Origin of the sequence: Paenibacillus solani, assembly GCF_001277345.1 — a bacterium.
Lineage (GTDB): Bacteria > Bacillota > Bacilli > Paenibacillales > Paenibacillaceae > Paenibacillus_AQ > Paenibacillus_AQ solani.
Genome location: NZ_LIUT01000003.1, coordinates 331,283 through 388,953 on the forward strand (window position 1 = coordinate 331,283; position 57,671 = coordinate 388,953).

The 57,671-nt window shown below is 49.4% G+C and carries 55 protein-coding genes (2 of these 55 running past the window's edge); 11 read left to right on the top strand and 44 right to left on the bottom strand.

Annotation, left to right across the window (positions count from 1 at the left end):
• A protein-coding gene (locus AM231_RS18830) for a serpin family protein (RefSeq protein WP_242615237.1) crosses the window boundary here: on the bottom strand, positions 1-602 show its 5' portion. It extends 682 nt beyond the left edge of the window; only the first 602 of its 1,284 coding nucleotides appear in the window; the start codon lies at positions 600-602; its stop codon lies beyond the left edge, outside the window.
• A gap of 184 nt (positions 603-786) precedes the next feature.
• Between AM231_RS18830 and AM231_RS18835 the strand changes: the two genes are divergently transcribed.
• Entirely contained in the window at positions 787-1,359 is a 573-nt protein-coding gene (locus AM231_RS18835; protein WP_054404003.1) for a GNAT family N-acetyltransferase, read from the top strand.
• A gap of 154 nt (positions 1,360-1,513) precedes the next feature.
• On the opposite strand, the gene AM231_RS18840 is transcribed toward AM231_RS18835, so the two are convergent.
• From AM231_RS18840 to cysT, 4 genes are read right to left on the bottom strand one after another with little or no spacing between them, the layout of a single operon-like run.
• Positions 1,514-2,569, bottom strand: coding sequence for a sulfate ABC transporter substrate-binding protein (locus AM231_RS18840; RefSeq protein ID WP_054404004.1), 1,056 nt, complete (start codon positions 2,567-2,569; stop codon positions 1,514-1,516).
• Positions 2,570-2,602: 33 nt separating this feature from the next.
• Complete coding sequence (locus AM231_RS18845; protein WP_054404005.1) at positions 2,603-3,667, bottom strand: sulfate/molybdate ABC transporter ATP-binding protein; 1,065 nt, start codon at positions 3,665-3,667, stop codon at positions 2,603-2,605.
• Position 3,668: 1 nt separating this feature from the next.
• Entirely contained in the window at positions 3,669-4,466 is a 798-nt protein-coding gene (locus AM231_RS18850; protein WP_053491787.1) for a sulfate ABC transporter permease subunit, read from the bottom strand.
• Positions 4,463-5,278 (bottom strand): sulfate ABC transporter permease subunit CysT, encoded by an 816-nt coding sequence (cysT, locus tag AM231_RS18855; RefSeq protein WP_054404006.1) that lies wholly within the window; start codon positions 5,276-5,278, stop codon positions 4,463-4,465. The genes AM231_RS18850 and cysT overlap by 4 nt, the downstream gene beginning before the upstream one ends.
• Before the next feature lie 186 nt (positions 5,279-5,464).
• Here cysT and AM231_RS18860 point away from each other — a divergent pair, with 186 nt between their 5' ends.
• Positions 5,465-5,866 (top strand): secondary thiamine-phosphate synthase enzyme YjbQ, encoded by a 402-nt coding sequence (locus AM231_RS18860; RefSeq protein WP_054404007.1) that lies wholly within the window; start codon positions 5,465-5,467, stop codon positions 5,864-5,866.
• A gap of 185 nt (positions 5,867-6,051) precedes the next feature.
• Here AM231_RS18860 and AM231_RS18865 read toward each other — a convergent pair whose 3' ends face one another.
• The 3 genes from AM231_RS18865 to AM231_RS18875 all read right to left on the bottom strand — a co-directional run bounded on the left by AM231_RS18865 (position 6,052) and on the right by AM231_RS18875 (position 8,746).
• Positions 6,052-6,645: a TetR/AcrR family transcriptional regulator gene (locus AM231_RS18865; protein WP_053491784.1), complete on the bottom strand. Its 594-nt coding sequence runs from the start codon at positions 6,643-6,645 to the stop codon at positions 6,052-6,054.
• Between the two features lie 6 nt (positions 6,646-6,651).
• Positions 6,652-7,284, bottom strand: a complete 633-nt coding sequence (locus AM231_RS18870) for a YigZ family protein (RefSeq protein WP_053491783.1) — start codon at positions 7,282-7,284, stop codon at positions 6,652-6,654.
• Between the two features lie 106 nt (positions 7,285-7,390).
• Complete coding sequence (locus tag AM231_RS18875; RefSeq protein WP_054404008.1) at positions 7,391-8,746, bottom strand: glucose-6-phosphate isomerase; 1,356 nt, start codon at positions 8,744-8,746, stop codon at positions 7,391-7,393.
• A 62-nt stretch (positions 8,747-8,808) separates the two neighbouring features.
• On the opposite strand from AM231_RS18875, the gene AM231_RS18880 reads away from it, so the two are divergent.
• Positions 8,809-9,831 carry an NAD(P)-dependent oxidoreductase gene (locus tag AM231_RS18880; protein WP_278044642.1) on the top strand — a complete coding sequence of 341 codons (1,023 nt, stop codon included), beginning with the start codon at positions 8,809-8,811 and terminating at the stop codon, positions 9,829-9,831.
• 165 nt (positions 9,832-9,996) lie between these two features.
• Positions 9,997-10,923, top strand: a complete 927-nt coding sequence (locus AM231_RS18885) for a copper amine oxidase N-terminal domain-containing protein (protein WP_054404009.1) — start codon at positions 9,997-9,999, stop codon at positions 10,921-10,923.
• A gap of 186 nt (positions 10,924-11,109) precedes the next feature.
• Here the strand turns inward: AM231_RS18885 and ppnP are convergent, their stop codons facing one another.
• The 13 genes from ppnP to AM231_RS18945 all read right to left on the bottom strand — a co-directional run bounded on the left by ppnP (position 11,110) and on the right by AM231_RS18945 (position 29,647).
• Positions 11,110-11,427, bottom strand: a complete 318-nt coding sequence (ppnP, locus tag AM231_RS18890) for a pyrimidine/purine nucleoside phosphorylase (protein WP_054404010.1) — start codon at positions 11,425-11,427, stop codon at positions 11,110-11,112.
• 100 nt (positions 11,428-11,527) lie between these two features.
• Complete coding sequence (tkt, locus tag AM231_RS18895; RefSeq protein ID WP_054404011.1) at positions 11,528-13,549, bottom strand: transketolase; 2,022 nt, start codon at positions 13,547-13,549, stop codon at positions 11,528-11,530.
• Positions 13,550-13,908: 359 nt separating this feature from the next.
• Positions 13,909-16,932: a VWA domain-containing protein gene (locus AM231_RS18900; protein WP_054404012.1), complete on the bottom strand. Its 3,024-nt coding sequence runs from the start codon at positions 16,930-16,932 to the stop codon at positions 13,909-13,911.
• Positions 16,916-18,919, bottom strand: coding sequence for a vWA domain-containing protein (locus AM231_RS18905; RefSeq protein WP_054404013.1), 2,004 nt, complete (start codon positions 18,917-18,919; stop codon positions 16,916-16,918). Before AM231_RS18905 ends, AM231_RS18900 begins: the two co-directional genes overlap by 17 nt.
• Positions 18,920-19,042: 123 nt before the next feature.
• Positions 19,043-19,990, bottom strand: a complete 948-nt coding sequence (locus AM231_RS18910) for a DUF58 domain-containing protein (protein WP_054404014.1) — start codon at positions 19,988-19,990, stop codon at positions 19,043-19,045.
• Positions 19,987-20,976, bottom strand: a complete 990-nt coding sequence (locus AM231_RS18915; RefSeq protein WP_054404015.1) for an AAA family ATPase — start codon at positions 20,974-20,976, stop codon at positions 19,987-19,989. Before AM231_RS18915 ends, AM231_RS18910 begins: the two co-directional genes overlap by 4 nt.
• A gap of 77 nt (positions 20,977-21,053) precedes the next feature.
• Positions 21,054-22,730, bottom strand: coding sequence for a phage tail tape measure protein (locus AM231_RS18920; protein WP_054404016.1), 1,677 nt, complete (start codon positions 22,728-22,730; stop codon positions 21,054-21,056).
• 32 nt (positions 22,731-22,762) lie between these two features.
• On the bottom strand, positions 22,763-23,710 hold the full coding sequence (locus AM231_RS18925) for an ABC transporter permease (protein WP_054404017.1): 948 nt from the start codon (positions 23,708-23,710) through the stop codon (positions 22,763-22,765).
• Entirely contained in the window at positions 23,707-24,636 is a 930-nt protein-coding gene (locus AM231_RS18930) for an ABC transporter ATP-binding protein (protein ID WP_054404018.1), read from the bottom strand. Before AM231_RS18930 ends, AM231_RS18925 begins: the two co-directional genes overlap by 4 nt.
• Complete coding sequence (locus tag AM231_RS18935; RefSeq protein WP_054404019.1) at positions 24,633-26,993, bottom strand: hypothetical protein; 2,361 nt, start codon at positions 26,991-26,993, stop codon at positions 24,633-24,635. Before AM231_RS18935 ends, AM231_RS18930 begins: the two co-directional genes overlap by 4 nt.
• 90 nt (positions 26,994-27,083) lie before the next feature.
• Positions 27,084-27,236 carry a hypothetical protein gene (locus tag AM231_RS29680; protein WP_207383640.1) on the bottom strand — a complete coding sequence of 51 codons (153 nt, stop codon included), beginning with the start codon at positions 27,234-27,236 and terminating at the stop codon, positions 27,084-27,086.
• Between the two features lie 110 nt (positions 27,237-27,346).
• Positions 27,347-28,246, bottom strand: a complete 900-nt coding sequence (gene purU, locus AM231_RS18940; protein WP_054404020.1) for a formyltetrahydrofolate deformylase — start codon at positions 28,244-28,246, stop codon at positions 27,347-27,349.
• 279 nt (positions 28,247-28,525) lie between these two features.
• On the bottom strand, positions 28,526-29,647 hold the full coding sequence (locus tag AM231_RS18945) for a deoxyribonuclease IV (RefSeq protein ID WP_054404021.1): 1,122 nt from the start codon (positions 29,645-29,647) through the stop codon (positions 28,526-28,528).
• A 124-nt stretch (positions 29,648-29,771) separates the two neighbouring features.
• Here AM231_RS18945 and AM231_RS18950 point away from each other — a divergent pair, with 124 nt between their 5' ends.
• On the top strand, positions 29,772-30,245 hold the full coding sequence (locus tag AM231_RS18950) for a DUF2621 domain-containing protein (protein ID WP_054404022.1): 474 nt from the start codon (positions 29,772-29,774) through the stop codon (positions 30,243-30,245).
• A 230-nt stretch (positions 30,246-30,475) separates the two neighbouring features.
• Complete coding sequence (locus AM231_RS18955; RefSeq protein ID WP_054404023.1) at positions 30,476-31,396, top strand: copper amine oxidase N-terminal domain-containing protein; 921 nt, start codon at positions 30,476-30,478, stop codon at positions 31,394-31,396.
• Between the two features lie 351 nt (positions 31,397-31,747).
• Here the strand turns inward: AM231_RS18955 and AM231_RS29180 are convergent, their stop codons facing one another.
• Entirely contained in the window at positions 31,748-31,924 is a 177-nt protein-coding gene (locus tag AM231_RS29180; RefSeq protein ID WP_165593439.1) for a hypothetical protein, read from the bottom strand.
• A gap of 228 nt (positions 31,925-32,152) precedes the next feature.
• Between AM231_RS29180 and AM231_RS29685 the strand changes: the two genes are divergently transcribed.
• The gene (locus AM231_RS29685) at positions 32,153-32,377 is read left to right on the top strand and encodes a hypothetical protein (protein WP_131724780.1); all 225 of its coding nucleotides are present in this window, start codon (positions 32,153-32,155) and stop codon (positions 32,375-32,377) included.
• A 193-nt stretch (positions 32,378-32,570) separates the two neighbouring features.
• Here AM231_RS29685 and AM231_RS28875 read toward each other — a convergent pair whose 3' ends face one another.
• From AM231_RS28875 to AM231_RS19010, 11 genes are all read right to left on the bottom strand, one after another.
• Positions 32,571-32,900: a hypothetical protein gene (locus AM231_RS28875; protein ID WP_131724781.1), complete on the bottom strand. Its 330-nt coding sequence runs from the start codon at positions 32,898-32,900 to the stop codon at positions 32,571-32,573.
• A 250-nt stretch (positions 32,901-33,150) separates the two neighbouring features.
• Positions 33,151-34,998 carry a DUF6382 domain-containing protein gene (locus AM231_RS18965; protein ID WP_054404024.1) on the bottom strand — a complete coding sequence of 616 codons (1,848 nt, stop codon included), beginning with the start codon at positions 34,996-34,998 and terminating at the stop codon, positions 33,151-33,153.
• Positions 34,999-35,010: 12 nt separating this feature from the next.
• Positions 35,011-35,523, bottom strand: coding sequence for an A24 family peptidase (locus AM231_RS18970; RefSeq protein ID WP_054404025.1), 513 nt, complete (start codon positions 35,521-35,523; stop codon positions 35,011-35,013).
• 190 nt (positions 35,524-35,713) lie between these two features.
• Positions 35,714-36,694: a TadE/TadG family type IV pilus assembly protein gene (locus AM231_RS18975; protein WP_054404026.1), complete on the bottom strand. Its 981-nt coding sequence runs from the start codon at positions 36,692-36,694 to the stop codon at positions 35,714-35,716.
• Positions 36,695-36,711: 17 nt separating this feature from the next.
• Positions 36,712-38,943, bottom strand: a complete 2,232-nt coding sequence (locus tag AM231_RS18980) for a hypothetical protein (RefSeq protein WP_054404027.1) — start codon at positions 38,941-38,943, stop codon at positions 36,712-36,714.
• Between the two features lie 2 nt (positions 38,944-38,945).
• The gene (locus AM231_RS18985; RefSeq protein ID WP_054404028.1) at positions 38,946-39,620 is read right to left on the bottom strand and encodes a TadE family protein; all 675 of its coding nucleotides are present in this window, start codon (positions 39,618-39,620) and stop codon (positions 38,946-38,948) included.
• The gene (locus AM231_RS18990) at positions 39,613-39,810 is read right to left on the bottom strand and encodes a Flp1 family type IVb pilin (protein WP_423212927.1); all 198 of its coding nucleotides are present in this window, start codon (positions 39,808-39,810) and stop codon (positions 39,613-39,615) included. The genes AM231_RS18985 and AM231_RS18990 overlap by 8 nt, the downstream gene beginning before the upstream one ends.
• 13 nt (positions 39,811-39,823) lie before the next feature.
• Positions 39,824-40,696, bottom strand: coding sequence for a type II secretion system F family protein (locus AM231_RS18995; RefSeq protein WP_054404029.1), 873 nt, complete (start codon positions 40,694-40,696; stop codon positions 39,824-39,826).
• Between the two features lie 14 nt (positions 40,697-40,710).
• Complete coding sequence (locus AM231_RS19000) at positions 40,711-41,568, bottom strand: type II secretion system F family protein (RefSeq protein ID WP_054404030.1); 858 nt, start codon at positions 41,566-41,568, stop codon at positions 40,711-40,713.
• Positions 41,565-42,815 carry a TadA family conjugal transfer-associated ATPase gene (locus tag AM231_RS19005; protein WP_054404274.1) on the bottom strand — a complete coding sequence of 417 codons (1,251 nt, stop codon included), beginning with the start codon at positions 42,813-42,815 and terminating at the stop codon, positions 41,565-41,567. Before AM231_RS19005 ends, AM231_RS19000 begins: the two co-directional genes overlap by 4 nt.
• On the bottom strand, positions 42,815-43,969 hold the full coding sequence (locus AM231_RS19010) for a P-loop NTPase family protein (protein WP_054404031.1): 1,155 nt from the start codon (positions 43,967-43,969) through the stop codon (positions 42,815-42,817). Before AM231_RS19010 ends, AM231_RS19005 begins: the two co-directional genes overlap by 1 nt.
• 311 nt (positions 43,970-44,280) lie before the next feature.
• Between AM231_RS19010 and AM231_RS19015 the strand changes: the two genes are divergently transcribed.
• The 3 genes from AM231_RS19015 to AM231_RS19025 all read left to right on the top strand — a co-directional run bounded on the left by AM231_RS19015 (position 44,281) and on the right by AM231_RS19025 (position 47,133).
• A complete protein-coding gene (locus tag AM231_RS19015) occupies positions 44,281-45,126 on the top strand; it encodes a thermonuclease family protein (RefSeq protein WP_054404032.1) in 846 nt (281 codons plus the stop codon).
• A gap of 72 nt (positions 45,127-45,198) precedes the next feature.
• Positions 45,199-46,617 carry a PepSY-associated TM helix domain-containing protein gene (locus AM231_RS19020; RefSeq protein ID WP_054404033.1) on the top strand — a complete coding sequence of 473 codons (1,419 nt, stop codon included), beginning with the start codon at positions 45,199-45,201 and terminating at the stop codon, positions 46,615-46,617.
• 39 nt (positions 46,618-46,656) lie between these two features.
• Positions 46,657-47,133 carry a FixH family protein gene (locus AM231_RS19025; RefSeq protein WP_054404034.1) on the top strand — a complete coding sequence of 159 codons (477 nt, stop codon included), beginning with the start codon at positions 46,657-46,659 and terminating at the stop codon, positions 47,131-47,133.
• A 10-nt stretch (positions 47,134-47,143) separates the two neighbouring features.
• Here AM231_RS19025 and AM231_RS19030 read toward each other — a convergent pair whose 3' ends face one another.
• The 5 genes from AM231_RS19030 to AM231_RS19050 form a co-directional block, all read right to left on the bottom strand.
• Positions 47,144-47,566 (bottom strand): thiol-disulfide oxidoreductase DCC family protein, encoded by a 423-nt coding sequence (locus tag AM231_RS19030; RefSeq protein WP_054404035.1) that lies wholly within the window; start codon positions 47,564-47,566, stop codon positions 47,144-47,146.
• 89 nt (positions 47,567-47,655) lie between these two features.
• Complete coding sequence (locus AM231_RS19035) at positions 47,656-47,934, bottom strand: hypothetical protein (RefSeq protein ID WP_054404036.1); 279 nt, start codon at positions 47,932-47,934, stop codon at positions 47,656-47,658.
• Positions 47,935-48,022: 88 nt separating this feature from the next.
• Positions 48,023-48,265 (bottom strand): zinc ribbon domain-containing protein, encoded by a 243-nt coding sequence (locus AM231_RS19040; RefSeq protein ID WP_053491747.1) that lies wholly within the window; start codon positions 48,263-48,265, stop codon positions 48,023-48,025.
• A 130-nt stretch (positions 48,266-48,395) separates the two neighbouring features.
• The gene (locus AM231_RS19045) at positions 48,396-48,815 is read right to left on the bottom strand and encodes an organic hydroperoxide resistance protein (RefSeq protein ID WP_054404037.1); all 420 of its coding nucleotides are present in this window, start codon (positions 48,813-48,815) and stop codon (positions 48,396-48,398) included.
• A 380-nt stretch (positions 48,816-49,195) separates the two neighbouring features.
• Positions 49,196-49,561, bottom strand: a complete 366-nt coding sequence (locus tag AM231_RS19050; protein ID WP_054404038.1) for a helix-turn-helix domain-containing protein — start codon at positions 49,559-49,561, stop codon at positions 49,196-49,198.
• 238 nt (positions 49,562-49,799) lie between these two features.
• On the opposite strand from AM231_RS19050, the gene AM231_RS19055 reads away from it, so the two are divergent.
• Positions 49,800-50,381, top strand: coding sequence for a hypothetical protein (locus AM231_RS19055; RefSeq protein ID WP_242615238.1), 582 nt, complete (start codon positions 49,800-49,802; stop codon positions 50,379-50,381).
• 100 nt (positions 50,382-50,481) lie between these two features.
• Here AM231_RS19055 and AM231_RS19060 read toward each other — a convergent pair whose 3' ends face one another.
• The 6 genes from AM231_RS19060 to AM231_RS19085 form a co-directional block, all read right to left on the bottom strand.
• On the bottom strand, positions 50,482-52,176 hold the full coding sequence (locus AM231_RS19060; protein WP_054404040.1) for an alpha/beta hydrolase: 1,695 nt from the start codon (positions 52,174-52,176) through the stop codon (positions 50,482-50,484).
• 25 nt (positions 52,177-52,201) lie between these two features.
• A complete protein-coding gene (locus tag AM231_RS19065) occupies positions 52,202-53,221 on the bottom strand; it encodes a FecCD family ABC transporter permease (protein WP_054404041.1) in 1,020 nt (339 codons plus the stop codon).
• Positions 53,214-54,221 carry a FecCD family ABC transporter permease gene (locus AM231_RS19070; RefSeq protein WP_054404042.1) on the bottom strand — a complete coding sequence of 336 codons (1,008 nt, stop codon included), beginning with the start codon at positions 54,219-54,221 and terminating at the stop codon, positions 53,214-53,216. The genes AM231_RS19065 and AM231_RS19070 overlap by 8 nt, the downstream gene beginning before the upstream one ends.
• Positions 54,222-54,261: 40 nt before the next feature.
• Positions 54,262-55,278: an ABC transporter substrate-binding protein gene (locus AM231_RS19075; RefSeq protein ID WP_054404043.1), complete on the bottom strand. Its 1,017-nt coding sequence runs from the start codon at positions 55,276-55,278 to the stop codon at positions 54,262-54,264.
• A gap of 109 nt (positions 55,279-55,387) precedes the next feature.
• Complete coding sequence (locus AM231_RS19080; RefSeq protein WP_242615239.1) at positions 55,388-56,989, bottom strand: helix-turn-helix domain-containing protein; 1,602 nt, start codon at positions 56,987-56,989, stop codon at positions 55,388-55,390.
• 309 nt (positions 56,990-57,298) lie between these two features.
• A protein-coding gene (locus AM231_RS19085; protein WP_053491738.1) for a KGG domain-containing protein crosses the window boundary here: on the bottom strand, positions 57,299-57,671 show its 3' portion. Its footprint extends 89 nt past the window's final position; the window shows 373 of its 462 coding nt (coding positions 90-462); its start codon lies off the right edge, out of view; its stop codon occupies positions 57,299-57,301.

Below are 57,671 nucleotides of genomic sequence, written 5' to 3' on the forward strand. Positions count from 1 at the left end.
ATCATTCCACCGGTCTTTTCTTTCACCCATTGATTGATCGCCTTCATCCCCTCCTCCTGCTTAAGGTCCGTTTCCCTAACCTCTGCGCTGTATCCGCCCTTTACGGTCTCCATATAGGCTTTCCTCAGCTTGAGGCCTGTCCTGTGCCATACGGAATTCGCGACATTCAACACGACGCCTCCCCCGTTCTCCAGCAAGGACCGCAGCGAACGGTTTCCCTCGTTGATATCCGCAGTATTCATGCCCTTCCAGCCAAGCACGTCAGCAATCTCGGCTGCCGTCTCACCCGCGGCACCGTTATAAGCCAATGCCAGAGCTTGCGTAATGCTATACGGAGAAATAATCAGATTGTCGCTTTCCTGTCCAGCTATCTTGGATAACTCTTGATGCAGTCGCAAGCCGAAATCATTCTGAGCTTTCACCATGCCAATGTCGACCTTGCCCAATACCTCTTTTCGTTCCGGCGCCGACAATTCCTTCACTTTAGACTGCCTGTGCACATTGCTTTGGGATTCCCCTGGCTGAATTCCGCTGCCCTGTGCGCAAGCAGTAAGTCCTAGAAGCAGACATAGACCTGTTAATACCCTTCTTACTCTCATCATCTTGTCCCCCATCAATGTCAGATTCTGTATCTACCTGCTATTGACGGAATAAGGTCACCTAATGTTTCATATATAGGATCTTATATCCAGATCTAATTGGCAATGAACTTCATCACCGTTACAATGAAGGTTGGGATTTAACAACATATCTGACTACATACAGAGCGAAAGGAACCTATCTTCCATGCAAAAAATACGTCTTGTAGGCAGCAAGGTTACGCTGCGATCGAGAAAGCCCGAGGACACCCCGGTTTTATATCAATTAATCTATGGCACGAAGAATCCGGAATGGAAAAAATACGACGCGCCTTATTTTCCGCTCAAGCAGATTTCCTACGAAATTTTTGAAACCCAGTGGAATGCAGACTTTGAAACGGATCATTTCCCAAATGATCTGCTTATCGAAGTGGAGGGAAAGACGATTGGCATCGTTACGTTCTACTGGGAACATGAAGCATCCCGCTGGCTGGAAGCCGGAATCCTGATTTACGATCCGAGTCTTTGGAGCGGCGGGTACGGTACAGAGGCACTGTCATTATGGGTTGAATGCCTATTCCAACATCTCGATATCGCCCGTGTCGGTATCACCACCTGGTCCGGCAATCCGCGAATGATGCGCTGTGCTGAGAAGGTTGGGATGCAGCTGGAAGGGCGTATGCGCAAGTGCAGATATTATAAGGGAGTCTACTATGATTCCATTCGTATGGGGATCCTGCGGGAGGAATGGGAAGCACGAACAGCACGCTTGCCAGGTTAGGTTGCTGACTTTCCATAGATACAAAATAAACGAGCCTCCAGAAATAAGCTGGATAGGCTCGTTTTAGGTGTTTGCATTTCACTGTTTACGATAGACCATATTCCGAACGCAAGCGGTGCTCGCAAGCACGGGCGCATCATGCAGCAAGCCGTTATCAAAGTCCTGCCAGCACCTGATACCAAACTCCACGCTTGGAATACAGCGTCTCGCGAACTTCATCCCATCCTCCCAGGTATTCGATATCAAACAGTCCCGGCGGGTTGGAAAACTGATCCTTTGTCTGCGCCTGAACAGATTCTTCAACAGGACGGAAGCCATGTTTCACGAATATATTCTGCGCCTCCGGCGTACGTAAGTACTCAACAAAAGCCGCCGATACATCCTGAGTGCCGTGCTTCTTGGCGAACCGCTCCACAACAGCGGCCGGATTCTCGATCAGTATCGTATGCTGTGGTACAACGATGTCATACTGGACACCTTGTGCAATTCGGGCCAGCAGCTCATTCTCATAAGTTACGATGACATCGCCGACTCCATACTCGAATGCCGCCATCGATGCGCGGCCGCTTTTATCGAGCGATTCCACATTGCGATGAACCGCTTCAAGAAAAGACTTTGCTTCCGCAGAGTCCCGCTCCCCCTTCTCTTCGGATCGCTTCAACCCTGCTCCGTATATTGCATTAATGTCCCACTGTGCACCTCCCGAAGTCTTCGGGTTCGGATACACTACCTTCACGTCCGGTCGGGTCAGATCATCAAAATCCTGTATACCTTTGGGATTACCCTCACGGGTACCGAGAACGACAATCGATCGGGTTACCATGCCGTTATATGGCTGTGATTTCCATGCAGGATCGACCAGTCCCGCCCGAACCAGCTTATCGATATCCCCTTCCATGGCGAGCAGTGTAACATCAGCCTCAAATCCGCCTGTAATGGCACGAGCTTGTGTTCCGGAAGCCTCATAGGATTCCTGAAAATGTATGTCTTCTCCGGTTCGGTCCTTCCACTCGGCTTGGAAAGCAGGAATAATCTCTGATAGAGCATCTCTTGCTACGCTGTACGCGCCGAGCACGATCGTTCTTTCACCAGGGGACATCGCTTCTTGGCTGACAGGCTCATCACTGGCGCATCCTGCAATGAGCACACTGAAGAGAAGCGCCATGCCAACCAGCAGGGATGAGGCTCGCTTCATATTCAAGATTTGCATGAATCCACTTCCCTTCGTATATTTTTGGATCCATTAGATCATGATTGGCATCGGATCGACCTTCAGCCGGTTCTCCTCAATCCAGCTGTGCTCATCATTGAAGAGATAAGCCCGGTGAACGAGGACGCGGACCTCTTGACCCGGATGCAGTGTTTCCTTCTCCAGTGACCGGTAGGTGATCAGCTTATGGCCCTTAACCTCAACTTCTACCAGCCACTCGCTGCCGCGAAAATGCAAATGACGGACAATGCCAGTCTCGGTTGCAGACAGCACGCTGAAATCATGCTCGCTGCCAATCTCGATATATTCCGGGCGAATCAGCGCGCGCGTCGCATTCTTGTTAGATGCAGCCTCGAATCCTTTCAGCTCCGCAGCGCTCGAAATCACGGTCGACTCGCCAATGAAGGAAGCGACAAAAGGTGTAGTTGGCTCCTTGTAAATATCCCAAGGCGTTCCTTTCTGTTCTACTCGACCCTGGTTTATAATCATGATCTCATCCGCGACTTCAATCGCTTCGTCCTGATCATGCGTAACGAAGATCGATGTAATGCCGACCCGCTCAATCAGCTCACGAAGCCAGGAGCGCAGCTCTTGACGAATCTTCGCATCGATCGCGGCGAACGGCTCATCCAGCAAGAGAAGCTGCGGCTCAGGGGCCAGCGCTCTGGCAAAGGCTACCCGTTGACGCTGTCCACCGGATAATTGATGCGGATAACGGCTTTCGAAACCTTTTAAACCAGTCAGCTCGACCAGTTCCATTACTCGGTCTTTTATTTGGGCTTTAGGGGTCTTCTTCACCTTCAAGCCGAAAGCAATATTATCGAACACGGTCATATGTTTAAACAAGGCATAGTTTTGGAATACAAAACCGATACCGCGCTCCTGCGGCGGCAAATCATTCACCACTTGGCCATGAAAGGAAATTTGCCCGGAATCCGGATTCTCCAGCCCGGCAAGCATGCGCAGGATGGAGGTTTTACCGCCTCCGCTGGGTCCCAGCAGTCCGATCAGATGTCCCTTCTCGATCCCAAAGCTGACATTCTTGACGGCATGAAACGTGCCAAAATGCTTGTTTAAATCGCGAACCTCCACATGCATATCATTGCACATCCTTTCTTTTTTTGGCCCATTCCATCAGCAGCAAGATCCCTACCGAGAAGGCAGCCAATACCAATGCAACTCCGTTCGCAGCGGCCACATTAAAGTTCTCAACATCCTGATACACCAGCGTTGTTGCCGTCTGTGTTTTGTTCATAATGTTGCCGGACACCACCAGCACCGCACCGAATTCCCCTAATGAACGGGCTACCGTAAGCACCACACCGTACACAACCGCCCAGCGGATGGACGGCCATGTTACCTTCCGAAATGTTGTCCAGCCATATGCGCCAAGCGTTGCTGCCGCCTGTTCCTGATCATGCCCGATCTCCTGCAGGACTGGCATGACCTCACGAACCATCAGCGGAAACGTAACGAAGAGTGTCGCAATGACCATGCCTGGGAAAGCATACACGACTTTAAACCCGATCCCTTCAAAAAAACCGCCAATGATGCTGTCGGGACCAAGCAGCAGCACGATCATCAAACCGCCAATAACAGGTGAAACTGCATAAGGCAGATCGACAATGCTGTTTAGAACGCCTTTGATTCTTCGGCTAAGCCAGTTGGCCCGCACCAGATACAGCGCCATCATGATGCCAAACAATGCATTGAGCAGCGTTACAAGCACTACAATCAAGCCCGTCATCATCAGAGCGTGCAAGGCTTCCGGCCTCAGCAGCCCCTCCATAAATCCGTCCAGCCCCTTCTCGAATGCACCGATTGCAATTCGGGACAAGGGAATGATGAGCAGAATGATAAATACCACATACGTAAGTCCGATCCAAAGTCGTCTCAAGCCCGTCTCCCCCTCTGCTGTACCGTGCTTATCACCCACAGGATAATGAACGATAGAGTCAGGAGCAGGATCGATACCGCAGCCGCGCCTGCCGGATTATCACTCTCAACCTCTCCAAAAATAAAGACCGATGCAATCAGAGTTCTACCCGGAATATTACCGGCAACCAATACTACTGCGCCGAATTCGGCCAAAGCTCTTGAAAAGGCCAGCATTCCCCCGCTGATAATGCCCGGCAGCATCGAAGGGAGAATAACCTTAAAGAAGGTTCTTGCCTTGGAGGCTCCCATCGTATAAGCAGCTTCCTGCTCCAGCGGGTCCAGCTCTTCCAGGAGCGGCTGAACTGCGCGGATCACAAATGGAAAAGTAACAAACAGCATAGCAATGACAATTGCGGGCTGGTGGAACACGATCTGGGCGCCCATCTTCTCTGCAAGGCTTCCAAGCAAGCTTCCAGGTCCCAGCAGCAGTAGTATCATCAGGCCGCCTACAGCTGTCGGAAGCGCAAAGGGCAAGTCTACCAGGCTGTTTAGCAGCGTCCTTCCCGGAAATCGGTATCTGATGAGGACCCAAGCAATCATCGTTCCGATACAGACATTGATAAGAGTCGCGATGACACCCAGCTTAATCGTAAGCAGCACAGCCTTCCAGGCAATCGGATCCGCTATGCTCTCCGCAAAATGGGTCCAGCCAGAAGAGAATGATTGCACGTATATTCCAAAGATCGGAAATACGATCAAGGCAAGAAAATAAAGCAGCACGGTACTTCGAAAACCCCAAGTCCAACCTCTATGACGAATCCATGTTGTCATATCGTATCCCTCCCGCCTCCGGATGGCATTCCGGTCGACTCCACACACCATCTTTATATTTCCTATTTGTATACTTGGTTTTACTTTACACATACTTTACCAAATACGGAATCGGATCGTCAATCCATCTTTTTCAACTTATCGGGTAAAATAATAGAAATGGAAAAATATGAGGAGGTATTTAATATGCTGTTTACTGGTGAGTTGGAGACAAAAGGCCGGGATGAAATGAGGGATATCACGAGGGAGATCATCTCCGTTGTGAAACAAAGCGGGGTTCAGCAAGGCACCGCCTTGATTTATTGCCCCCATACGACTGCGGGCATTGCCATCAATGAGAATGCCGATCCCGATGTGAAACGAGATGTACTGATGTCCTTGGATGAAGTCTATCCATGGGAGCATCCCAAATATCGCCATGCTGAGGGCAACACGGCTTCCCATCTCAAATCGATCACCTGCGGCCCTTCCCAAACGGTTATCATTCAGAATGGACATCTTCTTCTTGGTCGTTGGCAAGGCATCTATTTTTGCGAATTTGACGGGCCAAGACAGCGTCAATATCATGTGAAGATCATGGAAGGATAACCTCAAACCTCGCAGCCCGATCGAAATAGCCGACTGCTTACCAATTCCAAACACAAAGAAACAGACAGGTACATGCAAGGGAGCGTGCATCTGTCTGTTTCATTTCATTAGGCGATTGACGTTTCAACGCTAGGCCGTTGTAACGGATTGAAGTACTGGGCTATGCTTCAAAGTACATATAATAATCAGACCCTGCTATACAAGCTCCGACATAGCACTTTAACATGGGTATGAGCGGCGGGTTTGATCTCATCAAAACCAATCCTGTCCTGAATATAATACGATATGAATCCATGCAGCGACAAAAACAAAGTCAGCGGGACGGTTCGCCGCTCTTCCTCATCGTAATTCTCTTCAAGCAAATACTGACGAACCAGCATAGCAAACATTTCAAAACAGCGTCCCTGCTCAGCGCGACAGTAGGACAGCAGCTCTTCGTCCCGAATCATGAACATGATTTCGTACTGGTAAGGATGATCCAGACCGAAACGGACGAATTCCAGCATCAACTGCTCCAGCTTCGATACCCCGTCACAAGGAGGCTTTCCCGAGACTTCCAACAGCAAATCATTAAGATCATTAAAGTCCTTCACGACAATGGCGTAAAACAGCTCCGCCTTTTCCTTAAAATGATAATACAAGGAGCCGTGGCTATAACCCAGATGCTGGCCGATGCTGCGCATCGAAATGGCCCTGTACCCTTTGGTTATGAACAAATGCCTGGCTGCTTCCAGTATCCGCTCTCTCGACAACTCGCGTTCTACTGCTCTTCTTGCCATATTATTTTATTCCCCTTCAATAAAATAAAGCCGCTCTCCCTCCGTGATCAAGGACTGCCCCTGTGTCAAATCCACCATCCAAGTCATAAAGCTCTCCGCATCAGCATCGAGCGGCAAGCAGGTCAAAGTCACCGTGTCGGCAAAATTTGTCTCACCCATACGAACGCTTCGGTTACGAAGCTCGTTCTCCACTTTACCCAGCCACGTATAATCCAGCTCGACGAAAATCTCCCGGTGAAGCACCCTTGTGATCGGTTCGCCTGACTCGATCGCTGCCACGGCACCGTCGGTATAGGCCCGGATCAATCCGCCTGCACCCAGCATAATACCGCCAAAATAACGCGTGACCACTATGGCTACATTCTTCCGCCCCTGATTGCGGAGCACTTCGAGAATCGGCTTGCCAGCCGTTCCACTTGGTTCTCCGTCATCCGATTGCTTCTGAATCTCGTCCCGCTCACCAATCATATAAGCGGAACAGTTATGTGTGGCATTCCAGTGTTTTTTCTTGATGTCTTCAATAAAAGCGACGGCTTCCTCTTCGGTTTCCACCGGCATCACATGCCCGATGAATCGCGATTTCTTGATAACAATCTCCTTGGAACCCGCCTGACGTACCGTTTTGTATCGATCCAGCATGAAACTACAACCACCTCTATATTGCCAAGAAAGCAGTCCACGGCTATATTATGCCCGCGGACTGCTTCCTTCAGCGTCTTGCGTCATCCATGTGAAAGTGTCAGGTTTATTCGGAAAGTCTAGCTTCCAATTCGGCCTTCTCTTTCTCGTACCCAGGTTTGCCGAGCAATGCGAACATATTCTTCTTGTACGCCTCTACACCCGGCTGGTCAAACGGGTTGACACCTAACAGATAGCCGCTGATACCGCAGGCCTTTTCGAAAAAGTATACCAGATATCCGAACGAATAGGGAGTGAAATCTGGAATTGTCACAATCAAATTCGGAACTTGTCCATCGGTATGGGCCAGCATCGTTCCCTGGAAAGCCTTTTTGTTGACAAAATCCAATGTTTTTCCAGTCAAGAAGTTCAAACCGTCCAGATCATCCGGATCCGATTCAATCGTAATATGCTCGGATACATTCTCAACCTGAATGACCGTTTCGAAGATGTTGCGGCTGCCTTCCTGGATGAATTGACCCATGGAGTGCAAGTCGGTAGAGAAATCGACGGAAGCCGGATAGATGCCTTTGTAGTCTTTCCCTTCACTCTCGCCGTAAAGCTGCTTCCACCATTCCGATACGTAATGCAAGGACGGCTCATAGTTCACCAGGATTTCGATGCCTTTGCCTTTGCGGTATAGAGCATTACGAACCGCTGCATACTGGTAAGCTTCATTCTCGGCAACGTTAGGGTTGCTGTATTCTTTAGCAGCGTCAGCCGCACCCTGCATCATTTCTTCAATGTTGATGCCTGCCGTAGCAATCGGAAGCAGACCAACTGCGGTCAGCACAGAATAACGTCCGCCCACATCATCAGGGATAATGAAGGACTCATAGCCTTCCTCGGTAGCCAGCTTTTTGAGGGCGCCCTTCTCTTGGTCCGTTGTAGCGTAAATGCGTTTGCGTGCTTCTTCCTTGCCGTATTTCTTCTCCAGTTCTGCACGGAAAATACGGAATGCGATAGCCGGCTCTGTCGTTGTACCGGATTTGGAGATGACATTGACGGAGAAGTCTTTGCCTTCAATTAATTGAAGCAGATGCGTAACATAAGTGGAGCTGATATTGTTACCTGCAAAATAAATCTCCGGCGTCTTGCGCTGGTCTTTGGACAACTCGTTATAGAACGAGTGCGACAGCATTTCGATGGCTGCTCTTGCCCCGAGGTAGGAACCTCCGATACCGATAACGATCAGAACGTCCGAATCGCTTTGGATTTTGGCAGCCGCTTTCTGGATGCGCGAGAATTCTTCTTTATCATACTGAGTCGGCAGGTCGATCCAGCCCAAATAATCGGAGCCGGCTCCTGTACCTTTATGTAGCTGTTCATGTGCTGTGCGGATCGGCTCAGCAAAGTAATCAACTTCGTGTTGGTTGACAAAAGTCAGTGCTTTACTGTAATCAAATTTGATTTTTTTAGTCATGCCTTAAACCTCCAGTTAATTTAGAAATAGGATACTTTAATTTAATAAAGACCGCAAGTTTCATGGGAGAACTGTCATTTATTCTTCATGTCCTGCGTCTCTTCAATCTTTCACTAATACTGGCTTCGCCTCAAGAACCCATGCTAAGATGGAATGGATCGGGAATCCATATTAAAGGTGATGTAGCTATGAAGAAAATCGGATTTATCGGACTAGGCACCATGGGTGCGCCCATGGCTTCCAATCTGTTGAAACAGGATTATGATGTGACCGTGTACAATCGTACCCAAGAAAAATGCCGTCCGCTCGCCGAGCAGGGAGCTTCCATCGCGGACACCCCTCGCCAGGCGGCACATGGGCAGGACTTGGTTATTACGATGGTAAGCAATGACCAATCCATCCGGGATGTATACTATGGAGAGAACGGTCTGCTTGCTTCCCTTACGAGCGGAATGACCGTCGTGGATTGCAGCACGATCTCAGAAAGCCTTGTTAAGGAAATTGCTTCGGTCGTTTCGGGCCTTGGCGCTTCCTTCCTGGACGCCCCGGTAACTGGCAGCAAGCCAGCAGCGATCGATGGCACCTTGGTCTTCATGGTTGGCGGCGAAGCCGCAGTCATCGAAGCGCATGCGGATGTCTTTGATACCTTAGGCAAAAAAGTCATTCACATGGGGCCAAACGGCAGCGGAGCTGTCGCAAAGCTTGCCCATAACACCATTGTAGGCATTAACAATCTGGCGCTTGCCGAGGGCTTTGCCATCGCCGCCAAATCAGGCATTCCCGCGGACAACTTTCTGGAACTTGTACAGTTAGGATCAGCCGGCAGCAAAGCAGCTGAGCTGAAAGGACGCAAAATTATTGACGGTGATTTCAGCAATCAGTTCTCACTCGGGCTAATGCTCAAAGACCTCAAGCTGGCGTCTTCACTAACTGACGGCATCGGCATGCCTTCTCCAATGCTGAACCTGGCCAAAAGCCTGTTTCAAGCAGGTGCGAGCGAGGGCTTTAGCGAAGAGGATCTCTCCGCTGTTGTGAAATGCTATGAAGCCTGGATCGGCCAAAAAATCGGCGGACAACAATCTTAACCAGACAAGCCATGCCTTGTCTTATCACGGCTCCTTCTTCTAGTTTTACGGTCATCCGGACTAGGAGAAAGGAGCCATTTTTATAGTTTTCCCCCTCTTATTTCCCTCCGGAAGAAACTTTTCTCAATTTCGTTCCGTCTACTATACGAAGGGAGGAAATACAAAATGAATTGGACCAAAGGATTAAAAACTATGGTAGCTGCTGCCATACTCACCACTGTACTGTCTCCTGCCATTGCGGTTTCACCGGTTTCTGCCGCTTCCAAACCTACCGCTACCATTAACAATGTAAAGGCAAGCGGTGAAGTGCTGATTCGGCAAGGTACCACTTTCGTTACCCTAACAGATCTGAAGCCACTGGGTAACTACGTCATAAAATACGACAACAGCAAGAAGCAGGTGACCATTCAAGGTGATAACAAAACGGTGATTCTTACGGCAGGGCACACCAGCATGGACATCGGCGGAGTAAAGAAGACGCTCCCTGCTGCCCCTGTGCTGCATAAAGGCAAGACCATGATTCCCCTAAGGGCCGTTGCCCAAGCTTTTGATGCCAGCGTCTATTGGAATGGTTCTCTAAAGACAGCCTATATTAATAAGGCCGAAGCCGATATCATCTCCGACTTAAAGAGCTCAGATCTGGCCACCGCACGAAATGCGGCGACTCGGCTTGCTTATACATCCCAATTGAAGAAGCCTCAATTGGAAATGTCCCCTGTAGAAATGCAAGGCTGGGATTTTTACTTTCCAAAAGGCGAAACCAATCGTTACTTCATGGTCGATAATGATATCGCCAGCTACTTCGAAATCCACGGCGGCGTCAAATATCTGAAATGGCAAGGCAAGCTGGACTACAATGCCAAGGTACCGGCAAAACAAAATCTGTTCTTCCTGCCCGCAATTATAGCGGAGATCGGCAAGCAGCCGGATGTCAGCAATTCGACGTTTGCGTATTTCGTATTCCGTTATCCTTCCGGCGTGACCAGCTACCGCTTGATCAATCACACCGATGAATGGGCAGCCGGATGGGTGGAACTGGACAGCAGTGATCCTGATTATCGAGGCGAGATCGTATCGATTCCGGAAGAATGAGTCCATGATACATTTACCCTGGATGATATGCATTGATATCAGACATTGACAAGAAGGGTTCGAAGCCACCGGCTTTGAGCCTTTTTTGATTTTATTTACGTCTACAAACCCCTCGGTCACTCTGAGAAAGCTCTTCAAGCTGTGCAGGGTTTGGAGTACCGAATTTTTCACTTATGCATCAGCCTGTTACATGGTCGGATAAGAGCAGCAGTAATCCGTAACCGTACGAACCTCTAGCTTAAAGCTAGAATTGCCAGGAACATTGAAGGTCGTGCTGTCTTGGATCTCGAGCCATTCCTGCTCACCTGGCAGCAGGACACGCAGATCACCGGACAGAATTTCCATAATCTCAGGGCCAGCAGTGTCAAAATCATAGCTTCCCGGAAGCATGATCCCCAGGGTTACCTTCTCTCCATTTTCCAGCAATACCGTACGGCTGGTTACCTGTCCGTCATAGTACACGTTAGCTGCTTTCGTGATGGTTGCATTCTTAAACAGTGACATCGGCTCATCGCCTCCTCCAAAATATGTAAAGCTGTATATATGACGGCACCCGCATGAAGCGGGTGCCGGAACAACCATATGGAGTTATATCACAAATATTTTACAGCAAGCCTTTTACGCGGCTAACCACGTTCTCAACCGTAAAGCCATACTCGGCAATGACGCGGTCGCCAGGAGCGGATGCGCCAAATGTGTTGATGCCAAGAATAGCGCCTTGGTCGCCGACATAACGCTCCCATCCAAACGGATGAGCCATTTCGATGGCAAGACGAGCTTTGACGTTCGGAAGCAGCACGGAATCCTTGTATGCCTGATCCTGGCTGTCGAACAGATCCCAGCTTGGCATGCTGATTACGCGAACAGCGATTCCTTCTTCAGCCAGTGCTTCCTGTGCTTTAACAGCAAGCTGAACCTCGGAACCCGTTGCAATGATTTGAGCTTGTGCGTTACCGTCTTTCACATCGGAAACAACATAAGCGCCGCGTTTGATGCCTTCACGCGCTTGGTCCACCGCACCTGCAAGGATTGGCAGATTCTGACGAGTCAGCACCAACGCTACAGGACGATCTGTATTTTCAACCGCATACGCCCATGCAGCGGAAGTTTCGTTAGCATCCGCTGGACGAATCACAGTCAGACCTGGGATGATCCGCAAGGAAGCCAATTGTTCGATCGGTTCGTGCGTAGGTCCATCTTCGCCAACAGCGATACTGTCATGCGTCAATACATACGTAACCGGCAGCTTCATGATGGCAGCCAAACGAACAGCTGGACGCAGGTAGTCTGTAAATACGAAGAACGTACCGCCGAAAATTTTCAGTCCGCCGTGGAGTGCGATACCGTTCATAGCACCAGCCATCGCGAATTCACGAACGCCATAATAAACGTTGCGGCCTTCATAGCTCTCTGCCGTGAAGGATGCCAGGTCGTTCAGATGCGTCATCGTGGAGCTTTCCAGGTCAGCCGATCCGCCGAGCAGCTGCGGTACGCCTGCAGTCAAACCGTTCAGCGCTTTACCGGATGCCACGCGAGTGGAAACCGCTTTGTCATCTGCGCTGTACTTCGGCAGGTCTTTGTCCCAGCCTTCAGCCAATTCACCGGATTCACCGCGCTCGAATTGCGCTGCCAGCTCCGGATAAGCTTCTTTGTATTTCGCGAACTGATCAACCCAAGCTTGATAAGCCGCAATACCACGGTCTTTCACTTTGCCGAAATGCTCACGTACTTCCTCAGGTACATAGAAATCTTCTTCATATACCCACTTATAGAAGTCCTTGGTCAGCTTCGCTTCTTCGGTACCAAGCGGGGAACCGTGCGTACCGCCAGATCCGCCTTTACCTTGTTTGTTCGGGCTGCCGTAACCGATCACAGTCTTCACTTCGATCAGTGTTGGGCGGTTCGTATCAGCTTTCGCTTCTTCAATCGCTTTCTCGATCGCAGGCAAATCGTTACCGTCTTCCACGCGCAGCACTTGCCAGCCATAAGCATCAAAACGCTTCGCTACATTCTCGGAGAAGGCCAGATTAAGCTCGCCATCAAGGGAGATGTCATTTGAATCATACAGCATAATCAATTTCCCGAGCTTCAGATGGCCTGCCATCGAAGCGGCCTCCGATGCAACGCCCTCCATCATGTCGCCGTCGCCGCAAATCGCATACGTATAATGATCCACTACATTAAAGCTATCTTTATTGTAAGTCGCGCCCAAGTGAGCTTCTGCCATTGCCATCCCCACAGCCATCGCCACACCTTGTCCAAGCGGACCTGTTGTTGCATCAACACCAGCGGTATGGCCAAACTCAGGGTGACCAGGCGTCTTGCTGCCCCATTGACGGAACTGCTTCAAATCTTCAATGGACAAGTCATAGCCGCTCAGGTGAAGCAAGCTGTAGAGCAGCATGGAGCCATGGCCCGCAGACAAGACAAAACGGTCGCGGTTAATCCACGTCGGCTCTTGCGGGTTATGATTCATCGTCTTCGCAAACAATTGGTAGCCCATAGGTGCAGAACCCATCGGCATGCCCGGGTGACCGGATTTCGCTTTCTCGATAGCGTCAATCGCCAGTGTCCGGATCGTTGCGATAGACAGATTGTCGATCGTTTGGTTATGTTCGGTTGTCATGATTCGTCCTCCTCAAATCTTTTCCATAGTAAGCTTCAAAAATGAAGGCTTCTTACGTCCTAACCTCCCTAATTCACATGTATCAGAGCAGTTAGGAATGTTGAGAATATCATTTTGACTCTTATTGTAACACCACACGTCTTTCATTTCCAGAACGTAATTGTCAATGTGATGTAAAAGTCACCAAGGCAGCCACCATCCCACTTGCATTATTTCCCTTAATAGTCCGGTTATAACCGGATTCGACATCCCTTAAACGATTTCGTGAAACATAGCATGGAAATCTGCTTTCCTATAAATTTAAAAAAGCTGCGGTCCAGCTGTACATCGACAGCTGGACTGCAGCGTGAGGCGGCGTTTCATCGCGAGCCGCGTTTTTTGGCTTTAAGCAGGCGATCCATGGAGGAGCCTGCTTCCGGAGCCGGCCCGGTTCCCCCAGGCCGGCCGCTGCCGTCCCCCTGCGCCTTCGGCGGCGGGGGAGGCGGTGTAGGCGCGCTGTCCTTGCGCGCGCCCTGGCTTGCGGCCGGCTTCACCTGGGCCGGCCGCTCTTCCCGCAGCGGGGCATCCACCCGCTGCGAATCGTGCGCCTCCGGCGGGGCCTTACGGCCCACTGCCGGAGCTGCGCGGGATGCCGAGGCGGGGTTCCCGCCCCCGGCACTGCGGCCCGCACCGCTGCGCTCGCGTGCGGGCGGGGCCTGCGGCGGAGGCTTCGCGGAGCTGCCGCCGTAGAAATCGGCGGCGCGGGCTTTGCGCGCCGCCAGCCGCTCGAGACCCGCGTCACGCGCGGCCTCGCGGGCAGGAGCCGGCCGCCTGCGGAGCAGGGCGGCCATCCTAACGCCGATAGCGCCCCATGGCAGAGCCAGGCGCCGCACGGCGATGTCGGCGACCCACAGCAGCAGGGCCGCCACCAGCAGCGGATAGCTCCAATCATGGATCTGCATCCGCGAGGTTGCCTGCCGGTCGAACACTTCGGCCGGGTTATCCCAGGATAAGACGCGGCCACCCGTCGCTTCGGCCAGCCGTTTCAGAGCTTCCTCACCGCTGCCGGAAGCCAGCCGGTATTCCGGTGAATACGGCACAACGAAACCGGTGCCAGGGGCAGCTTGCACCGCCTCTTCCCCGCTCGCGTCCTCAAGGGACATGAGGTAGGCTCCCGGCTTCGATACGTTAACAAGTCCGGTATAACGGCCCGGCGCCTCTTGGGTGAGCTCCACAGTCTGCTCGCCGGCTTCATCATCCCCGATCACTGCAGTAAGCTTCTCCGGAGGATTTTCGCCCACTGCAGTCACTTGCAGCTTCACTTGATTGCCTGCCGTCTCAGTAGTCACTTCATACGGCGATGACGAAAACTGCGGGAACGTCCACTTCACAATTTCCGTCAACGTATTGGCAAAGCTGGGCCAGGACACCCACTCCCTCGACCATTTACCGCTTAGATCACTCGTCCAGGCTACCGTTCGGCCGGATCCATACTGCCAGCGCGACAGGATCGGGTCTGGCTCGGGACTAGACAGAACCGTCTGAGCAGAGGACTTCGGCGTTGCGGCTACATATCCATATAGCCCTGGTACGCCCTTTTGGAATAAGCTTGCCCAATCACCAGCATTCTGAACGGCCGGAACAAAGGGTTTATCCACGATATAGGATTTGGCGAGCATCACGGCCTCTCGGCTGAATACCGCGGGCAGCGTCGTTTCATCCTCTACGAAATAATAACGGCCTTTGGCTGCCTCAGCCAAGGATTGAAGCAGGTTCGTGTCGGCATCCATCCCTACCGCTACGGAAGACATCGTAATTCGGTTCTCCACCATCGTATCCGTAAGATCCTGATAACCGGGATTCATAGCCGATTGCCCGTCGGTCATCAGAATGATATGCCTGCGCTGCGATTTAATCTTCAGCATCTCCTCAAGCGCTGAAGAAACGGCCGGATAAATATTGGTCCCACCAGCGCTTGGGATCGACTGGATACTGCTGAGCACCTCTTCCTTATTTCCGAGCTTCTGAGGCGGAACGACCCACCACGGCTGATCATCAAAGGCGACGACGCCGACCGTATCCTTGGCTCGCAGCAATTCCACTGTTCGCATCGCTGATTCTTTGGCCAATTCGATCTTGTCGCCATCCATACTGCCTGAACGGTCAATGACGAGGATGAGACCAAGCGATGGAATTTCCCGCTTGCCTTCAAGCTCCATGGAGACTGGCAGCGCCTTTTCGATTGGGGTTTTAAAATATCCGCCCATCCCAAAGCTGTCCTCACCCCCAGCCATCATAAATCCGATGCCGAAGCTTCGGACGGCCTGCTCGATCAGCTCCATCTGCTTTCCGCCAACGTCACTGCCTGACACATTATTAAAGATGATGCTGTCGTATACGGCATACTTGGCCGCTTCCAGCGGAAGCAGTTCCGGTGGAATCACTTCGGTGCCAATCATTCCCGACTCGAGCGCAGCTTTTATGTTGCCAGACGTGCCCGGTGTGCCTTCCACGATCAGCACGTTCGGCGGACCTTCCACACGGGTAAAATCGAACGCTGCATTGTTAGCCGATGCCTCATCCCCATCCATGAAGATTTCGGCACGATAGCGGTGGAGTCCCGGATTCTTGGCCAAGCCTTTCACGGCATACCGATTCTCACCAGGAGTTACGTCCACGCGTTCCCGCCCGATCTCCCGGTTATCCTCGTAAATGCGCAATTCACCAGAGGTTTTGAATGTGCTCCGAATCATGACTTCCACGTAGAAAGACTCCGCCTGATACAGCTTATCCGGCACCTTCAACTCCTCAACAGCGGCGTCCTTGATCACCTGCTTCGGGGCCGGCAGTACATCAACCGCAATTCCCCGATCCTTGAGCAGCCTTCCCGCTGCTGCCATACTGCCTACATTCTCTTCTCCATCCGAGATCAGCACGATTCGCGAATCACTTTTACCCTGAAACAAGCTCCCGGCAAGCTGAAGACCCGACTCCAAACCGGTAAACTGCTGCTCCAGCAGCGCATTTAAAGATGCGCCGGCGTTCGTCGCAGTGGATAAGCGCCGCTCCACGGCGCCTTCAAGGCCGGCAGACACAATGGCCGTGCCATCCTTCTCCCCTTTTGCCGCAAGAGACTCGTTGATCCAGCTTGTGATCCGTGCCGACTCCCCCATACTGTCCGAACGGTCTGCCATATACACGACCTGTTTATCACGGAGTACGGTAAAACCATGCAGGCCCGAAATCATAAGGATCAATAACAGAATGACACAGGTTCTCAGGAACAAGGCCAGTTTCTTGCGAAAGCCGCTTAACCGAAAATCCGATTTGTATGCGTAATAGAGAAACACGCCTGCCGGAATCAACAGCAGCAGAAGCCATGGTTGGCTAAATTGAACGCCCACGCTGATACACCCCCCATTCCGCTGCGACCACAGCCAATGCCAAGGCTGCCAGCCATGGCATTAGCGAACCGGCACGACTTGCATTTTCGCTGTGCGTGGATGACCCGTCACGATCACCAGCTGTCGTATCATCCTGGTTCGATGATGTTTGACTAACAGGCGGACCCTGATCTATGCTCCACTCCGCCTCATACGGGTCTGCCGTTACGGCCAGCCAGTAACGAAGCTTCTCCCCCGCCTCATTCTGCTGTTCAAATGCGTACAACCCAGGGATTTCCGGCACGATCTGTACTGGCGATACCCCTTGCCCATTACGGAGAGCTTCCTCAGGTGAGATTCCGTCGGCAAGTGCAAGACCGTTCTTGGGTACCCACTGAGCCGATACCGTATCCGCCGCAATCGGAATATCCGCTTGCGCACCGGCCATATATCGACCAAGCCCGCTTCCTTTGCCTGAAGTCATCCACTCCAGCACATTGCTGACCATGACCGGAAATTCAGGTGATAACGGAAGATCACTGTCCTGAAGCAGAAAATTGAAGGACAATCGAGGTCGACCGCTTTCATTCCCTGCATAGACGATGGGTTGATCCCCAAGCTTGACGACAGCATCCCCCCAGGCCGGGGTTTGATCCAACAGCGTCCCGAAATAAACGCCTGATAGGGTAACATAATTAGTCACCGGATGCTTGGCAAGAATGGGGCGTCCTCCTTGGTTTCCAACTTTGTCGCCTTCTCCGCCGATCGTCCACAGTGGCGTTTTGACAGTCAGCTCCGCCCACTTCCCCTGCCTGAACCCTGCGGGGACGGCCCCGTCCATCACGAGCAGATCGAATTCGCCTTCAGGTACGGGCGGTGTTTCCGATGCTGCGCTGTCCTTGTCCGCTTGGGTACTTGAAATCTCATCCTCATCCTTCTTGCCTTCGGCATCATTCCAGGCAACCCGGGTGACTTCGGCTCCACTCAACTGCAGTGCCTTTTCCAGAAACAAGTTGCCTGAAGTCAGCAGCAACACGCGCGAAGATCCGTGCCCGAGTCCAAATGCAAAAGATTGATTATCTGCCGCGTACCCGTCTTCCCCGGATAGCTCAAGCCGGTATACCTCCGCAAACGGGAGATCGGTAAAAGATTCCGTTAATTTCTTGCCCGGCGAAAGCTCCAGCACCTTGCTGGTCAGCAGCTGTTCATCCCCATAAAGATTTACTTCGGCCGAGACGGCCTCCTTGGCATTCGTGCTGAGAACCGCAACCGCCCCGTAGGATGAACCCAATTCTCCCTTTGCCGAAATGCCGAATTGATCAATGGACACGTTGTAAGGAAGCTCGCCCTGCACCTTCTCTACGGATACTGGAACCTGAAATGCTATAGGCACCGTATCCTGTTTCCAGTAGCTATCCGTAAAAATGACCACCTCTGCATCAGGCTCTTCCCGCGTTAGAGCCGAGGCAAGCGACAGGGTTTCCCTATAGGATGCTGCCCCATAATAAGGACGCAAGCCATCCACCGCTTTATTAATAGCAGTACGGTCGCTTTCATGGGACAACAGCGTTACTGGACTTGCTCCCATAGACAGCAGCGTAATCTCGCTTCTTCTTCCTTGATTCTTTACATAGTCCCTGATTCTTTCCTGCATCAATTGCAGCCTGGTAACTGCTTCTCCCTCTGCCGAAGGCTGCATCTGCGCGCTCATGCTGCCCGAGGTATCGGCAACGATGACGACATGGGCGCTTCCTCCACCCGACACCTGCAAAAAGGGCTGCATCAGTGCGAAGACCATGAGTGCTGCAGCAAGCAGTTGGAGCCACAGCAGAAGCCGATTCTGCAGCTTCTGCCAAGGCCTGTTGGCCTCCAGGTTCCGCAGCACGCGCTCCCACAGCAAGTGGCTGGGAACAGTTGTATCTACATATTTTCGTTTGAACATATACATGAGCACAATGGCCGGCAACGTTAAACCGAACCATAGACTCAGCCAAGATTGAATCCCCAAGTTGTTCCCTCCTTACTCCCATGGACCCCGACTAGCCAGACTTGCCTATGATCCCCGAGTATCTCGATGAGGCTATCCATCTCTTCTCATTATGATGAGTCTTTCTGTTTATGAAGTCCTTCTCTATCCAGAGACCAAGCCAGCTCCCGCAAGGACTCCAAACATGGCATCCGTAAGCGGCATGTCGGCCGGAATAAGCACATAGGACATTCCGCGTTCCGCACACACACGGGACAGCATCGTCCGGTAACGCTCCAGCTCCTCCTTGTAAGCTTCAAGGACCTTCCCCGTCAATGCTACTTCCTTGCCGCTCATCGTTTCACTGTCAACCAATCGCAAGTCGCCCGTTAATTTAGGTTCCAGCTCTTCCCTTGATAATACATGCACCAGCACGACCTCCTGCCCGGTACCTGACAAAAGGGAAAGCGCCCTGAACAATTCCTCTTCGCCGCCCTCCAGCCAAAAATCGGAGAACACCCAGGTCATTCCCGGCTGTCTTGGCAAGACACCAGGAACCGCAAGCGCCGCCCCCAAACTGCCCTCACCACCCGTTTCTGCCCCTTGCAGAAACGAAAACAGTCGATGGGCCGAGCCCTTTCCTCTCATAATCGGAAGGCGAGCATGAATCGAACGACTGTAACAGGCAATCTGCAGCCTGTCGTAGGATGATAATGCCATATAGCCAATGCTGGCAGCGAGTTGGCGCGCAAGGAGCCATTTCTTACTTCCCTTTCCCCCTGCCGGATCATCGGCGGCTGGTTCCATAGGCGATGAGATAGCGGTTCCCATGGATGCGGAACAGTCTACAAAAATACTTACGGTCAGCTCCTGCTCATCCATAAATTGCCGGACGAATGCTTTTCCCGTACGAGAATAAACGCCCCAATCAAATCTGCGGACATCATCACCGGGAGCATATACCCGGTAGTCGGCGAACTCGAGGGATGAACCGAGACGGCGGGATCGTCTTTTCCCCTGCAGCGTTCCAGCGACCCGTCGTTTGGCATCAACACTCAATCGCTCCAGGCGCGGAAGCCATTCCGGAGGAAGCAGGTATTCTCCCCCGCTCACGCGGATGCCTCCAATGCTTGCAGAACCTCCTGAATGACATGGTCCGTCGTAATGCCGAGCGCCTGCCCCTCGAAATTCAGAAACAAACGATGGCGCAGCGCAGACAGAGCTACGGCACGGATATCGCCAGTTGATACATGCATGCGTCCGCTGCACAGAGCCCGCACTTTACTCACAGAGATAATGGACTGAATGCCCCGCGGCCCGGAACCGAACTGCACGTATTTACGTACCGCTTCCGGTGCTGCTGCCTCGTCCGGATGCGTCATCATCAGCAGGCGAACGGCATAGTCCAGCATTTCGTCTGCAACAAGCACTTCCTTGGCTCCGCGCTGAATCTCCAGCAGCTCGTCCCCAGTCATTTGCCGTTCCACCTGGAATTCATGAGAAGACGTCGTCCGTTTCACGATTTCCTTCAGTTCATCCGCGCTGGGATAGGTTACCTCAATCTTCAGCAGAAAGCGGTCAAGCTGCGCCTCAGGCAATGGATACGTCCCCTCATTTTCCAGCGGGTTTTGCGTTGCGAGCACGAAGAAAGGCTTAGGAAGCTGATGGGTTACCCCACCGACCGTAACGGTCTTCTCCTGCATGGCCTCCAGCAAGGCACTCTGGGTTTTTGGCGTAGCCCGGTTGATTTCGTCGGCAAGCACGATGCTGCTGAACAGCGGGCCCTTTTGAAAGGTCATTCCGGTGTCACCATGCTGTCCGAATGACAGAATATTGGTGCCCGTTATATCGCTCGGCATCAAATCCGGCGTAAACTGTATACGGGAAAAGGACAGTTCCAACGCTTCGGATACAGTGCGGACGAGCATCGTTTTGCCGAGACCAGGAATCCCTTCCAGGAGTGCATGCCCTCCTGCAAAAATACACCACAGCATCTGCTCAACGACATCCTGCTGTCCGACAATCACCTTGCCGATATGTTCCCGCAGGCCTTCTATTTTCTCCATCCATTCCTGCGGCCTCACTGCTATGTCCGACATGGATTCAACCTCCATCTTCTTGGTAAAATTCAAATGAAATTCAATGGCTCATTTTATCTTCGGTTATCTTTAAACCCTCACGGATTCGGATTGATTTGCATGAAATATTCCTCAACCAGACCTTGCATTTGGTCCGGCAGCTGATTGCGGCCCAGCGTTTTACGCGCCTCGGCCTCGTAATCGCGGTACACTTCCTCATAAGGCCTCGACATGCCGGGAACTGTCGGTGAAACGCCGCCCTTCTGAACATCTCCGCCGCCGCCCTTGATCTCGCCGGAATCATTCTGTACATTGCCGCTGCCCTTGTAATCCCGCGGGATCGTCACAAGCTCACGGCCGCCTGTGCCAAGACCGGCTCCACTTCCGGTTCCGCTGCCTGATCCACTGCCGCCCGAGCCCGAGCCGGAACCTGAACCTGCACCGCTTCCCGAACCGGCTCCGCTGCCAGCGCCTTGACCTTGTCCAGTCCCGCTACTTCCTTCGCCGGAGGAATCCTCCGAGCCTTCGCCTTGTTCGCCTGAGCCTGCGCCGGAACCAGCCAGAGCCAATGCTTCAGCACTGCCGCCGCTGCTCCAGGCGTCGGATACCGACATCCCTGCTGCCGCCATCTGATCGGCTAAGCTTAGCCCCTGTGAAGCAAGGGCAGCTGCCAGCGAAGCAGCAGACTGCGACTGACTATCTGAAGCTGCTTTGGATTGCGCTGCCTTGGCTAACTCCTCGGCCAGCTGCTGAAGCGCTTCTTCCAGCTCTTGCGGCAGCTTGCCCTCTTGCAGTGCATCGGCTGCTTTCTTAAGCTCTTGCTCCAGCTTCTTGTCTTCCATCTGTTTGGCAGCTTCTTCAGCAAGCTTTTTTAAAGCATCGGACAGCTCGTTCTTCTCTTCCTGAGACATCTTCTTCACTTGCTCGGTGAATTTTTTCATTTCCTGCTTCAATTGATCGGCCATACCTTCGGCAAGCTTCTTCCCGACTTGGGATAACAGCTTATTCTGCTGCATTTTTTGGGCGAGCTCAGACATCGCCTTTGCTTTTTCCTGCTGCTGTTTCGCCATCTTCTCCAGCTCTTTCATGGCTTCTTCCAGCTTCTCAAGCGCTTGCTCGGGATGCTTTTCTTGCTTCAGCGCTTTTTTTAAGGCATCCAGCTTCTCCTGCAGCTTTTTCCTGTCGGCAGGAGCGAGCGTTTCTTTCTGAAGCTCTTCCGCAAGCTTTTCGGTTTTGGCTACCTGTTCCTTCATCCAGTTTTGCTGCTCTTTAGCTGCTTCGACCTTCTTATCCATCGGATTCGGGACAAAGGCAAAGATGACCACGGCAACCAGTGTGACGCTGCAGAGGAGGAACTGTTTTTTTCGACGAGGAGAAGGGAGCCGCTCCGGTAATTGCTCTGCAAAACGCGCTCCGTAACGCTCCGCCTGTTCCCGCTGCCATTTGACTGCCTGCGATTCCTCTTCTTTAAACGATAATGCCGTCACCATCATATCGCTTCGTTCCGTTCCGCCCGAAGACTGATCCATTGCGGATGCAGCCTCTTCGATTGGCACACGGTACAGCCATCCCCATATCAAACCTATAAAGCCTGCACCAACCGGAAAGGCAATGTATGCGTAGGTAAGCCAGGTTATGGGTACGAATCTCCCAAGCACCAGGAGCAGCAGCAGCGCGGCAAATCCTGCCGTAAGTCCGTATAATGCATACGTAATGAGGCGGAATCGCTGCAGCCGCGCTCTGGCGGCTTCAATAAAGCGCATAATGTTGTCCACTGCACTTCCTCCTTATCCTGAGCTTTGGAATGTTATACTTCGTTACCTGCTGTCTCCTGTCCTTGTGGTGGCTGAGCTGAAATCTTAACCTTTCGTTTCCGTCTTGCGACAGGCCGAATATTCCGTATGGCTACCCACAAGGCAAGAACGATCACAACCGAATATACGATGAAGAATTCCAGCCACAACTCGATGGGCGCCTTGCTGTTCAAACTACCGCCGCGCAGCATGAATACCTGCTCCGAGAAGGAAGGGTTAAACAAACTCATCATCGCCCCTGCCGGATTCAGACCAAGCAAATATCCAACCCAGGAGTAACTCCCCGGTACGATCGGCTGCCCGCTTTGATACATATTCCGCTGCTCAATACCCATGAAGAACAGATACAGCAGTCCTGTTACAAGAAAAATAATAAGCCCAGCACCGTAGGTAACAATGATCGCCACGATGGTTCTTTTGAATAATGTAGAGAACATGACCCCAAGCGAGCCGAGCAGCAGCATGACAAATAAATAAAAGATAAACACAGAAACGAGCTGCTTTGGCGAAATTCCTCCGTACAGAAAAACAATGCTGTAGACCGGCAGTGTGGCCAGCACGATGAGTGCCATAAAGCTAAGTGCAGAGACCAGCTTGCTTAGCACGATGGTGGCTGAGCTCTGCTGGGTTGTCAGCAGCATGCTCAGCGTTTGCTTCTCCCGTTCGCTGCTGATGACCCCGGCGGTCAGTGCTGGCGCCATAAACGCAATGAGCACAAGTTGTGCAAAACTGAGCACATAAAACATCATTTGGCTCATTTGCGGATCAAATCGTTGAGGCCCTCGCTGCCCTAAATATAAGAAAAGATATATGAAGCCCATTGCGATGGCGCCAAGGGCCAACACATACAGCAATACGGACAACATCGAACGCTTTGAACGCATCCGCAGCCGAAATTCTTTGTCAATGACCGGATTGATTAGCGCTTTACTCCAATTCATTCGCGGGGTCCCCCTTTGGTAATTTCGAGGAATACATCCTCCAGATTGCTTTGTGCTTCCTGAAACGAAACAATCGGAATCTCCCAGGAAACCACCTGCCGCAGCAGAGCGCTTTGCTGCACATCATCCCCGCTGTAATGGACATGAACGCCGGTATTATCCGTCAATACCGATGTGACATGAAGTTCGTCCCGCAGCTTCTCGGCCAGTTCCTCTTCCCGCTCCAGCGTGCGGATGTGGATGACCTTTTTGACGCGGAGACGGCTTTGGATATCAGCCACCTTGCCTTGAGCCACCATCTCGCCATGCTCGATCACACCGATTTCATCCACCATCTCAGCAAGCTCCGGCAGAATATGCGACGAAATGATGATGGTCTTGCCCATAAGCTTCAATTCTTTCAATATTTCCCGCATCTCGATCCGGGCCCGCGGATCAAGACCCGAGGCCGGCTCATCCAGAATCAATACATCTGGATCATGCACCAAACAGCGCGCCAGGCATAAACGCTGCTTCATTCCGCGTGATAGACTGTCCACGTACGTATCCGCCTTGTCGCTCAGGTTCACCAGCTCAAGGAGCTGTGGAATGAGCTGCTCCCGCTCAGCGCGCGGAATACCGTAACTTGCTCCATAAAAATGCAGGTACTCGGTAGACTTCAGCTGATCATACACACCAAAGAAATCGGGCATGTAGCCTATCCGCTTGCGGACCTCCTTGGGATGCTGAGTCACGTCATAGCCGCCGACTTTGGCAACGCCAGAGGTTGGCAGCATCAGGGTAGCCAGTATGGACATGGTCGTGGATTTGCCTGCTCCATTCGGACCAACAAATCCAAATACGGTCCCTTTTTCGATATGAAGACTAATGTCTTTGAGCGCATGAAATGTACCGTATTTTTTGCTCAGATTATGAATCTCGATCATTGCGTGGCCTCCCCCTTCACAGACAGTTCCGGCATCATAAAGTTGGTTTGATCCTTAGCGGTGATCATGAACCTGATCCGGTTTCCTATAATATACTGCTCGGGATCATTGTTAATGGTAAATACATTGTTCGTGTCAGTAACAGGCTCCCATTCGCTCTTCTTCGCGTTCCAGATCTCCATCGTGACGTTATTGTTAAATTTGGTGCCTTTAATGGATAACTCCGAGTACTTTACATTACCTTCCGATATTAACGGGAATTCAGCGATCATGCTGCCTTGTCCCATCTCGACCCCATGAGGGTAAGCTCCGAACATCGGTGCATTCACCTGGGCTATTTCAGCAGACAGGAAACCATAAGGAATGTTAACCTTGCCGCTCAGCCCCCACTCCATCTTCACTGGTTGTACCCAGAAATTAAGCTGATCACTATCTACTTCGCTGCCTTTCAGCGTATAGTTCGTCAAATGGTCTTTGCTCCATCCCAAAATGTAAGCATCCTGGCCCACCATCCCTCTCGAATACCCGTAATTAGACAAAACATCCCGTTCCCTCTGTTTGGTGTCATTCTGCGAGTATGGGTACAGCATTCCAGATAAATCACCGCCTACAAACTTAATGATTTGTTTTGGATCCTGGGGAATGGCTTCCGTTCCCCCCTTATTGATATCTCCCAGCTTGTAAGCTTTGCCTCCAACAACCAGTGCTACCTCGGTCAAATCGTTAATGGTATCGTTCGTAATCTTACCGTTCAAATCCCCTTTATCATCCAGCTTTAAATCCAGAGACAGACGGCCCATCTCCTCCGTCCCTTGTCCTTCAATCCATACTTTGGCTAGAGACCATTGAGACATATCTCGAAGCTCCAGCGTTGTGGATTCCTGTCCCATACGGACAAAGCTGTTATTCTCACGCATTCCCCCAAACGTGTTCTGCGAGCCTCCCGTTTTCAAATACGTATGCTCGGGGAATTCAAGGGCATAATTGCCGCTGCGCGGCGTGAAGAATGCAGAGGCCGTGGATTTCACCGCGTCTCCCTGACCGTTAAGCTCAATCAGGTTGATGGTATGCGCGAGTTCCCTCGTTTTATCCGAGGAGCCCACCGCATAAACGGAAACGCTCGCAATGACAGCAATAATCGGGATCAAGAACCATGCCCATTCCCGCTTGTCCGCCTTCTTCAAAATAAAATAGAGAAGAGGGGCTACGATGACCGCATATATAATAAGCATCCATAACAGCAATGTGAAGGAAGGCATCTTGAGTGATGGAAAATACTCCAGCACATAACTCAAATTGTCCATAAGCGAATTGTAGTACATGCCATTTTGCGAACCCGTCATAGGAAGGTGATTGCGCAATACCGAAGCCCATGCATCCGGATGGCCGGCCCAGGAGCTTACCGGCTCCATGGCAAGGTCGTAGGCAGCATATTGAACGCTTCCCTGGCCATAAACATGCGAGGCAAATACAGGTTGACCGTCTGCTTTAATTCCGGTCTGTGCATCTTCCACCGCCGTCACGGTAGAAATGGTAAATGGCCCATCCAATTTCAGCGGTTTTCCGCCCAATTTTTCAAGCTCGGGCAAAGCGTTAACCGTCATCGTGCCATTTGCAACCACCGGAGCAATGTCGGCAAACGGCGCAGCTGTTTTGGCATAACCCGCACCACCCGCGAGTATCAGCGTCCCGCCGCCATTTACCCAATCCGTGATCGCTTTGCGCTGAGGCTCTGACAGTGTATCGGATGAAAAATTATTGATTACAATTACGTCCAGCCCGTTCAGCAGCATTGCATCCGCTGGAATGCTGGTCGGCTTGAGCGGGAATACATTCACGCTATTACCTTTGCCATTCAGGACGTTCATGAAATTCATGGTGTCCGGGTCATCGGACAAGACCCCCATAAGCGCGCCTTGGTAAGGGGAAGCTTGAACATAGTCCTTACCCGTAGCAAACGGGGTTTGCTTTCCCTTGGAAAAAGATCCTTCATAGAAGAGGATCTGGTTATTATCTTTATTTAGCACAGTACCCGGAATCCCGATAATGACTTCCTTCGGCGTATCCTTTGGCAGATCCACCTGCTGGACATAGGAGGTGTGATAACCATTGCCATAATTGCTTTGAATCTTCACGACAATGTCACCCGATATATCCCGATCGCTCGTTAGGGTCAGTTTGAGCGGATTCCATTTATCATGTTTAATCTTGCCTTGATACCCCATCTCGGATTGAATCCCAATCTTCGCACTGTCGGCGTAAACCTTTCCTGCCGGTATTGACAAGGATAAAGTCGCCATGATCAGCAGTACCATCAACGGCAGCAATATCCACGTTTTCTTAGTATAAAACGACAACTGATGATTCCCCTCTCCACATATAAATTGCTTTCCCACCACATATGACACAAAAATACGAAGACTTATGTAATGATTCTCTTCGAAGGTTCAACTATATTGACGAGTCGAAAATACAAAAAGTTTGGCATTTAATATCCAAAAACAATTCCATCCTGCATTTACAAAAAAAGAACCCGCTCCAGAAACAGGAGCGGGTTCAGGGTTATTCCATTGCAGCGTTAAAGTGTCAGGCTGCTCCATTATATGATCTATGGTATATCATTCCAATGAGCTGTTGGCCACGGATAGTGGCCGCAGAAGCGGGGTATTGCCCGTTTACTCTCTTCAACCTGCCTTACGCTGCTACGTCATTAGCTAAAAACTACCGTTTTATTGTTATGCACCAGAATTCGATCCTCAACATGCCATTTAACTGCTCTCGCCAGCACCACGCGCTCGATCGTCCGGCCAATTCGCTTCAGTTCGTTCACATCGTCCCGATGACTTACGCGCTGTACGTCCTGCTCAATAATCGGTCCGCCATCGAGCTCTTCGGTTACATAATGTGCGGTTGCCCCGATAATCTTAACGCCGCGGTTATAGGCTTGCGCGTAAGGCTTGCCGCCCACAAAAGCCGGGAGGAAGGAATGGTGGATGTTAATAATCCGGTTTCGGTAATGCTCAATAAAGGTCGGCGAAATAATCTGCATATAACGCGCGAGAATGATCATATCAATATCGTCACCGATGACGTCCAGTTGGCGTCTCTCCGCTTCTGGCTTCGTATCGGCCGTAACCGGAATATGGTGATAAGGAATACCAAATGATTCCACATATTCCTTCATGTCGAGGTGGTTGCTCACGACCAGTGCGATATCTGCATCCAGATCGCCTGCCTGCCATTGCCACAGCAGCTCTACCAAACAATGATCTTCCTTCGAAACGAAAATAGCCAATCGCTTCTTGCGTGCGGCATGATAGATATTCCATTCCATTTGGAATTGATCCGCCACTTCCCGGAAGGATTCCTCCAGTTTGGATAGCTTTGTGTTCAAATCCTCCAGATCAAATTCAACCCGCATAAAAAACATTCCGCCATCGGGGTCGATCGTATATTGATCAGACTGCACAATGTTTGCTCCATGCTCATGCAAGAAGCGGGAAACTGCCGCTACAATTCCTGGTCCATCCGGACAGGAAATCAGCATGCGGGCACGATTAGGGTACTGGCCTGCCGCTGATGATAAATCCTTCTTGATGTGAATATCCATAATACTAGGTGATCCTCCCTTATACTTGAGCAATATACTTCAACACTCTATGCTTGCAGGCAACCATTATAAATGCCTGACGAATACCTATATGAATGTCTGACGACGAATTTCATGATAGCCTAAAGACAACCTTCATGAAGGTTAGACGTCCATTTTTCAATAATTGGAGAGCGCCTCATCCAAAAAAACAAATCCGCATTCTGGGTGGAGGACACTCTCTATCATACTGCTTTACATTCAGATCAAAACCTTAATTAAGTCTCATTCCAATGGAACCTATGCCGTCAGGTTAGCTCCTGACAACCAGGCAATCAAACGTTGATTAATCTGCTCTTCTGACAAGTCGGACAGCAAACCTGCCGCTACGACCATATCATACAAACGTTCCATCGGTTCGCGAGGGTCCGCTTTTTTGGCTTTGGCATCATTCTTCAGGAGCGTCCAGGTATCCAGCACGAAAGGACGAGAGTTGATGCCTTCCTTATCAAAGAATGCACCAAGCTCTTGTACTTGCTGCACGAAATCAGGTCCGAAGCGCCCTTCCACATCACCGCGCAGCAGTGCAATCTCGATCTCATACATCGGCCGCTGCTTCTTCGGATCTTTACCGATCCAAGGTGTCTCTAGAATGAATGGTCTACCCTGCAGCTTCTCGTGATGAACCACTCTTTGAATGGCTTCATACCCGATCCATCCGGTTCCAATTGGTGTGTGACGGTCTTTACCCGCTCCACGCGGATTCTTGCTGTCATTCACGTGCACAACGGTTAATCTGTCGAGTCCGATCAATCGGTCGAATTGCTCAAGTACGCCATCCAGATCATTCACTATGTCATATCCTGCATCATGGATATGGCAAGTATCAAGGCAAATGGCCAGACGATCATTGTACTTCACCTTATCTATAATGGAAGCAATTTCTTCAAAGCTGCGGCCCATCTCAGTACCTTTGCCTGCCATGGTTTCAAGCGCAATCTTCACTTCGGTCTCATCCGTACCGCCAAGTACTTCATTAAGGCCTTCGGCAATCCGATCGATGCCATATTCCGCATCCTTATCGGTATATGCGCCGGGATGGAGAACGATGTTCTTCACGCCGACCGCATGTGTGCGGCGAATTTCCTCTTGCAGAAAGCTCACAGCAAGCTCGTACGTGTTAGGCTTGTACGATCCGAGGTTGATAATGTATGGCGCATGGACCACAATCTCATCAATCCCATTTTCCTGCATAGCCGCTCTGCCCTCTTCAATAAACATGGATTCGATCGGCTTGCGGCGTGTATTTTGCGGAGCACCGGTATATATCATGAACGAGCTGGACCCATAAGATTTGGCCTCAGCCGTTGCAGTCAGCAATCCCTTGTCTGAGAACGACACGTGGGAACCAATTTTTAACATGCTGTATCCCCCTTTTTTAACACACAATTACACCTATTTTAGCTTGTAAGTCGAAATAAATCTAGAAATGCGTTATAATTCTCGTGAAAGTGTCATGTGAAATAATCATTGAGGTGATATACAGATGCAGAGCACAGGAGCCGTTTTGGGCTATTTATCGTCCAGTGCACCGCCATCCTGGTTCATGTACTCCATCGCCTTCTGGGGATGGGTCATGCTCGGACTGATGGGTATTGGCGGATTTTTCATGTTCCGCAAGTTTCTCAAAGTGCTTCCCAAAGCAGATGGAAAATCTAAGCTCGATTGGCAAAATTACTGGGTAGAGCGAAGCCGCCCGCTATGGACCGATGAATCCAAAGCATTTCTGAACGAACTGGTGCAGCCTGTTCCAGGACCGTTCCGGGATATCGCCAAACACTCCATTGCAGCCGAAATCGGCAAAATCGCCGTCGAATCCGGCGCAACCGAAGTAACCCGGGATCACTGCATCAAAGGTTACATCGTGGCCACGCCAAAGCGGGATTACAAATTCCTGATGAATTTCCTCCAGAAGAAGGAAATCGACTACAAGCCTTATCAGCATTTAATTAACAAGTGATGACACAACCTAAATGGATCAATGGTTGTTCTCCTCAATTAAATGAGTAGACAACCGTATGATCCCAAAAGTATTCCCCCTAGTCCTTGAGAGAGGATTAGGGGGATTTGTTTATAATTTTGATAAATTGAAAGGATACAAATGAACTTGGCCAGGATATCAATCGCAGAGTAAGTATAATAGACTGTTATATGAAATATATACCAATAGACCTAGGAGGAAAGAAAAACGTGAAGTTTAAAATCGCTGCAATTATTATTCTACTATTTACATGCCTCGTACCAGCTGCAGGAGCGGCACCAGCCAATATCGTCAATGTAGATGGCGTTAAAGTGGGGCTGCGGCAGGCCCCTATTATGCGAGACGGGGTAACCTTGGTACAATTCGCTCCAATATTCAAAAGCCTTGGTCTCTCCGTGAAGTGGGATTCTTCTAAACAGCAAATTACAGGAACTAAAAAAGGAATCAACCTTGTGCTGACCGTTGGCAATAAAAACGCCTATATAAACGGCTCTCGTGTGCTGCTCGAATCTCCGCCTGTATCAATTAACGGAAACATATTCGTTCCCCTACGCTTTATTAGTGAAGCCACTGGAGCAACCCTAGCTGTAAAAGGAAATACCATAAACATAACCAGTTACCAAGGAACAGAGCCTTTTGTACCAAAGCCTGCTCCGATTCCACCAGTCAAAACGAAAACCGACAAAATCCAAGAGGAATTGGAATCCAAATACTCGAATCTCTCCTCTGGGAAACTGCACCTGAACAAGTTAACTTATGGTGTCAGAGACGATTCGGATACAATCTCCATCGCCGTAGAAATTTCGGATGAACAAACGATGCAAAACATTATCGACGCTTTTGACAGCAAACCTTCAACAGGTCATCTGTTGACCAAGAACATTGCCGACCATGTACATAAAAAATACGGGTACAAAAAAGTCTACGTATTTATCATTACATTCTTTGCGAGTTCCTCTTACCCAAGCGGATACGATGCCCAGTATAATGTTTTCGTTCCCGAATACAATATGTATGTTACACGCTGGCCCTTGTACGGAGGATCTTATAATTACTCGAAAAAGGTAGCTTACTGGTATTTTGACCCAACCGGCGATACGGAGTACATGATCTATTCTAGTTCGTTATAAATATTTTGTACGCACACTTCAATAATAGAACGAACCCCCGGGTATTATGGCAGGATTGCTGCCTTAATACCCGGGGGTTCCGCTTCTCTATGACATGCCGTATACATAACATGTCTAAGCCGTTCTGCATGTAATTCTTTAGTGGTAGGCGAAAGAAGATGAACTAATTGCGTAGTGCCCTAGTGATACTATGCTTTAATTACAAGAACGTAGGTTTACCATATGCCGCTTTTTACGAAAATATCATAATATGTATATACCCCATTACTATAAACTCTAAGTTTTGCGCTTCCTGGCTTGATTCCTCTAATAGTCGAGGGATATGTTACAGCTATTACATTCTGTATATTATCAACATATGGAGATTGTACCACTAAAAGTGTGGTTTTCACCGACGCGCAAGACCAAATTTTCGCTAGCATACGGAGATACAGAATTTGTATCAACAGGTGCAGCACTAGCACTCACACTTCCAAATAACATTGATACCCCTAATAGAGCACCCATTGTTAAAGATTTGATATTCATAATACATTACCTCCTTTAATTGGTATAATTTAACATTAACACAATGTGGAATATACCTCCTGAGGACTAGGTCTCATTTTAATCTTGAATTGCTTGTTGTTATATAAGGGATACTGTCGCTTAACCAAATAATGAGGAAAAAAACTTTAGATCTTATCAAGAAACCTGCCTGAAGTAGAGATCCGTTTTCTCAAGCAACAATTAGATGTGCTAAAAAAGTACAAGGAGGTGGAACCTCGAATCGTAGTTGATTGGGCGGAGACCGGTTGGGTAGAAGTATCTTTATCCCAAGCTTGTGCATGGCACGGGATCGCTCGTGCCACCTATTACCGCTGGAAGGCAACAAGAGTGCTGTTTGCGTGGCCGGTCGATAAGCTTCCGTCATGTTCATCGCCTGTAACATATCCATATAACAGAAAAAAAGCTCGCGGTATTGTACCGCAAGCTTTTTAGAAATCGTCGATAATACTTATTATGTTGATTCTGCCACTTATCCTAGTAACTTAGCTTTTTGTTTATCATCGTCCAGCACGAAGAATTAATACAGAGATAAGTCTGTGTCAATGTTGTGCTGACTCCATTGGGTTTTTAAAACAGTACTGGGAAGTGGGCTTATTACACAATTATTTCACACTAGCAAAAAATACTAGTTACAAGCCGAATTCCGATATTCTGAATCCCATCGGCTCCAGTCGGTGCCCCGATCATCTTCCCATATTGTAATTTTATATAAGTAATAGGTCTCTCCTTGATAAACAACTGATTTAGGAACATCACTTTTTTTAGGATAATCCTTCCAGGATAATCTGTATAATACTGCTTTACAGCTAGATGCATTAACATTGATTACTTCAGATGCGTTGACTCTTTCACTAATTGGCAAAACTGATGTCTGAGCTGATGCGCTCAAGGGTGCAACTCCAGAAACTAGTGTTAAAGCAGTTGTTAGAGATAGCAATACTTTTTTGTTAATCATTCAACAAACACCTCTCCATCATTATTTTGAAATGATAGCAATTTCTTGTTGACTAAATTAAATATATCATATTATGTATATTAATTCCAGTTAAGTTTTCACTACTTCATTCGGCGTTCATTGCTTCTCAGGTTGATTTGTCATACTGGCCGCGTCTTTATGACGCACTATTATTGTACTACATTCATTTATCACCCTTTTTCGGGCTATAACCAACCTCTGCCTCTTTATATATAATCTCGTATTAGTATTAACTCCTCCGCAATGTAAACGACCATCCGGCAATAATAAAAGCATCCCCTTCCATCAGAGGGTATTCTTTATATGGCACCATGGCCTCCCCCTTCAACACCGTACCATTTTTTGAACCCAGGTCCTTTAATACGTATTCTCCGCCTTCACGCGAAAGTTCTACATGCGCTCGTGAAGTCCCCACTCCCTGAGCAACAAATTGGGCTACGTCTGGCGAACGACCGATGATGAAATGAGGCTGGTGCAATTCAATCCGCTGTGGGGCGGCTGTATTCGGTTCGTTCAGCTCCAGATAAGCGCTTGGCGGGCGCTGCCCTGCTGGACGAGCCGCTGTCTCTCCGCTTAGCAGTACAGTTGCTCCCCCGGCCCCAGAGGAAGAAAGCACCTCTGTCCGTTGGGACAGCTGAGCGTAATAATCCCCCTGTCCTTCCTCATAAGAAGCCGAGGCTGCAGCCTCATGTCCGTGTGAATAATCATAGCTTTGCGACGGTGCAGAATAACGTTCCTGCCTCTCAGAATGGGATGGAGGCTCAGGAACTTTCCATCTCCAGCTCTCCTTGCCCTCCTCTGGGTCTGGAACGGCCTTCCTTGGATTGGTTGCCGGGTTGTCCGTTAGGAGTCCCGATAGAGGGTCCGCCTGAAAACGAGGGACCGTCTTCCACTTGGAATGCTCCTGCGAACCAAGCTCAGTTGATTCAAACATCGGCAGCGAATCGCTCCACTCGTCGTTCCTGCGTGAGAGAAGGCGAAGCTTTCCTGTCCAGCCAAGCCAAGCTGCTGCAGCAAGGAGGACCGTAATCCCAACCGACAACCCGAGCATCAGGCTATTCGGCTGATTCATATACAACAATCTCCAAGCCATAGCGGTTCCGAGCAAACATCCCAACAATATATAGGTGCGAACTGGTGAAGCTTTGTTATCATCCGTGGCTTCCTGGATGGTATCATCCTTATCAGATGGCCACGCAGGAACTGAACCCGAGTAACTGCGGTCCGGATGAGCATCGTTATCTTCGTATCTGCCCTTCTTCCCAAGCATTTCATTGGTACGTTCCGTCAAGCTTCGAATTAAACTCTGTTTATCTGTATTGGCATCTTTCTCTGCTTGGGGCATTGCTGCCCGGGTATTAGCTGGTTCTGTAACTACAGATGCGGGCTTGGAGAAGGCAATGTTTCTAGATTGGCTCGCGTTACTCGGCAAACTTTCATTCATGCGTGCAGGCACTCCTGAATTTGTTTGATTAACAGCACGGTGTTCATCACCATCTTCTCTCGCAAGCAGTTCAACAACCAGACTCTTAAATCCTTTAAGATTAAAGCTTGTATCGCTGCAAAAAGACATCAGCGCTTGGACTCCTCCTCCCCTTAACTCAGATACGGATGCTAGCAGTCTTGTCATTAACTCTTTGAGCAATATAGGGAGGTTTCTACTGCCTTCATCGTTGGCTATTACTGGGACATAGGTTAAATGTAAAGTACCCAGATTTAATGAACCTTCGATAAATAGGTAATCCTCATGGAGAATATAATTCTCCGGTTGCAGCATATACAACTTACTGTCGTCCAGAGCAGTCGCAATCTGCAGCAGCAATCCGTAATATTCGGTAAGTGTCATGCGCTCACTTTTTAAAGCCTGAGACAGCATTTTCTTACCGGTAATGTCATATTCCAGCGTTACTCTGAAATCGACTTCTTTTATGTGCAGCCTCAGAAGATGAGGAATCTTTGAAGAACGGATCATACCCAGCTGTACATGATTCAACTCGGTGGATGGGATGCCTTCAGGGCGATCCATCACCATGATTGTTCCGCCGTTCTGCTTAAAATCCGCTTTTAATCCGAACATAAGCGTCTCCCCCTACCCATGCAGTACTAAATAAGTGCTGATTACACCAGGAAGGACGGCAATCATAAATGGAAATCGCAAATGTTCCTCCTGATGGTTACGCCATGTCAGCCCGCTCTTGAAGATAAAGACTCCCACAATGCTGCCAGCAAGTTTGCGCAGCCGCTTCAACGCTTCGCGCCGCCACAACAGTATAAACAAACCAATAACCCCTGCAAATAGAACCGAATACATGATTCCCTGTACGGTAAACCATAGACCGGTCAAAGCACCGATCCCTCCGAACAATTTCACATCACCTGCTCCCACAGCCCCTATAAAATACATAAGCAATAGGATGAGGAACCCCGCACCAAGCCCCTTTAATGAAAAGAACAAGCCTTCCCATCCGTTCACAATACTATGATAGATAAGACCGGACAGCATGGCTGAAACGGTTAAGACATTCGGTATTCTCATCGATCGAAGATCTGTGAAGAAGGCTGCAATCAGATAAACGGCACAAACAATAAATGCAACGGCCATATGATATCAAAACTCCCTTGCTGAGACTATTCGAAGGAATAACATTTGCTTATTAGACACCCAAAACATCCGGCCTGATCATCGTCCATGTTACCCAAATGTCTTATTCCTTACGGGTGTTCAACTGTCTATTGAGTTTGAACTTCTAACACACACATAGTGCTGCCCCCAAGACTATGTTTTTCATACCTCAACCATCAGACCGCGCAACCACGGTAAACGGCACTTCGATCCGCTCCCCATCCGTTGTCTCAACAACAAACAGCCACGTACCCGGAGTTGTATTAAATCCCACATTCCATTCCCAGTCGATATATCCATTCTCGTCTGCCGTCTTCCACCCCAAGTATTTTGCTGTGCTCTGACCGCTCTTATAATAGACTGACAATTGAGCACTGCTGCCCGGCTCTACCTTCACTTTTACCGAAGCCTGTTTACTAGCGACCGCCGGATTCGGCTTCTCTAGCAGCTCGATAGCCCCGTTCGACTTGCCATCTCCTGTTCCCGAGCCCGCCCCTCCTTCGCCGGTATCGCCAATCCATAGTCGTTCTTGCGCCTTTGCCTGCAGCACAATACGCTTATTCAAGAAAGGAACGCGGATCGGAAGCGCGTAATTCACCTCTATACCAAAATATGGGCTAGCCCCGCTCTTCAGATTCGGAATGCGCACATTAGACACATGAATTCGGTCATAGTCCAGGAGATTGCCAGGCATAAACGGTTTCAGCACAGGCTTAAGCACGGGGTCCAGTACTGCTTCTATGGTTTGATTCTTGAGCTGCTGTAGCGGCTCCTCACCAGAGGCTACCGCATCCCTGACCCATTCATTAACAGGAGCAGGAAGTGAATCACTATACTTAGAGACCCAGTCAGCGAGCGACAGCTGCGGAATTTCCCAATGGGATGTGCTTGGCTCCCCTGTTCCGCTATAATCGGAATTGGCTTGTATTGCAAGAGAAATAGGGTACATATGGGCCGCCACAGTTTTGACAGTATCCGAAACTGTGCTTTGGAGTGCAGTGGATATTAATGTCATCTGCACGATATATATGAGAAATATGACAAAAAACATAAACATCGGCAGCACCAGAGCTGCTTCAACGACCATACTTCCTTGTTCGGATGCTCTCCTCTTACGAAATGGCTGCTGTATTCCTGACAATCGTCTCATACGAGTAACCCCTAATCCTAATAGGAGAAATCGGCCTGGCGCTTTACCAAGTAACGATTCCCCTGAACTTCATCCCCATCGTTTCCAAATACAACACCTATCGCTTTTGTCACCCCTGGTAAAAACCATAAGCGCATCGCCGTGCTGACTTCTCCAGAAGCGTAAGTGAATCGTTCGGCGGGATTGATGCCGGTGTTCAGTCGAATTAGCGCCAGCATACGCGACATCTTCTTCTCGTTATTGCTGTGAATGAACATAAATATCCGTAAATGATCCCTGTAAGTTAACTCAACGGGAACGTACTTGGATAACTGGACACTCCCCTTCTGACACAACCGAATCATGTCCTCTATCGCCTTCTCAATCCCGTACAATATGGCTGCTGCCAAAATCGCCAATGGATTTCCGAGTTTACTATTTACGATGAACCCTTCCATCGTTCGAATCGCAAGTCTGGAAGCAAAAATCTCTCCATAGGCAGCCGCTATATTTCCGGCTGGGTTATGAAACCCGTACAATATATACTCCACTTCCTGATTGCCAATAGCGAATTCCTCTATCATATCCCCGCCACTTTGGGACCCTCCCACGATTCCGGATAAATTCCCAATATCAAAATGCTGAAAGTAATGAACCGCATACTCATTCTGAAACAGCTCATCCCTGACTCCACCGAGCACGTTCCCCATGAATCCAAACATACCGTCCATATTATCCATCGCATTCTTACCTGCATCGTATGGATCGTCGTCCATTGGCCTCCCTTTATTCATGCTGTCCGCTTCAGCATTAAACTGAAGGCTGTCGTCATAGTACTGCTGAAGCTCACGAAACTCGTCCATAATAGCTTGATGATTCCCATTGAGCCCGTTGAGACTCTCGATGACCTTGGTTGCCTCCTTCAGCTTCTGCTTAGCTTGTTTCTCCATCGCCTTTCGTTCCTTATCCGATGTACGAAACTGCTCTAGGGCTGCCTGCTGTCGATCGATGATATTGCCGCTTCCTGATACCCCATAACTGGATATGAAGCCTTGCAATGAGCGGCTTGCTTCAAGAATTGGCCCCTTCATTCCTTCTCCGCCCCATGAGGATTGAAGAGAGGAAACAGCTTGGATAACTTGCTGAAAACGCCTTTCCTGATTCTCAATTTCTTGCCTGAAGCCATTCAGGAATCCATCATCGTGAATCAGCTTATCCGCTTGTTTACGTATGGATTCAATCATTTCCGCCTCTACAGCAGAAGAATTGGTCGATCCCGGTGTTACATCATTCGTGACCTGGTCATATCCAACGTTGGATGAACGATTCTCAGAGTCCTTAATGACCTGTTTCATCTCTTCATTCAGATCTCTGGCTTCTCCCCATAACTTATGAGCATCCGCAAGCAGCTTCTGATTCTCCCTCTGGAGCTGGCTTACCTCTCTCGAGATCTGCGAGCCCATCGAAGACATCGCGCTACGGTAGGCCATCAGAAGCAGCGTATACTGTTTCTCCTTAGGAGGCCTGTCCGCATCCTCTTGTTCTTTGACCTTATAATCCTCGTACTGTGATGCCAAGTCAGCAGCGCTGTACACACTGCCACCTAGCGAAGTATCGGGGATGGACTGCCCCGGCGGATCCATGACTAGCTTTGATAACTTCATAGCATTAGCCCCAGCCTTGCGCTGCTTAGCAAGCATCTCATCCAGCGCATCTTCCCGCTTGTCATACAATTTGCGAAGCTTTTTAAGAACATCTACTGTATTCGATGCTTCCTTCATTCCTTGTGACATAGGCTTAAACTTGTTGACAAGCTCCAGCGTGAAGTCAATTGGCGCTTTATATTTCATATCCTCGATAATCTGCCGGTTGAAGATATCATATGTACCCAGCTCTCGCTGCAGTTCAAGGCCAGAGCTGTCTAGTTCCAAAGCCATCAAAGAGAACGCATCACTTCGGTTGCCCGGGTTCAAAGTTTCATTAAGCACATTGCCCATAATCAGATCACCACTGCTGTCTCCAAGGGCATATAATCCATATTCCTTCTGCAGCTGCGGATCATAGGCCGACATCACGGATCGTACGGCTGCTCTTGTCAGTCTTTCGCTCTGCACCTTCATCGCTGCTATGCGGGAATAATCGATAAATACGGCTACAAACATGAATACCGCAGCCAAGGCAATAATCAAAAAAACAGAAACTGATCCATCCGTCGATCGCTGCCTATTTCTCTTTCTTCTGACAGAACGTTCTCGTTCTCGCTTCAACATGACTATCGCGAACCTCCGAACTTTTGTAGAACTTCTCCTGCGGCAGCCTTATTCGTTCCATCTCCTCCGCCTTGAAACTTCGATCCATAATATCGCATTAAATCCACTGTACGAATGAACTCAACAGGATCTACCACGATGGACTGTGTGTCGACCTTGATCTCACCGCCGTTATCCAGGATCCGGTTTAGCGGTGTTAGCGACACCTGCTCTTGTAATGACGTGGTTACTTTTCGAATCAACAGCTGATTCGTATAGTCCATCTCTCCTGCCATGCTTGATGGTACCGCCATGCCTCCCTTGGACATCTTTACTTCAGGCAGCTTCCCGCTGCCTTCCCCACCACCCGGCAAGGATATGGATCTACTTCCGTCGCCCCCTGCCAAACCGAATAGAAGTCCTAATACATGATCATCCGTTAACCGCCAATACAGCGAATCATGAAGTCCCTGTTCTACAGACCCCGTTGCTGCCACCTTATGGCTGTTATCCCAGCTATATGCCGTCCGCTCGGAAGCGGCGGCAGAAGCTTGAACCAGCATAGACTGCTGATAGATATAGAGGCAGAGGAATAGAAGCAGTACCGTCACCATCAACACGATAGGAAGTACCAGGGAGGCTTCGATCGTGAAGCTCCCCGACTCGTCCTTCCATCTTCTCCGAAACCCTTTATTCAAGAAATTCTTTACTCTTGTTGTTCACGTTTTTGAACAGGTTGGTTACCAGATTTGTAATCTGCTCTTTAAACACAAGCGCAATAATCAAAATAACGACAAGAATGAGAATCATCTCAAGCGTTCCAATCCCTCTCTCATCCTTCCAAAAAGCCTTCATTCCGTTCTTGATCATGGTCAACATCATATTCATACACCGATCCCTTCTACATGTTCATCATCATAAAGGCAGGCGCCCCGAGCAAAACAATCACAATCATAAAAATAACTACCATCGGCAGCACCAGCTTCGAGGAGGCCTGCTCTCCCCTTGTCCTGCCGATCGCCTTGCGCTTCTCCCACAGCACACGGGACAGATCACGCAGCGCCAGCACAAAATCGTTTCCGCCGCGGCGAAAATTTAGCAGAACGGTTGTTGTAAATATGGAGACTTCCTGAATGCCGCACCGTTTATTAAACTGCTCGAAGGCTTGCTGGAAAGGATGTCCCCCCTCCCATTCGAGCACCATCCTCTTAAGCTCTATATACAATGGATGATTCATATTCTCATTCCGCTCTACACAATGAATGACCGCCCGCTGCACCGTCTCTCCGGCACCGACAAGCAGCACAATCTTGTTTAGAAGTTCGGGCAGCTCCAGAATGATGTCCTGTTCGCGCAGCATCACCTTTTTGTGAAGATCCTTGGTTAATGCAACCGGGAGCAATGCGCCTAAGCCCAATCCACCTATAAGACCCGTGCTGTCTCCTGACACCACCGACCATACACAACCCCCTATCAAAATAAGCCATGTATATCCGAGTGCTTCCGCCATAAACAACAAGGTCATCTCTGCACTGTGCCGCAATCCATGAATCTTCTGAATCGAGGCCTGCATCCGATAAAAGACAATTGGCAGCCGCATAGGAACCTTCCCCCGTTCCAAGAGGAACAACAAGGGCGGCGCCACTTTCTGCAGTCTCAGCCCTTCCATGGATAACGTCGCAAGACGATGGTATCGTTCGCCGCACGCATAATTCAGCACCACCCAACCACCCACAAGCAGAACCAGCAGCGCGCCGGATATCCACGTCAACATGCCGTTTCACCTCCTTACACTTTGATGTTCATCATTTTGTTGATCCACAAGAAGCAGCCACCTAATGCTGTCAGTGCGACTGTAGAGATAACAATCCCTGCTCCGCTGTACATAGGCTCCATATAATCAGGAGACGTCATATTCATAAACAGCAGCAGAAGGAACGGCGCGGCAAGCAGTGCCTTGGATTCGAACCGCTTCTGGGCAATCATGACGGATATCTCCTGCTGGATATCCAACTTCTCACCGATAATAGATGAAGTTCTGCGCACGACTTCAACCAAATCGCCACCTGTCCGTTTACAAGTCGAGAACACATCCGCAAAGTTGGAGATATCCTCCATCCCCGCCCTCCGGGCAAAATCCTGCAGCGCCAATTCAATTGGCTCACCATATTCCAAGCGGGACACAATGACTTTCAGCTCAAAGATTAAATCACTATTACCTCCCGGATCGAGAAGCAGCAGATCCTGAACAGCATCCCTGAACCCGTTCTCTACCGACCGTCCAGCAGACAAGGAAGAGGACAGGGAATATAACGCTTGCTTAAAGTGAAGATTGAGTGTGTTACGTCTGCGTTTCAACATGAACTGCCGCCAAAACCGGGGAACAATCAAGCCTCCTGCGCTCAGTAACAGGGACAAGATCACATGATGATAAAATAGATAACCGATGAAAAAAAACAGCAGGCCGCCAACGATTATGCACCCCGTTCTCTGACCCATCGAAAGGTGGTATACGCTGTAATCAGGTAAGGTGTTTGTACGGGCTGCAGCAGCAGACTCGGCCTGCCTGTCCCCCTTTCTCTCCTTCGCCACCCGCTCCCTCCGATTCCGCTTCGGAATTAAGGCTGAACTCTGGGATCGTTTCATCCCGTCACCTCCGTAATCTTCTGCAGCGGCCACGCTGTAATCCCGGCCATATGAAGCTTGTCCACGGAATGGAGCGGATTGCCGCAGGGCTCCAGACGTCCGATCACACGTCCCTCTGACTCGCCTGTTTCGCGGAAACGATACAGGCGATTCAGCAGAACCTCGCCGTCCTGCATTCCTATCACTTCGCTAATCTCGGTTACGCGCCGCGACCGATCACGAAGCCGGGATAAATGAACAAATATATCAATTGCCGAACTAATCTGCTGACGTACGACGCTAATCGGGAGATCCGCTCCGCTCAGCACCATTGTCTCCAAGCGACTTATCATGTCCTGCGTGCTGTTCGCATGACCGGTAGATAAACTCCCGTCATGTCCCGTATTCATCGCCTGCAACATATCCAGCGCCTCGCTGCCCCGCACCTCGCCCACCACGATTCGATTGGGACGCATCCGTAATGAGGAACGGATAAGGTCGCGTATCGCTATTTCTCCCCGGCCTTCTGTGTTGGCATTCCGGGTCTCCAAGGACACAAGATTCGGGACAGTTACAATCTTCAGTTCAGCCGAATCCTCAATCGTAATGACACGTTCATCTGGCGGAATATACTGTGACAAGGCATTCAAGAAGGTTGTCTTTCCTGAACCTGTTCCGCCCCCTATAAAAATGTTGTACTTCCCCTTGACCAAGATACGAAGCTGTTCGGCCGCCTCCTCCGTCAAAGCTTCCCTCCTAACCAAATCATTCATCGTCATCGGTAATTCCGGAAACTTCCGAATCGTCATGGTCGGACCCTTCAGTGCTATGGGAGGAAGCACGATGTTAACCCTGGAGCCGTCCTTTAACCTGGCATCCACGATGGGTGTTGATTCATTCACCACACGGTTTACCGTACCGACAATGCTCTGTATGATATCTTCCAAACGGTTCTGGGACTCAAACTGAACTGGCAGCTTCTGAACCTCGCCATCTTGCTCAATGAATATATCCTTATGGCTGTTAATCATAATTTCCGTGATTCTTGGGTTATCCACCAGAGGCTGAAGCACATCCAGTCCGCGAAAAGAATCATATACCCTGCGCACCAGCCTACGCTTCTCCGTCGCCGTCAGCTCCATAAGCTCGCGTCTTCTCCACACCATCTCCTCGATGCGGACCATTAATTCCGAGTTGGAAACGCTGGAACTCATATCAAGCTCGGAGCGCACCTGATCACGAACTGACTTGAATGGATCCTCCGTCATCATCGTCCACCACCCGCTTGTATCGCCATAATGCCCGAGCCCTCCAGCAGCTGCTGGCAGAGCTTTAATACCTCTCTCTGATAGATTGGAGAGGACAACAGCAGTTCTTCTTGATGGAGCTGTTTCCATGAAGGTATATAGGGCAGTACGCCGTCTATGTTGATATCTTTACGAGGGAAATTGTTCACAAGCTGGCCTGTAAACCGGTTGACAATGAATGTGCTCCGTTTCCTTACGCTTTCATAAAGGGCAGGATACCTCTGTTCCAATTGATCGATCCATACACCGCTTTTATGTACGCTAATAAGGTCATCTAATAGCACCCAAATCAGCAGTCCCGCCTGTTCGAGAACGGCTTGCATTCGTTCTCCCATATACTCTTCCGTATCCACCACGATGACATCGTAATGATTGGAAGAGACAAGAGAATTCAACAACAATGCTGTGTCCTCCCGATTCATCTCCGCCATTTCCTTCACATTAAAATTGGGCTCAAAAGAATCACACTTCAGGCCATGATGCCGGATAATATATGAGGTTACCGACAACTCGCTCCCTGAGATCGGTTCTTGTGCGGCCTTCATGTCGTACAACAATCTTGAAAAGCTTCCCTCCATACCTACAGAACCGGAAGGAAATAAAACGCTGCTGTTCACGGTCTCCAAATTAAGATAGAAAACCCTCAAGCCCAGAACACCCAGCTGCTTCGCCATGTTCATCGCTATGGTCGACTTCCCGCTTCCGCCCAGTGGAGAAACAATGCCGAGTATCGGTGTGTTGCCGGCATTCAGCTTCTCTGCAGTCCCCCCGCTTCGCTTGCAGTGGCTGAGTATGACATCCAGAAGCTGAGGCAGCGGCTGGTACTTGGGGGTACTCTTACCATCTTCCATAAGAGAGATGGCTGTATTGCCTTCACTTAAGTGCAGCCAAGGGACGTTAACTTCTCCTCTGGCATGCCAACACTCCAGCATTTCCGTATCACCTACGACCAAATTCGGCACCTCTCCCGTCTCCATATAACGAAGGAACGAATCTGTACGGGTAAATGCGGTCACTTGAAGAGCCGATCCATAAGAGCTTCCATGCACATAATTCAGCAGCGGTTCAACATACCGGGAATCCTGCACTGCCAGCACAAGTCGGGCCGGTATCATAAGGCCAATCCCTCTCTTCTGTAGCAACGACAAAAAAGCACCGTCAAAGCCGCATAAATGCGGTCAATGAACGGTGCTTCCGTTGCGCCTGTTATAATTTGACATTAGAATATCACAGTTGCAGATGAACAGCAAGATTTTATTTTTATATATAGATAGCCCTTAATCACTATTGTCAAAACAAGGATATATGTCCTACTATAAAGACTTAGAACGAACGTTCTCTATATAGTAACTTCTTATATAGATGTAACTTATAAACTCCTAAACCAATTAAAACAATACTTCCAAGCTCAGGAGAGTGACAACAAGTGAATAAACGAATGTTAACCGCCATGCTAACTGCCTTGCTTCTATTGTCAGGCTGCAGCCAGCCGCTGATGTCCCCGGCGACATCGAACCAAGATACCGCAACAACCGTTACATCCCCCGACAAGACGAATTCCAAGCAAACGACCTATCCCACCGATGATCTGAATCTTCCGCGGGTACCCGTAGAACTGGTGAAATCCATTGACGGAGATACCATCAGTGTGATGTTTGAGGGCAAAAAGGAAAATGTTCGCATGCTTCTGATCGATACACCTGAGACAAGCCATCCAAAACTGGGTGTACAGCCATTCGGGCCTGAGGCGAAATCATATACCAAAGAGCTCGTGGAACAGGCTAAGAAGCTTGAATTGGAGTTTGATATCGGTCCAAACCGCGACAAATACTCCAGGCTGCTTGCTTACGTGTATGCTGACGGAAAGATGGTCCAGGAATCATTACTTGAACAGGGACTTGCACGCGTAGCCTACATCTATCCGCCCAACACCCGTTATGTGGACAAGTTTGACGATTTGCAACGAATAAGCCGCAACAAGGCTATCGGCATATGGAGTGTAGAGAACTACGCACAGGAAGATGGATTTCATCCGGAAGAACACGAAGGAGCCACTGGCAGCAATAGCACTAGCACAACCGCAAGCAAGGTCCCGACTGAGAAACCTCAGAAACAACAGCAAGGCTGCAACATTAAAGGCAATATCAACTCCAAAGGTGAAAAAATCTACCACACGCCCGACTCCCCATATTATGAGCGTACCAAGCAAGAACAGTGGTTCTGCAGTGAGAAAGAAGCCGTGCAGGCCGGTTTCCGGGCACCGCTTAAGTAATATTGTATATGAAATGAACACATATGTTCATCTTATATAAATTTGAGCCGTAAGGAAAAGGAGCCACGAGTCATGGGGAAAAGAAAAACTCCAGTATCTAAACCAAATGAAAGTGAACGTCAAGCATCAAATCCAAGCTCTGCCGCATTGTACAAAATCATCTGGAGATGGCATTTTTATGCCGGCATCATTTTCGCACCTTTTCTGATCATCCTGGCTATCACTGGCTCCGTTTACTTATTTAAGCCTCAGATTGAACAAGCATTATATCGGGATTACTACACGATAACCCCTCAAGTGGAACGTATAACACCCAGCAAGCTGGTCGGACAAGTGAAAGAACTCTACCCTGACGCCACCATCATGAAATACCGCCCCGGTGAGTCGGACTCCCGCTCTACGGAGATCAGTTTGACCTCAGGGGGCGAATCCATGACTGTATTCATGGACCCCTATACGGGAGATAAGATTGGCGAGCTGAAAGATAAAGACCGGATCATGGACAAAATCGAGGAGTTTCACGGGGAGCTGATGGTTGGGACCATCGGCGACCGGATCGTGGAGCTTGCCGCCTGCTGGGCGATCGTGCTTATTTTCACCGGATTATTTTTATGGTTCCCGAAAAATAAAAACAAAAGCAAGAAGAAAAGAAGCCTCGCAGGCATCCTATACCCGAGGTTCGGCAAAGGCAAGCAGATTCTTCGCCGGGACTTGCACGCCGTTCCCGCATTCTGGATTGCAGCTGGCATGCTGTTTCTCATCATGACCGGGCTTCCCTGGTCGGGCCTGTGGGGCAGTAATTTTCAAACTGTAGCAACCAATACCGGTGCCGGTTATCCCCCTTCCATCTGGTCAGGCAGTGCCCCTTCCTCTCATGTGGTTCAGACGAAGGAAGTGGCAGAGGTGCCTTGGGCGGCCGAAAATCTGGAAGTACCCAACTCCACCATCTCCGACTTTACTCCGCTTCCGATTGAAGATGTCATGTACGTAGCCCGAAGCGAAGGAATACATCCAAGCTACACCATTAGCATCCCGCAGCAAGCGGACGGTGTGTACACGTTGTCGGCCTATCCACCGAAAGCCCAGGATGAAACCACCATGCATATCGACCAGTACAGCGGCGCAGTGCTGGCTGATTATCGCTATGATCATTACGGATTCGTTGGCAAAGCGGTTGCCCTTGGCATTACGCTGCACAAAGGAACCCAATTCGGTATCGTCAATCAGATCTTCAGTTTGCTTATATGTATGGGGATCATTTTAATTGTGGCAAGTGGTTTGTACTTGTGGTGGAAACGAAAACCGGATCATGGGCTGGGAGCACCCAAAGCGCCTGCAGCCAATGCCAAGAAAACAAGGCTGTTTCTTCTGCTGCTCATTGCCTTCGGTATTCTGTTCCCGCTTGTAGGCCTATCTCTCATCATCGTGTGGATCATTGATTATGTCATTGTTAGGAGGGTACCAACAATCAAGAATTTCCTAAATGCCTGATCCATTATCACGCGATCGATAATAAGGGGGAAGTATTTGATGATCATAAAAAGCCGTATTGTATTAACTGTACTGCTAGCGGCCCTGCTGCTGAGCGCTTGTACAGCCAGTCCCGATGCAGCCAACCGGTATGAAAAAGAAATTCCGCTGATTGCCGAGGTAAACATTCCTGAAACCTTATCCATACATCAGCCGGAAACCATCGAGATTACCCTCACCCAAGACGGTCAAAGAGTACCGGATGCAGATTTCGTTCATTACGAGCTGTGGAGCAATGACGGCTCCCTGCGGGATCCCATGACAGATGCGGTGGAGGTCGGTGATGGCGTCTATACAGTAACCAAAACCTTCGATAAAGAAGGGCTGTATTTCATCAAACTTCACAGTGGCAACAACGGTTCCATTATCATTCCCCAGAAACCGTTCGCCGTAGGCAAACTGTCTGAGGACGAGCTTGCCTACCTGCAAGCGGGAACTCCTACCTTTCAAGAGGGTACAGCAGAGCATCATCATTAATAAAGCTGGATTAGGGCAGAAACCGGCGCCGGATCTCCGGCGTTGGGATCATGCATTCACTGGATTGACCGAACCACCGATACCGGTTTCTTGCCACCCAGCGATACACCAGATTCCGTAAGAATAGAGGAATCAGGATGAACACATAAGACAGCGACCAAGGAAAACGAAGACGCCGTGCAATACGTAGAGCGCCGGTCGATCTTGTGTAATACTTTCCATTCTCAATCAGCACCATAGTATCAATAGAGCTTTCACTCATTCCTCCCTGCCTTAGCAGCTCTTGCCCAATCTCGGATTGGAGTGAGGCAAAGCGAAAGACACCTCTAGGGTCTCTCCGGATAATGAACTGGGTTAACCCCTGACACATATGGCACACACCATCAATCAGCACAATGGCCGATTCCTTAGGATCATCAGTTGAATGACTCATATCCTTCTAATGCCTCCCTTCACAAACCCTTAAAAAAAGAAAAAACGCAGGAGCCCTCTCCTACGCTTGATCAAGTACGCTTTTTTGGTTTATTCCGCGGCAGCTTTGTTCAGCCACTCGCCGTCCCGCATCTGCTGGTCGAATTCATTCGAGAATTTGTCCATGCATTTGCATATGAAATCCTTACGGCAAACCGGGCAAGGTACTTTCCCAAGTCGGCTAAGCGCAGTTAGTTTCCATTCCGGGAAACGGTTATAGAATACGCGGATGTCCGTTCCGTCAGTCGTGTGGATAATGAACTCGTATAGCCCTTCCTTGTCATTGGTTCCAGCTGTGGTCACGTCTTTAATCTGCGGTCTGTATGGCATGTCATCACCCGTTTATTTTATTTAAATTCCTTGTGACTCATTTGTACTTTCTGGTACTTAGTCATATTAAAGAATTTTAAGGTTGATGTCAACCGAAGAACACATCCAGAATCGACCCAAGCTGACCACGCTTTTTCCCTTCCAGTATATCCGGGTTAAACACTTCTACATATCCGCAGTTGGTACAGGAGACAAACAGGTAGTGGTTGTGCTGGATATCAAACATTTTGCTAAGCCCCGCTCCTGACATGGAGACCTCTTTCGTCTGGCAATGATTGCCGCCGCATTTGCTGCATACAAACCGCTGCTCTATCATTTGTTCAATGCGCATCCTAAACGCCCCTTTTTCATTTGTAGTTTATAGCAGAAATACGAGACGACATGCAAAAAGTTTCATATCAGCCACTGCTTCAAAAAAAGATGACCCTCCAAGACGGAGGATCATCTTCGGTCTTCTATCCTTAAACTACACTTAACTCCACGTCGATGTTCCCGCGGGTTGCTTTGGAATAAGGGCAGAATGCATGGGCCTTTTTAGCAAGGTCCTCTGCCTGGCTCTTATCCAGACCTGGCATTTCAATCTTCAGCTTTACTGCAAGCTTGAAGCCGTCAGCGCCCTCATCTTTTCCAATCATCACCTGAGAATGAATCACGACATCCTTAAGCTCGATGCCCTCCTTACGGGCTATATTAGCCAAGGCGCTTTCGTAGCAGGCTCCATAACCAGCCGCAAATAGCTGCTCGGGGTTGGTCCCGTCTCCGCCAGGTCCTCCAAGTTCCTTCGGCATGCTTAATTTGTGCTTAAGAACTCCATCCGTAGATTCAACCGAGCCTTCGCGGCCTCCAATGACTTTTACATCAGCTGTGTATAGTGCTTTCATGCTCGTTCATCTCCTTCATGCCCTATTATGTTCTCTACATGTACTCTTTAAACTTACAGTAGGAATTGAAACGAAAAAGGGGAGATTGGATGGAAAATACACCATAACTGATAGCTTAGAGGCACAATTATGCGGAGAAACAAAAAAAGCTGCACATCAAGCGTTAACCCACTTGATATACAGCTTCTTTCTAAAATTATGGAGAGGACTCGAACCTCCACGGGTATACACCCACTACCCCCTCAAGATAGCGTGTCTGCCATTCCACCACTACCGCAGATTATAAGGGAAGTTCTGTAGCGAACATTCCCTATTATACAAATCCCTGAAGCAAAAGTAAAGAGCCAAATTATGGGTTGCCCAAAAAGCGCTTGCCTCCACTAGCTTTTATCGTTGCGCTTCTCTTTCCGGTAGGCGGAGAACTCGATATACTCACGGATGAACTCCTTCTCATGTTCAGCCAATTCGGAGATCAAAGGAAGTTCCAGCATCTCTGGATCGACTTCATATTCACCACTGGTCTCCTTGATGCGCGGCGTGGGGCTGCCTTTGCCAATAATCAACCAATCCAAGCTGACGGAAAAAAATGCCGCAATTTCAATCAATTTATTCGTGCTCGGCGTTGTTTTTCCCCTCTTCCAGTCACCAAAATTCCCTGTGCTGATTCCGAGGGTGGCACAAAACGCCTTCTTAGTCATACCCCGGCTTTCTATAAGATGTTCGATTCGTTGGTAAATAGACTGCATCAAACAACCGCCTTCCTGGTTCTTTTCAAAAAACTTACTTATTTAAGTATTTTTCTCTTGCATAATTACTTAATTAAGTATATAATCGATATGTATTGCCTAAATTATACCATAGTACTCATGAAAAGATTGTATCTTTTACTCATGAGTCTATTTAGTACGAGGAGCGAGTAGTTTGCCCTATGATGCCGGGAACACTTCTTGGAATAATGCAGTTCACTCCTTGAATAAGGGACTCATGATCATTAATATAGATGGCATCATCGACAGAATGAACGATCCGCTTGTGACGATGGCCGAACGAATAGGCTTCCCTCCTAATTTTAAGCGGCAGGGAATTTCTTTTTTTGATCTCACTTCTCAATCTGTAGGTTTGACTTCGCTGGATCATTTTTTTCAAGAGTTGAATATGCCCTCCATAAGAGATGTTACGCAGGGCAAGCAGTCGGATTACTCATTTGAATATGTAATTAGGTGGATGGGCCAGGAGAATTGGGTTCTATGCGAGGTGCTGCCCCTGCTCATTAGCAAGGAGAAGCAGATTCAGGGGGCCATCATATCGTTCAGTGATATTACAAAGTTTAAGCGCAGAGAACAGCTCTTGGAGCAGGCACTGGCTCACAGCGTCCCTCTTCCCGGGCATATTCCCATTTGTGCCGTATGCAAATATGTTCGTCATGGCGAAGGATGGGAGCCTGTGGAGAGCTATTTGGAGAACCGCCTTCCGATTGAGTTCACCCATGATATATGTCCGGATTGCATCCGCAGATTATACCCCAAATATTCCTCCATCCTGGATAACCCTGAATTGTCTGAATAACCTTCATCATACAACACCAAATAAACAGCCTCCATATCCCTTCATACAGGGTTTGAGGCTGCTTATTCATACATATAGGTGTCCACCGCTTATCATGCGCTCATTCGCTCACAAAACGAAGCAGAGGGCTTATGAGCGTAGGCAGCACGGAGACATGACCTTCTCCCTCGATTTCATTAAAAGTGGTCTCCAGCACCTCTGTATGCTCCTTCAGAAACGCATACAATTCTCTAGCGTCCTGAACCATGGACGGTTTCTCCTCCGACCCAACGTATAAACGCAGTTCCTTACGCTGCTCATTCTGCTGAGAACGAATTTCTCCCTCTTCCCATCGCTTATATAGCACATGGTTCTTCCACCACACCGATGGAGATGCTGCAATGTAGCGCTGGAAGACGTGTGGTCTCGTAAAAAGTGTATAGAGGGTAAAAAAACCACCGAGCGAATGTCCGAACAGTGCCTGTTTCGAACGGTTCACGGCGTATTGTTTCTCCACTGCCGGTTTCAGCTGATGCTCAATGAACGTAAGGAATACCTCAATGCCCCCTGTCTCTGGCCATTTCATTCCGTTTGGACGAACGGGCAGCTCATCGTCAGCCGCAAATTCAGTAAAGTTATAGAAACGCTCGTCGCTCACGATAGGACTGTCGCTTTCAAAGCCGATGCCGACGATCAGAGCTGACGGTATACCGCGGGGTGTGCGGGATTGTAGGCGAATGGCTTCAGCCAGGGTTCCAAAGGTTGCATTCGCGTCCAGCGAGTATAACACCGGATATCCCCCCTCTGGCGGAGGCCCCATCGGTTCGGCTATGAAAATACGGTATTTGCGACCAGTCACATTGGACTGCATGGACCAGGTCAGCGTTCCAGGAACGTGGAACAAAGAGTTTTTTCCTTGGCTATCTTGGCTATCTTGGCTATCTTGGCTATCTTGGCTATCTTGGCTATCTTGGCTATCTTGGTTATCTTGGTTGTCTGGGTTATTGTGCTCATTGTGCTGTTCGTGATAATCCGTACCCTCATGTTGGGTTTGCCTCTTCGCTGACGCTTGTTGCTCTGCTCCCCTATTGAGCAACCACTGGAGCGCATCCGGAAATCTTTTGGCCATAAAGATAGGATCATGGGTTCCATCTGGATCTACCACCAGGTGCAGCCGGTCCGGGCTAACCCCTTGTTCGCTCCAATAGCGATGGGCCTCCACATTATTCGGGAACATATTTTTCTGCGCATTTTTCTTATAAACACCTTCCAGCTGACCTATGGACATATAGACCTTCAGCCCGGCTGGCAGCGGCCCTTGCTGCGTAATATAATCCATCACTCCCTCGTACCACAACGAGGCCGACAGCATGCCGATCCGACCGAAAATTTCGGGACGCCAGTATCCTGCAAATATGGAGATCAGACCGCCAAAGGAACCGCCAATGATCGCCGTATGTTCGGGTTCTGCCAGCGTTCGATACTCTCTGTCTATGTATGCTTTGATAACATCGGCAATCTCATCGACATAGGCCCTGCCATCTCCGCCAAAAGGAAGACTGCTCTCCACTAGCGGCTTTGCCGGCCAAGGCGTGTACTCGCGATTCCGGTCCACTGAAGATATTCCGACCAATATAACCTCATCCAATCGGCCAGCAGCAAACAGATGGTCCAGATAGTTCAGGCAGTCTGTAAACAGATCTCCTTCATCATGTACATAAGCGACAGGATAGGAACGGTCCGATTCTTCATAAGAAGGAGGTAAATACAGTATGAGTTCTCTTTCTTCAACCATCAGCTGCTGATAACGATTCATGTGAGCCTCCCCAAGAGATGTCTTTTTATTTTCTCATGCGAATTAATAAATAGATAAAATACGGTATCCCGATGATAGACACTACAATGCCTGCAGCCAGCTCCGCCGGAGCAAATATCGTTCTGCCGATAAAGTCGCCAATGACCACAATCGCCATGCCTGCAATCCCGCTAAGAGGTAAGATATGCCTGTGCCGTAATCCGACTAGCTGTCTCGCAAGATGTGGAGCGATCAGACCAACAAATCCGATGCTGCCGGAAACGGCCACGCTCGCGCTGACCAGCCCAATACTGCATAAAAGCAATATATTCTTCTCACGCTCGACAGATACCCCGACACTCTTCACGCTTTCCTCGCTTAACTGGAACAAATCGAGCACTTGTGAGCGAAGCCAAATGACAGGCGGCAAAATAACGAGCCACGGAAGCATGGTCACCACAAACTTCCAATTAGCGCTGTGAAGACTGCCGGCCAGCCAGGCAGCCGCCGCTTCATAATCTTTCGGGTTCATTTTGAGCGATACATACATGGTGACGGCTCCAAAGCCGGATGCGATCGCGATGCCCACAAGTATGAGCCGCTGCGGATCCAGCTTTCCATTTTCTCTAGCAAACATATATATGGCGGTCGTCGCAGCCAAACCACCCGCGATCCCGAACATAGGCATCATCATTACTCCAAGCCAGCCTGTCAGCTGGATCTGCCCTTGCAGCAAGAACATAAACAATACAACTGCCATGCCTGCACCTGCATTGATGCCGAGAATGCCCGGATCTGCCAGTCCGTTACGGGTAACTCCCTGGATAACCGCACCCGCTATACCCAGCGCGAACCCGACGAGTGCACCAAGCACAATACGCGGGAGCCTGAATTCAAAAACAACAAGATCAAAGTCGGCATTGGCATTCATCCGAAACAGCGTCTGGAATACTTCTTTTATGGAGATCTCAAACGTTCCGTTGGTCAGACTGAAATAAACGGCTGCCAGTACAAACAGAATTCCCCCGGTAAGAACAATCGAGAATCGATAATACGGGTTACGCACGCTGAGCCCCTCCCCTCGTCTTGATCAGATAGAGGAAGAATGGAACGCCGATGAGCGCTGTGATGACACCGACCGGCGTCTCAAAGGGAGCGTTCACAAACCGCGCGAGAATGTCACACAGTGCAAGGAATGTACAGCCAAGCACGCCTGATACGGGGATGATCCATCGGTAATCAGAGCCTGATAGGAACCTTGCAATATGGGGAACAATCAAGCCCACAAAAGCAATCTTCCCTGCCAGCGCCACGGATACTCCAGTCAAGATCACAACCGCCAGCATCGCTAGCCCTTTGACCACCCATATTTTGACACCTAATCCCCTAGCTGTTTCGTCGCCAAGGGACAAAAGCGTAATCGATTTGGACAGCACGATCGCAAGACATAAACCAACGATAGCAAAAGGAATGCTCAGCTTGATCAGCTCAGGATCCATGGCGTGCAAGCGGGCATTATACCAGAAGCTAATACTTTGGGATATCTGAAAATAAGCAGCTAGAGCTTCCGCAGTCCCGCTAAGAAAAGTCCCGATTACGGTTCCAAGGATAGCCAATCGGACCGGACTAAGCCCGCCCGGTATGAGCCATGCCAAACCAAATACTACGCCTGCTCCGATCGCAGAACCGACCAAAGAACTGACGATGTACATGCTTGAACTGGCATTCGGCATGAATACCATAAATAAAGTCACGGCAAACACGGAACCATCGGATACACCCATAATGGAGGGAGACGCCAAATAGTTTCGGGTCATCCCCTGCATGAGCGCCCCAGATATAGCGAGGAAGGCACCAATAAGCATCGCCCCGACAACTCGCGGCAGTCTGGAACTCCTAATAATCTGATGATCAATGCTCTCCGGATCAAAAGCAAAGATGGAATCCCAAACGGTATCCATCGTAATATTCTTGGCCCCATACAAGATGGACGCCGCTATGAGTAATAAACAGACTGCCGGGGCCATCACAAGGATGACAGCCGGCAGTGATTTTTTGAACCCCATGAACAACACGCCTTATATGTTTATACTGGAATGGTTGATGCTATTTTGTAAGATTTTCAACCGCAGCTTTCAAAAACTCGATTTTGCTGTATGCAGTGCCACCTTGAGCGAGCGGATCAACCACGTTGACAAAAGCAGTTCCATTCTTGAATGCTTTAAGATTCTTCATGATAGGATCATTCTGCAGCTCTTCCATTGCGTTCGGCGTTTCCATGTTCTCCTCCGGTGAGAACTGGATAAATACATAATCCGGATTCATCTCTGCCATTTTCTCTTTGGAGATCAGCTCCTGCGCTTGCGCTGCTTCTACCTCAGCCGGTACGGCAATCCCTAAATCTTCATATAGAACCGGGTTAAAGAACACGCCTGCCGGATAGATGTACATCTCTCCTCCACGAACCCGAAGCGCCAGAACTTTTTTATCTTTCAAGCTGTCTCCAATCGTCGTGCGGGCCGCCTCCAGGTCTTCTTTATACTTGGTGATTTCTTGCTTTGCCTGCTCCTGCTTGCCGCTTAACTCGCCCAGCAATCTCAAATTGCTCTCCCAGTTCGTAGATACATGGGAATAAGGAATCGTAGGGGCAATTTTATTCAATTGTTCTACGACCTCCGGCTTGAATTTTGAAGACCCTAAAATCACGTCAGGTTTTAACGATAGGATCGTTTCAAAGTTGGGCTCTGTTTTCTCACCAATCGACTTGGCATCCTTCGTAATCGATTCGAACAGTGGAGGGAAAGTACCTGCGAAGCTGATCGCTCCCACAGGATTCACATCCAATACAATGGAGTCTTCCATCGCTTCAACGGCACCCGTGATGACGATGCGCTCTGTTTTGGACGGGAGTGTATATTCCTGATCGAGGTATTTTACAACTTTGGTATCTGATGAGCCGGATTGTTCCTTTGTAGCGTTATCCTCTTCAGCTGCAGTCTTATTATTTGTTGATTCAGTCGTGCTTGCTTCACCTGTATCTTTAGCTTCGTTACCCTCGCCGCAAGCGGACAGTACCAGCGCAAATACAACTAATAACCCCAAGATCCATTTCATTCGTTTCATTTCTCTCTCGTTACCCCTTCCATGGTCACTATTAATTGATAATGATTATCATTATTGATTATAGTATAGGATTTGCTCTCTATTCACCATGGACATATAACCGGATTTGTCATGGACAATTTCCAGAAAACATCAAGAATGCTTCCTCTGCCATCTGTTCCATTGCTATGGGAGAATACTCACGCCACGGGTAGGAGGACAATAAATGAAAACCTCCCTCTCTGATCACAGAAAGCGCCAACCATTCCGGTGAAGCCTGCAGTTTTCTCCAATAGGCAAGCGTATCCGAGTCCTGCCGGACCAGAAGAAGGAGATGCTCAGCGCGCAGTTCCTTGATCTGCTCGATCGTTAGACGCTCATTGTTCTCCGCGGTTCCTAGCAGTGCCGGCTGAAAATCAAAATAATCAAATAATAGTTCCCGTATACCCGGATGACTGTAAGCCATCATAGCGTCCTGATGCAGACGGGCTGTTAAAACTCTCTGTTCTCCCCCCATTGCATGGGATAGATGATCACGATAGGCCGATATTTTGCGATGGAATTCTTCGATCCACTGCTCTGCTTCAGGCAGCTTGTCCAGCATCCTGGCGAGACTGAGCAAATCGAACTCCCAACCCTCCCCCGGCATTTCGTAGAGAGGGGCAATCAGCCGAAGCTGCTCCTTCTCCCAATTCTCGACCCCATGCGCACAGACAATCAGCTCGGGCCTTGCCTCAGCCAGCTTCTCGAGATTAGCGTATTTATTATGATTTAAGCGGTAAGCATCCAGATGGACGGGGATATCCGGTCCAAGCACATTATAGTAATGCTGGGACCACTTCGGGTGAAGCGGAGCAGCGTATGGCGTGAAATTCAGCGGCATGACGTAACCCAAGAGGGAAGTTGAGCCATACATCGCCAGTTTATTTTTCCGGGTCTTCATATATGCAGATGGCGAAATGCCAAACATCTTCTTAAACTTACGACTAAAATAAAATTCATCCTTATATCCCACCATATGTGCCACTTCACGCAGCAAAGAATCCGATCCCAGCATCAGCTGCTTCGCCTTGTTCAAACGCACCTGGGCCAAATAATCCATCGCGCTGCAGCCATACATCTTCTTGAATACCTCAACAAAATATTTAGGGCTCAGTTCGGAGAGATTGGCCAATTGTTCCATCGTTAGATCCTCGTTATAATGCGTATCAATAAATTCCTTCACCCGCTGCAGCCCTTGCCGCTTATCATGCTTGGTATAAGGGCTGATGTCGGCCATTAGCCTGTACAACAGCTCCTGAAAATCCAACTGGGCCCTCCAATGCTTCATCGGTTCCTCACTGTGAAAATCCATATAGATCCCGCGGCAGACCAGCTGCAAACGCTCCTTAGACTTGATATTAAAAACTCCTTCACTGGGCATGAGATCAGCGGAGTCCACCTTATGTAATTGATCGTAGCCTGGTCCCCCACCATAAAAATCAAAATGCAGGATAGCGACGGCAGCCTGTTCGCGGTCCTCTGAATCCGGGTGACTACCACTTGTGATCCCGAAGGTAGATCCTTCCGCACACACATAAACACAGTCTTTATTCATGCGAGTGAGCTGCTCTGCCTGCTGCAAACTTATTTCACCGCTAAGGGGGATAATTAATGCAGGCTGCACTGCCAGCTGTTGTTCCAAGTAAAGTTCCTGTCCATGGACAATATCTATATTCCATAAACGTGCCATGAGACCGCCGTATGATCGCGAATCTCCTGTACTGCCACTATTCGGGGGTAGATTTAACATATTCATCGATCCTAACTTTTAGTGAGAATGGTTATCATTATCATATACGTATCATACGTTATTTCAAAAGTCCAGTAGATTTGTCTCTATAGCCTATGGCCATGGTGATAATCTTAGGGCAAAAAGAAAGCAGCCGCGCCTCCTTCCGGAGTCGTGGCTGCTTATTGGGTGTATATAGGCGGATCTTTAGTATGCGAGAATACTTGTCCCCTCCAAGGGAACGTTCTTCCCTTATCCGCATTGTTGTTATTAGTTCCGTCGGTCGCGTTGGCGAGCTCTCGCCTCTCCGCCTTTGCGGCCCGCTTCTTCACGGCTCATCTTGCCGTCCCCGTTGCCGCTGTTGCTACGAGCTTCGCCGCCTTGTTGTCCAATCTCTTGATAGAACTCGCGTCCATGGCTTTCCGAAGTTGCTTCGCCGCCCTTACGGCCGATATCTTCATAAAAGTCTTTGCCATGGGATTCGGAAGTAGCTTCTCCGCCCTTTTGGCCGATTTCCTGATAGAACTCTTTATCATGCGACTTCGATGTAGCTTCGCCGCCTTTTTGACCAATTTCCTGATAGAAATCTTTGTCATGAGATTTGGAGGTTGCTTCTCCACCTTTTTTACCGATCTCTTGATAG

Bases quoted from the DNA above. Each gene is read 5' to 3' on its own strand.
- AM231_RS18835 (WP_054404003.1), top strand. From the start codon at position 787: ATGCAAAAAATACGTCTTGTAGGCAGCAAGGTTACGCTGCGATCGAGA.
- AM231_RS18840 (WP_054404004.1), bottom strand. From the start codon at position 2,569: ATGCAAATCTTGAATATGAAGCGAGCCTCATCCCTGCTGGTTGGCATG.
- AM231_RS18845 (WP_054404005.1), bottom strand. From the start codon at position 3,667: ATGCATGTGGAGGTTCGCGATTTAAACAAGCATTTTGGCACGTTTCAT.
- cysT (WP_054404006.1), bottom strand. From the start codon at position 5,278: ATGACAACATGGATTCGTCATAGAGGTTGGACTTGGGGTTTTCGAAGT.
- AM231_RS18860 (WP_054404007.1), top strand. From the start codon at position 5,465: ATGCTGTTTACTGGTGAGTTGGAGACAAAAGGCCGGGATGAAATGAGG.
- AM231_RS18865 (WP_053491784.1), bottom strand. From the start codon at position 6,645: ATGGCAAGAAGAGCAGTAGAACGCGAGTTGTCGAGAGAGCGGATACTG.
- AM231_RS18870 (WP_053491783.1), bottom strand. From the start codon at position 7,284: ATGCTGGATCGATACAAAACGGTACGTCAGGCGGGTTCCAAGGAGATT.
- AM231_RS18875 (WP_054404008.1), bottom strand. From the start codon at position 8,746: ATGACTAAAAAAATCAAATTTGATTACAGTAAAGCACTGACTTTTGTC.
- AM231_RS18880 (WP_278044642.1), top strand. From the start codon at position 8,809: ATGGGAGAACTGTCATTTATTCTTCATGTCCTGCGTCTCTTCAATCTT.
- AM231_RS18885 (WP_054404009.1), top strand. From the start codon at position 9,997: ATGAATTGGACCAAAGGATTAAAAACTATGGTAGCTGCTGCCATACTC.
- ppnP (WP_054404010.1), bottom strand. From the start codon at position 11,427: ATGTCACTGTTTAAGAATGCAACCATCACGAAAGCAGCTAACGTGTAC.
- tkt (WP_054404011.1), bottom strand. From the start codon at position 13,549: ATGACAACCGAACATAACCAAACGATCGACAATCTGTCTATCGCAACG.
- AM231_RS18915 (WP_054404015.1), bottom strand. From the start codon at position 20,976: ATGTCGGACATAGCAGTGAGGCCGCAGGAATGGATGGAGAAAATAGAA.
- AM231_RS18925 (WP_054404017.1), bottom strand. From the start codon at position 23,710: ATGAATTGGAGTAAAGCGCTAATCAATCCGGTCATTGACAAAGAATTT.
- AM231_RS18930 (WP_054404018.1), bottom strand. From the start codon at position 24,636: ATGATCGAGATTCATAATCTGAGCAAAAAATACGGTACATTTCATGCG.
- AM231_RS29680 (WP_207383640.1), bottom strand. From the start codon at position 27,236: ATGGAGCAGCCTGACACTTTAACGCTGCAATGGAATAACCCTGAACCC.
- purU (WP_054404020.1), bottom strand. From the start codon at position 28,246: ATGGATATTCACATCAAGAAGGATTTATCATCAGCGGCAGGCCAGTAC.
- AM231_RS18945 (WP_054404021.1), bottom strand. From the start codon at position 29,647: ATGTTAAAAATTGGTTCCCACGTGTCGTTCTCAGACAAGGGATTGCTG.
- AM231_RS18950 (WP_054404022.1), top strand. From the start codon at position 29,772: ATGCAGAGCACAGGAGCCGTTTTGGGCTATTTATCGTCCAGTGCACCG.
- AM231_RS29180 (WP_165593439.1), bottom strand. From the start codon at position 31,924: ATGAATATCAAATCTTTAACAATGGGTGCTCTATTAGGGGTATCAATG.
- AM231_RS28875 (WP_131724781.1), bottom strand. From the start codon at position 32,900: ATGATTAACAAAAAAGTATTGCTATCTCTAACAACTGCTTTAACACTA.
- AM231_RS18965 (WP_054404024.1), bottom strand. From the start codon at position 34,998: ATGTTCGGATTAAAAGCGGATTTTAAGCAGAACGGCGGAACAATCATG.
- AM231_RS18970 (WP_054404025.1), bottom strand. From the start codon at position 35,523: ATGGCCGTTGCATTTATTGTTTGTGCCGTTTATCTGATTGCAGCCTTC.
- AM231_RS18975 (WP_054404026.1), bottom strand. From the start codon at position 36,694: ATGAGACGATTGTCAGGAATACAGCAGCCATTTCGTAAGAGGAGAGCA.
- AM231_RS18980 (WP_054404027.1), bottom strand. From the start codon at position 38,943: ATGTTGAAGCGAGAACGAGAACGTTCTGTCAGAAGAAAGAGAAATAGG.
- AM231_RS18990 (WP_423212927.1), bottom strand. From the start codon at position 39,810: ATGAATATGATGTTGACCATGATCAAGAACGGAATGAAGGCTTTTTGG.
- AM231_RS18995 (WP_054404029.1), bottom strand. From the start codon at position 40,696: ATGTTGACGTGGATATCCGGCGCGCTGCTGGTTCTGCTTGTGGGTGGT.
- AM231_RS19000 (WP_054404030.1), bottom strand. From the start codon at position 41,568: ATGAAACGATCCCAGAGTTCAGCCTTAATTCCGAAGCGGAATCGGAGG.
- AM231_RS19005 (WP_054404274.1), bottom strand. From the start codon at position 42,815: ATGACGGAGGATCCATTCAAGTCAGTTCGTGATCAGGTGCGCTCCGAG.
- AM231_RS19010 (WP_054404031.1), bottom strand. From the start codon at position 43,969: ATGATACCGGCCCGACTTGTGCTGGCAGTGCAGGATTCCCGGTATGTT.
- AM231_RS19020 (WP_054404033.1), top strand. From the start codon at position 45,199: ATGGGGAAAAGAAAAACTCCAGTATCTAAACCAAATGAAAGTGAACGT.
- AM231_RS19025 (WP_054404034.1), top strand. From the start codon at position 46,657: ATGATCATAAAAAGCCGTATTGTATTAACTGTACTGCTAGCGGCCCTG.
- AM231_RS19030 (WP_054404035.1), bottom strand. From the start codon at position 47,566: ATGAGTCATTCAACTGATGATCCTAAGGAATCGGCCATTGTGCTGATT.
- AM231_RS19035 (WP_054404036.1), bottom strand. From the start codon at position 47,934: ATGCCATACAGACCGCAGATTAAAGACGTGACCACAGCTGGAACCAAT.
- AM231_RS19040 (WP_053491747.1), bottom strand. From the start codon at position 48,265: ATGCGCATTGAACAAATGATAGAGCAGCGGTTTGTATGCAGCAAATGC.
- AM231_RS19045 (WP_054404037.1), bottom strand. From the start codon at position 48,815: ATGAAAGCACTATACACAGCTGATGTAAAAGTCATTGGAGGCCGCGAA.
- AM231_RS19050 (WP_054404038.1), bottom strand. From the start codon at position 49,561: ATGCAGTCTATTTACCAACGAATCGAACATCTTATAGAAAGCCGGGGT.
- AM231_RS19055 (WP_242615238.1), top strand. From the start codon at position 49,800: ATGATCATTAATATAGATGGCATCATCGACAGAATGAACGATCCGCTT.
- AM231_RS19060 (WP_054404040.1), bottom strand. From the start codon at position 52,176: ATGAATCGTTATCAGCAGCTGATGGTTGAAGAAAGAGAACTCATACTG.
- AM231_RS19070 (WP_054404042.1), bottom strand. From the start codon at position 54,221: ATGGGGTTCAAAAAATCACTGCCGGCTGTCATCCTTGTGATGGCCCCG.
- AM231_RS19075 (WP_054404043.1), bottom strand. From the start codon at position 55,278: ATGAAACGAATGAAATGGATCTTGGGGTTATTAGTTGTATTTGCGCTG.
- AM231_RS19080 (WP_242615239.1), bottom strand. From the start codon at position 56,989: ATGGCACGTTTATGGAATATAGATATTGTCCATGGACAGGAACTTTAC.